The sequence below is a fragment of the Mesorhizobium newzealandense genome, from assembly GCF_042682145.1.
GTDB classification, from domain to species: Bacteria; Pseudomonadota; Alphaproteobacteria; order Rhizobiales; family Rhizobiaceae; genus Mesorhizobium; species Mesorhizobium newzealandense.
Map to the genome: position 1 here is coordinate 114,291 of NZ_JBHUGZ010000023.1, position 55,789 is coordinate 170,079.

Annotated in this window: 53 protein-coding genes (1 of these 53 running past the window's edge); 28 read left to right on the plus strand and 25 right to left on the minus strand. The window is 62.4% G+C overall.

What is annotated here, in order from left to right:
* Nucleotides 1-138 precede the first annotated feature (138 nt).
* Nucleotides 139-918, minus strand: coding sequence for an SDR family oxidoreductase (locus tag ACFSOZ_RS30250; protein ID WP_379104143.1), 780 nt, complete (start codon nt 916-918; stop codon nt 139-141).
* A gap of 119 nt (nt 919-1,037) precedes the next feature.
* Between ACFSOZ_RS30250 and ACFSOZ_RS30255 the strand changes: the two genes are divergently transcribed.
* Together ACFSOZ_RS30255 and ACFSOZ_RS30260 are read left to right on the plus strand one after the other, a co-directional pair.
* Complete coding sequence (locus ACFSOZ_RS30255; protein ID WP_379104145.1) at nt 1,038-1,853, plus strand: UDP-2,3-diacylglucosamine diphosphatase; 816 nt, start codon at nt 1,038-1,040, stop codon at nt 1,851-1,853.
* A gap of 124 nt (nt 1,854-1,977) precedes the next feature.
* Nucleotides 1,978-3,192: an MFS transporter gene (locus tag ACFSOZ_RS30260; protein ID WP_379104147.1), complete on the plus strand. Its 1,215-nt coding sequence runs from the start codon at nt 1,978-1,980 to the stop codon at nt 3,190-3,192.
* Here ACFSOZ_RS30260 and dgcA read toward each other — a convergent pair.
* Nucleotides 3,163-4,146 carry an N-acetyl-D-Glu racemase DgcA gene (dgcA, locus tag ACFSOZ_RS30265; protein ID WP_379104149.1) on the minus strand — a complete coding sequence of 328 codons (984 nt, stop codon included), beginning with the start codon at nt 4,144-4,146 and terminating at the stop codon, nt 3,163-3,165. The two genes, ACFSOZ_RS30260 and dgcA, sit on opposite strands and share 30 nt — an antisense overlap.
* A 78-nt stretch (nt 4,147-4,224) precedes the next feature.
* Here dgcA and ACFSOZ_RS30270 point away from each other — a divergent pair, with 78 nt between their 5' ends.
* Genes ACFSOZ_RS30270 through ACFSOZ_RS30285 form a run of 4 tightly spaced genes read left to right on the plus strand, consistent with a single transcriptional unit; the run spans nt 4,225 to nt 8,299 of the window.
* Nucleotides 4,225-5,412: an ABC transporter permease gene (locus ACFSOZ_RS30270; protein WP_379104151.1), complete on the plus strand. Its 1,188-nt coding sequence runs from the start codon at nt 4,225-4,227 to the stop codon at nt 5,410-5,412.
* A gap of 1 nt (nt 5,413) precedes the next feature.
* Nucleotides 5,414-6,235, plus strand: a complete 822-nt coding sequence (locus ACFSOZ_RS30275) for an ABC transporter ATP-binding protein (protein ID WP_379104153.1) — start codon at nt 5,414-5,416, stop codon at nt 6,233-6,235.
* Nucleotides 6,236-6,249: 14 nt separating this feature from the next.
* Nucleotides 6,250-7,623 (plus strand): MlaD family protein, encoded by a 1,374-nt coding sequence (locus ACFSOZ_RS30280; protein ID WP_379104155.1) that lies wholly within the window; start codon nt 6,250-6,252, stop codon nt 7,621-7,623.
* A 37-nt stretch (nt 7,624-7,660) separates the two neighbouring features.
* Nucleotides 7,661-8,299 (plus strand): ABC-type transport auxiliary lipoprotein family protein, encoded by a 639-nt coding sequence (locus ACFSOZ_RS30285; protein ID WP_417568612.1) that lies wholly within the window; start codon nt 7,661-7,663, stop codon nt 8,297-8,299.
* Between the two features lie 152 nt (nt 8,300-8,451).
* On the opposite strand, the gene ACFSOZ_RS30290 is transcribed toward ACFSOZ_RS30285, so the two are convergent.
* Nucleotides 8,452-14,883 (minus strand): kinesin, encoded by a 6,432-nt coding sequence (locus ACFSOZ_RS30290; protein WP_379104158.1) that lies wholly within the window; start codon nt 14,881-14,883, stop codon nt 8,452-8,454.
* Nucleotides 14,884-15,152: 269 nt separating this feature from the next.
* Between ACFSOZ_RS30290 and ACFSOZ_RS30295 the strand changes: the two genes are divergently transcribed.
* From ACFSOZ_RS30295 to ACFSOZ_RS30305, 3 genes are all read left to right on the plus strand, one after another.
* Entirely contained in the window at nt 15,153-15,521 is a 369-nt protein-coding gene (locus tag ACFSOZ_RS30295) for an Hpt domain-containing protein (protein ID WP_379104160.1), read from the plus strand.
* A gap of 100 nt (nt 15,522-15,621) precedes the next feature.
* Entirely contained in the window at nt 15,622-15,942 is a 321-nt protein-coding gene (locus ACFSOZ_RS30300) for a 2Fe-2S iron-sulfur cluster-binding protein (protein ID WP_095085095.1), read from the plus strand.
* A 188-nt stretch (nt 15,943-16,130) separates the two neighbouring features.
* The gene (locus ACFSOZ_RS30305) at nt 16,131-17,159 is read left to right on the plus strand and encodes an NAD(P)/FAD-dependent oxidoreductase (RefSeq protein ID WP_379104162.1); all 1,029 of its coding nucleotides are present in this window, start codon (nt 16,131-16,133) and stop codon (nt 17,157-17,159) included.
* A 31-nt stretch (nt 17,160-17,190) separates the two neighbouring features.
* Here the strand turns inward: ACFSOZ_RS30305 and ACFSOZ_RS30310 are convergent, their stop codons facing one another.
* On the minus strand, nt 17,191-18,669 hold the full coding sequence (locus tag ACFSOZ_RS30310) for an MDR family MFS transporter (RefSeq protein ID WP_379104164.1): 1,479 nt from the start codon (nt 18,667-18,669) through the stop codon (nt 17,191-17,193).
* Between the two features lie 214 nt (nt 18,670-18,883).
* Nucleotides 18,884-19,525, minus strand: a complete 642-nt coding sequence (locus ACFSOZ_RS30315; protein WP_379104166.1) for a DUF922 domain-containing Zn-dependent protease — start codon at nt 19,523-19,525, stop codon at nt 18,884-18,886.
* A gap of 116 nt (nt 19,526-19,641) precedes the next feature.
* On the opposite strand from ACFSOZ_RS30315, the gene folP reads away from it, so the two are divergent.
* From folP to folK, 3 genes are read left to right on the plus strand one after another with little or no spacing between them, the layout of a single operon-like run.
* A complete protein-coding gene (gene folP, locus ACFSOZ_RS30320; RefSeq protein WP_379104168.1) occupies nt 19,642-20,493 on the plus strand; it encodes a dihydropteroate synthase in 852 nt (283 codons plus the stop codon).
* A 3-nt stretch (nt 20,494-20,496) separates the two neighbouring features.
* Nucleotides 20,497-20,856 (plus strand): dihydroneopterin aldolase, encoded by a 360-nt coding sequence (gene folB / locus ACFSOZ_RS30325; RefSeq protein ID WP_056582260.1) that lies wholly within the window; start codon nt 20,497-20,499, stop codon nt 20,854-20,856.
* A complete protein-coding gene (gene folK, locus ACFSOZ_RS30330) occupies nt 20,840-21,352 on the plus strand; it encodes a 2-amino-4-hydroxy-6-hydroxymethyldihydropteridine diphosphokinase (RefSeq protein WP_379104170.1) in 513 nt (170 codons plus the stop codon). The genes folB and folK overlap by 17 nt, the downstream gene beginning before the upstream one ends.
* A 193-nt stretch (nt 21,353-21,545) precedes the next feature.
* Here folK and ACFSOZ_RS30335 read toward each other — a convergent pair whose 3' ends face one another.
* Nucleotides 21,546-22,091 carry a DUF924 family protein gene (locus ACFSOZ_RS30335; protein WP_379104172.1) on the minus strand — a complete coding sequence of 182 codons (546 nt, stop codon included), beginning with the start codon at nt 22,089-22,091 and terminating at the stop codon, nt 21,546-21,548.
* Nucleotides 22,092-22,105: 14 nt separating this feature from the next.
* Nucleotides 22,106-23,941 (minus strand): monovalent cation:proton antiporter-2 (CPA2) family protein, encoded by a 1,836-nt coding sequence (locus ACFSOZ_RS30340; RefSeq protein ID WP_379104558.1) that lies wholly within the window; start codon nt 23,939-23,941, stop codon nt 22,106-22,108.
* Between the two features lie 245 nt (nt 23,942-24,186).
* On the opposite strand from ACFSOZ_RS30340, the gene ACFSOZ_RS30345 reads away from it, so the two are divergent.
* On the plus strand, nt 24,187-24,453 hold the full coding sequence (locus ACFSOZ_RS30345) for a hypothetical protein (protein ID WP_379104174.1): 267 nt from the start codon (nt 24,187-24,189) through the stop codon (nt 24,451-24,453).
* A gap of 179 nt (nt 24,454-24,632) precedes the next feature.
* On the opposite strand, the gene ACFSOZ_RS30350 is transcribed toward ACFSOZ_RS30345, so the two are convergent.
* From ACFSOZ_RS30350 to ACFSOZ_RS30365, 4 genes are all read right to left on the minus strand, one after another.
* The gene (locus ACFSOZ_RS30350) at nt 24,633-25,187 is read right to left on the minus strand and encodes a hypothetical protein (RefSeq protein ID WP_379104176.1); all 555 of its coding nucleotides are present in this window, start codon (nt 25,185-25,187) and stop codon (nt 24,633-24,635) included.
* Between the two features lie 135 nt (nt 25,188-25,322).
* Nucleotides 25,323-26,432 carry a YcjF family protein gene (locus ACFSOZ_RS30355; protein WP_379104178.1) on the minus strand — a complete coding sequence of 370 codons (1,110 nt, stop codon included), beginning with the start codon at nt 26,430-26,432 and terminating at the stop codon, nt 25,323-25,325.
* Nucleotides 26,429-27,907, minus strand: coding sequence for a YcjX family GTP-binding protein (locus tag ACFSOZ_RS30360; protein ID WP_379104180.1), 1,479 nt, complete (start codon nt 27,905-27,907; stop codon nt 26,429-26,431). Before ACFSOZ_RS30360 ends, ACFSOZ_RS30355 begins: the two co-directional genes overlap by 4 nt.
* 63 nt (nt 27,908-27,970) lie before the next feature.
* On the minus strand, nt 27,971-28,474 hold the full coding sequence (locus tag ACFSOZ_RS30365; RefSeq protein WP_379104182.1) for a SixA phosphatase family protein: 504 nt from the start codon (nt 28,472-28,474) through the stop codon (nt 27,971-27,973).
* A gap of 343 nt (nt 28,475-28,817) precedes the next feature.
* On the opposite strand from ACFSOZ_RS30365, the gene dksA reads away from it, so the two are divergent.
* A complete protein-coding gene (dksA, locus tag ACFSOZ_RS30370; RefSeq protein ID WP_006202025.1) occupies nt 28,818-29,234 on the plus strand; it encodes an RNA polymerase-binding protein DksA in 417 nt (138 codons plus the stop codon).
* A 168-nt stretch (nt 29,235-29,402) separates the two neighbouring features.
* On the opposite strand, the gene ACFSOZ_RS30375 is transcribed toward dksA, so the two are convergent.
* Nucleotides 29,403-30,143 (minus strand): hypothetical protein, encoded by a 741-nt coding sequence (locus tag ACFSOZ_RS30375; RefSeq protein WP_379104186.1) that lies wholly within the window; start codon nt 30,141-30,143, stop codon nt 29,403-29,405.
* A gap of 223 nt (nt 30,144-30,366) precedes the next feature.
* Between ACFSOZ_RS30375 and cckA the strand changes: the two genes are divergently transcribed.
* Complete coding sequence (gene cckA, locus ACFSOZ_RS30380; RefSeq protein ID WP_379104188.1) at nt 30,367-32,940, plus strand: cell cycle histidine kinase CckA; 2,574 nt, start codon at nt 30,367-30,369, stop codon at nt 32,938-32,940.
* 85 nt (nt 32,941-33,025) lie between these two features.
* Nucleotides 33,026-33,739, plus strand: coding sequence for a purine-nucleoside phosphorylase (locus ACFSOZ_RS30385; protein WP_379104190.1), 714 nt, complete (start codon nt 33,026-33,028; stop codon nt 33,737-33,739).
* A gap of 122 nt (nt 33,740-33,861) precedes the next feature.
* On the opposite strand, the gene ACFSOZ_RS30390 is transcribed toward ACFSOZ_RS30385, so the two are convergent.
* On the minus strand, nt 33,862-34,167 hold the full coding sequence (locus ACFSOZ_RS30390) for a ribbon-helix-helix domain-containing protein (RefSeq protein WP_063167926.1): 306 nt from the start codon (nt 34,165-34,167) through the stop codon (nt 33,862-33,864).
* A gap of 227 nt (nt 34,168-34,394) precedes the next feature.
* Here ACFSOZ_RS30390 and ACFSOZ_RS30395 point away from each other — a divergent pair, with 227 nt between their 5' ends.
* From ACFSOZ_RS30395 to ACFSOZ_RS30405, 3 genes are all read left to right on the plus strand, one after another.
* A complete protein-coding gene (locus ACFSOZ_RS30395) occupies nt 34,395-34,790 on the plus strand; it encodes a VOC family protein (protein ID WP_379104191.1) in 396 nt (131 codons plus the stop codon).
* A gap of 168 nt (nt 34,791-34,958) precedes the next feature.
* The gene (locus ACFSOZ_RS30400) at nt 34,959-35,489 is read left to right on the plus strand and encodes a gluconate 2-dehydrogenase subunit 3 family protein (RefSeq protein ID WP_379104193.1); all 531 of its coding nucleotides are present in this window, start codon (nt 34,959-34,961) and stop codon (nt 35,487-35,489) included.
* A gap of 47 nt (nt 35,490-35,536) precedes the next feature.
* Entirely contained in the window at nt 35,537-37,108 is a 1,572-nt protein-coding gene (locus tag ACFSOZ_RS30405; protein ID WP_379104195.1) for a GMC family oxidoreductase, read from the plus strand.
* A 184-nt stretch (nt 37,109-37,292) separates the two neighbouring features.
* On the opposite strand, the gene ACFSOZ_RS30410 is transcribed toward ACFSOZ_RS30405, so the two are convergent.
* A complete protein-coding gene (locus ACFSOZ_RS30410) occupies nt 37,293-37,700 on the minus strand; it encodes a hypothetical protein (protein ID WP_379104197.1) in 408 nt (135 codons plus the stop codon).
* A 313-nt stretch (nt 37,701-38,013) separates the two neighbouring features.
* Between ACFSOZ_RS30410 and urtA the strand changes: the two genes are divergently transcribed.
* The 6 genes from urtA (at nt 38,014) to ACFSOZ_RS30440 (ending at nt 44,429) form a co-directional block, all read left to right on the plus strand.
* Nucleotides 38,014-39,324: an urea ABC transporter substrate-binding protein gene (urtA, locus tag ACFSOZ_RS30415; protein ID WP_184874024.1), complete on the plus strand. Its 1,311-nt coding sequence runs from the start codon at nt 38,014-38,016 to the stop codon at nt 39,322-39,324.
* A gap of 119 nt (nt 39,325-39,443) precedes the next feature.
* A complete protein-coding gene (gene urtB / locus ACFSOZ_RS30420) occupies nt 39,444-41,060 on the plus strand; it encodes an urea ABC transporter permease subunit UrtB (protein ID WP_379104199.1) in 1,617 nt (538 codons plus the stop codon).
* Entirely contained in the window at nt 41,057-42,289 is a 1,233-nt protein-coding gene (urtC, locus tag ACFSOZ_RS30425; RefSeq protein ID WP_379104201.1) for an urea ABC transporter permease subunit UrtC, read from the plus strand. The genes urtB and urtC overlap by 4 nt, the downstream gene beginning before the upstream one ends.
* A 6-nt stretch (nt 42,290-42,295) precedes the next feature.
* Nucleotides 42,296-43,042, plus strand: coding sequence for an urea ABC transporter ATP-binding protein UrtD (gene urtD / locus ACFSOZ_RS30430; RefSeq protein ID WP_379104203.1), 747 nt, complete (start codon nt 42,296-42,298; stop codon nt 43,040-43,042).
* A 69-nt stretch (nt 43,043-43,111) separates the two neighbouring features.
* Entirely contained in the window at nt 43,112-43,810 is a 699-nt protein-coding gene (gene urtE, locus ACFSOZ_RS30435) for an urea ABC transporter ATP-binding subunit UrtE (protein ID WP_379104205.1), read from the plus strand.
* A gap of 442 nt (nt 43,811-44,252) precedes the next feature.
* On the plus strand, nt 44,253-44,429 hold the full coding sequence (locus ACFSOZ_RS30440; RefSeq protein ID WP_379104207.1) for a hypothetical protein: 177 nt from the start codon (nt 44,253-44,255) through the stop codon (nt 44,427-44,429).
* A gap of 34 nt (nt 44,430-44,463) precedes the next feature.
* Here the strand turns inward: ACFSOZ_RS30440 and ACFSOZ_RS30445 are convergent, their stop codons facing one another.
* The 10 genes from ACFSOZ_RS30445 to ACFSOZ_RS30490 all read right to left on the minus strand — a co-directional run bounded on the left by ACFSOZ_RS30445 (nt 44,464) and on the right by ACFSOZ_RS30490 (nt 53,578).
* On the minus strand, nt 44,464-45,612 hold the full coding sequence (locus ACFSOZ_RS30445; RefSeq protein ID WP_379104209.1) for a GGDEF domain-containing protein: 1,149 nt from the start codon (nt 45,610-45,612) through the stop codon (nt 44,464-44,466).
* Nucleotides 45,613-45,792: 180 nt separating this feature from the next.
* Complete coding sequence (locus ACFSOZ_RS30450; RefSeq protein ID WP_379104210.1) at nt 45,793-46,599, minus strand: DUF72 domain-containing protein; 807 nt, start codon at nt 46,597-46,599, stop codon at nt 45,793-45,795.
* Nucleotides 46,600-46,624: 25 nt separating this feature from the next.
* Nucleotides 46,625-47,095, minus strand: a complete 471-nt coding sequence (locus ACFSOZ_RS30455) for a GNAT family N-acetyltransferase (protein ID WP_379104212.1) — start codon at nt 47,093-47,095, stop codon at nt 46,625-46,627.
* Nucleotides 47,092-47,436, minus strand: coding sequence for a hypothetical protein (locus tag ACFSOZ_RS30460; RefSeq protein ID WP_379104214.1), 345 nt, complete (start codon nt 47,434-47,436; stop codon nt 47,092-47,094). Before ACFSOZ_RS30460 ends, ACFSOZ_RS30455 begins: the two co-directional genes overlap by 4 nt.
* A 140-nt stretch (nt 47,437-47,576) precedes the next feature.
* Nucleotides 47,577-50,498 carry an excinuclease ABC subunit UvrA gene (gene uvrA / locus ACFSOZ_RS30465; protein WP_379104216.1) on the minus strand — a complete coding sequence of 974 codons (2,922 nt, stop codon included), beginning with the start codon at nt 50,496-50,498 and terminating at the stop codon, nt 47,577-47,579.
* 694 nt (nt 50,499-51,192) lie between these two features.
* On the minus strand, nt 51,193-51,495 hold the full coding sequence (locus ACFSOZ_RS30470; protein WP_379104218.1) for a hypothetical protein: 303 nt from the start codon (nt 51,493-51,495) through the stop codon (nt 51,193-51,195).
* A gap of 187 nt (nt 51,496-51,682) precedes the next feature.
* Entirely contained in the window at nt 51,683-52,288 is a 606-nt protein-coding gene (locus ACFSOZ_RS30475) for an ATP-dependent Clp protease proteolytic subunit (protein WP_379104220.1), read from the minus strand.
* Between the two features lie 26 nt (nt 52,289-52,314).
* Nucleotides 52,315-52,815 carry an SRPBCC family protein gene (locus ACFSOZ_RS30480; RefSeq protein WP_379104221.1) on the minus strand — a complete coding sequence of 167 codons (501 nt, stop codon included), beginning with the start codon at nt 52,813-52,815 and terminating at the stop codon, nt 52,315-52,317.
* A gap of 14 nt (nt 52,816-52,829) precedes the next feature.
* Entirely contained in the window at nt 52,830-53,144 is a 315-nt protein-coding gene (locus ACFSOZ_RS30485; protein WP_379104223.1) for an ArsR/SmtB family transcription factor, read from the minus strand.
* A gap of 44 nt (nt 53,145-53,188) precedes the next feature.
* Nucleotides 53,189-53,578 carry a cupin domain-containing protein gene (locus ACFSOZ_RS30490; RefSeq protein WP_379104225.1) on the minus strand — a complete coding sequence of 130 codons (390 nt, stop codon included), beginning with the start codon at nt 53,576-53,578 and terminating at the stop codon, nt 53,189-53,191.
* A gap of 211 nt (nt 53,579-53,789) precedes the next feature.
* Between ACFSOZ_RS30490 and ACFSOZ_RS30495 the strand changes: the two genes are divergently transcribed.
* The 3 genes from ACFSOZ_RS30495 to ACFSOZ_RS30505 are packed head-to-tail and all read left to right on the plus strand — an operon-like array spanning nt 53,790 to nt 55,219.
* Nucleotides 53,790-54,308, plus strand: a complete 519-nt coding sequence (locus tag ACFSOZ_RS30495) for a single-stranded DNA-binding protein (RefSeq protein WP_379104227.1) — start codon at nt 53,790-53,792, stop codon at nt 54,306-54,308.
* Nucleotides 54,309-54,331: 23 nt separating this feature from the next.
* Nucleotides 54,332-54,745 (plus strand): DUF2306 domain-containing protein, encoded by a 414-nt coding sequence (locus ACFSOZ_RS30500; RefSeq protein WP_379104229.1) that lies wholly within the window; start codon nt 54,332-54,334, stop codon nt 54,743-54,745.
* A 48-nt stretch (nt 54,746-54,793) separates the two neighbouring features.
* Entirely contained in the window at nt 54,794-55,219 is a 426-nt protein-coding gene (locus ACFSOZ_RS30505) for an OsmC family protein (RefSeq protein ID WP_379104231.1), read from the plus strand.
* Between the two features lie 26 nt (nt 55,220-55,245).
* Here ACFSOZ_RS30505 and ACFSOZ_RS30510 read toward each other — a convergent pair whose 3' ends face one another.
* Nucleotides 55,246-55,789: the 3' portion of a MarC family protein gene (locus ACFSOZ_RS30510; RefSeq protein WP_023670949.1), read on the minus strand. Its footprint extends 86 nt past the window's final position; the window shows 544 of its 630 coding nt (coding positions 87-630); its start codon lies beyond the right edge, outside the window — the gene reads right to left on this strand; the stop codon is at nt 55,246-55,248.

The window sequence follows — 55,789 nt, forward strand, 5'->3', positions numbered from 1 at the left end:
TAGCATGCGGCCAAGGTTTTTCGCGACGCTAAATGACGCGCCGGCGGCTTTACCCGACGGCGCGTCGAAAATGTCAATTTATCAAATGCTTATGCCGATTTCGTCGCATGCGAGTCCGGCTGCTAGCAGGCATACCGATCAAAAGGCGCTGACGTAGAGACCGCCATCGACTGGTATGTTCTGCCCGGTCAGATAGCCGGCATGGACCGAGCACAGGAAGGCGCAGATCTGGCCGAATTCCTCCGGCGTGCCGAGCCGCTTGGCCGGCACGTCGGCGCTGATGCGGGTCTTTCGCGCGGCTGCGGCGGCCGGGTCCTCCACGGTGCCGGCCTCATGCGGGCCGCGCAGCCGGTCGGTGTCGAGCTTGCCCGGCAGCATGTTGTTGATGGTGACGTTGCGGTCGATCACCGTTCGCGCCACGCCGGCGAGGAATGAGGTCAGGCCGGCGCGCGCGCCCGACGACAGGTCGAGACCGGCGATGGGGACGTAGACCGACAGCGAGGTGATGTTGACGATGCGGCCGAAGCCGCGCGCCGCCATGCCGTCGATGACAGCCTGTACCAGCTCGACAGGGGTCACCATGTTCTGGGTGACGCCTTCAAGGATCTTTGCCCGATCGAGTTCACGGAAATCACGCAGTGGCGGGCCGCCATTGTTGTTGACGAGGATGTCCGGTTCGGGACACGCGGCGAGCAATGCCTTCTGCACCTCCGGCTTCGAGACGTCGCCGACGACTTCCGTCACCGCGACACCATAGCGCTCGCGCAGCTCGGCGGCGGTCTTGGCCACCAGCTCGGCATTGCGGCCGTTGACGACGATATCGCAGCCGGCTTCTGCCAGCGCCATGGCGCAGCCGCGCCCAAGCCCCTTGCTCGAAGCGCAGACGATGGCCTTCTTTCCGCGAATGCCGAGATCCATGATGATTTTCTCCTTTGAGCCGGCGGCAAGCTAGTCCTTCGGCTGGACCAATCGCAACCGTCATACGGTTGTTGCATGAATCGGGGCATAGCCTGCGCGAAAGCAAGGGTGAAATCGCGATGTCCGGCCAAGAGCCCCGCACTTTCCGCAGCATGTTCATTTCCGACGTCCATCTCGGCTCGAAGGCTGCCAAGGCCGAGTTCCTGATCGATTTCCTGAGATATCACGACGCCGATATCATCTATCTCGTCGGCGATATCGTCGACGGCTGGCGGCTGCGGCGGAGCTGGCACTGGCCGCAAAGCCACAATGACGTCGTGCAGAAATTGCTGCGCAAGGCTCGCAAGGGCGCCACCATCACCTACATCGCCGGCAACCATGACGAATTCGCACGCCAGTTCCAGGGCGTGCATTTCGGCGGCATCGTCGTTGCCGACCGCGCCATCCACGAGACCGCCGACGGCAAGCGCCTGCTCGTCATCCATGGCGACCAGTTCGACACCGTCGTCCACAATGCACGCTGGCTCGCCTATCTTGGTGACCATGCTTACGACGCGGCCATGCTGGTCAACCGTGTTGTGACGCGGCTGCGCCAACTGCTCGGTCTGCCTTACTGGTCGTTCTCGTCGTGGGCCAAGGCCAACGTCAAGAAAGCGGTGAACTTCATCGGCTCGTTCCAGACCATGCTTGCGGAAGAGGCGCGCCGCTCGCATGTCGACGGCATCATCTGCGGCCATATCCATCACGCTGCCATCGAGAGTTTTGGCGATGTCCAGTACATCAACACCGGCGACTGGGTGGAAAGCTGCACGGCGGTGGTTGAGCATTTTGACGGCCGGATGGAAATCCTGACCTGGGCGCAAGTGCTGCCCGAGGCGCCGGACGAACCCTTTATCCCGTTGCTCCTCGAAGACCGGGTCGGGCAGGCGGCCTGACGCGGTACTTGCTACGGACTTCCGGATTAATCGATTAGGCCAGCCGGTTTCGTCCGGTTTTCGCCCATGTTAAGGGTCGTTACACGTTGCCGTCCGGTCGAGTGCAGCGCTATTGGATCGATTCATGTCGCTGCCGCCGCTTTCGCCCGAACAACTCGTCAAGCCGCGCCATTTCGAACTGCGCATGAGCCTGATCTTCGCGACGCTGTTCGTGTCGCTCGGGACACATCTGCCCTATTTCCCGCTGTGGCTGCAGGGCGAGGGTTTCCATGCCGAGCAGATCGCCGTCATTCTGGCGGCCCCGATGTTCCTGCGCGTGGTGACGACGCCGTTGCTGACAGCACTTGCCGACAGGGCCAGGGACCGCGCCGATGTCTATGTCGCGCTGGTGGCCGCGTCGCTGTTGCTGTCGGCCGGCTATTTCCTGACACCGACCTACGCCATGGTGCTGGCGGTATCGCTGGCACTGACCATTGTCTGGACGCCGCATTCGCCAATCGCCGATTCGCTGGCGCTGTCGGGTGTGCGCCGCTTTGGCTCGAACTATACGAGCATGCGCAAATGGGGCTCGATCTCCTATCTGTTCGCCAATGTCGCAGGTGGCTTCATCCTGTCGGCAACCGGCGCCCGGGCCGTTCCGGTGATCATTTTCGCAGCCCTTGCCGCCGCTCTTGCAGCCGGCTTGCTGGCGCCGCGTCTTGGCCGTCCGCGACGCGCCTCGCCGCTGTCGGCCACCGGCATCCAGCAGGCGGCGCCAAAACTTCTCAACCCGTATTTCCTGTATTTTTCCATCGGCGTCGGCGTCATTACCGCCAGCCACGCATTCCTCTACGGCTTCGTCTCCATCTACTGGAAATCGATCGGCCTCAGCGATTCGGTTGTCGGCCTGTTGTGGGCCTGGGGCGTGGTGTCGGAGGTCTGCATGTTCATGATGTTCACCCGCTTTTTCGGCTCGTTCTCCGTCGTCTCGATCATGGTGATGGCTGGGATCGGAGCCATCGTGCGCTGGATCGCCTTCCCGCTGGTCTGGCCGCTCGGCCTCGGTGTTGCCGGATTTTTCGGCGTCCAGACGCTGCACTCGGTCTCGGTGGCGCTGGTGCTGATCGGCCTGCAGAAGATGATCGGCGAAACGGTCTCCGAGGAGCAGACAGGTGCTGCGCAAGGCATCGCCTATTTCTCCAACGGCTTCTTCATGGCGGTGGTGACGCTGGCGTCCGGCCCGCTGTACCACCGTTTCGGCGTCGATGGCTTCTTTGCCATGATCCCGATCGCCTTGATCGGACTGGTGCTGATCGCGCTTGCCGCGCGCTCAGCCCCACAGCGCCGTATCAGGCGGTGACACCAGCGATCCCTGATAGACAAGGCCGGGCACACGGTCGCGGGCAAGCAGCAGCGGACCGTCGAGGTCGACGAAATCCGCGCCTTGGGCCAGTAAGACGGCCGGTGCCATCGCCAGCGACGTGCCGACCATGCAGCCGACCATCACGCCGAAACCGAGTTCGCGGGCGCGATCGCGCAGCAGCAATGCCGCCGTCAGCCCGCCCGACTTGTCGAGCTTGATGTTGACGGCGTCGTAGAGGCCGACAAGTCCTTCGAGATTCTCAGCCTCATGCACGCTTTCATCGGCGCAGATCGGCACGGGGTGCGTGATATGGCGCAGGATCTCGTCATGGCCGGCCGGCAGCGGCTGTTCGATCAGCGAAATGCCTTGCTCGGCGGCAAAAGCGAGGTTCGCGACGATGTTGTCGTCGGTCCAGCCTTCATTGGCGTCGAGGATGATGCGGCTGTCGGGTGCGGCTTGCCTGACGGCGCGAATCAGGGCGATGTCGTTGTTGCCGCCGATCTTGACCTTGAGCAGCGGCCGCGCCGCGTTGGCGCGGGCCTGCGCAGCCATCGCCTCCGGTTCGCCCAACGACAGCGTGTAGGCCGTCTCAAGCGCCCCTAACGATATAGCGCCAATTGCAGTGGCCACAGGTATTCCGCGGATCTTTGCTTCCAGATCCCAAAGGGCGCAGTCAATGGCGTTGCGGGCAGCTCCTGCCGGCATGGCGTCAAGCAAGGCGCTCCGGCTGATGCCGCCGGCGATCCGCTCCCGCATCGCCTCGATCGCCTCGCTCACGCCGTCCATGGTCTCGCCATAGCGCTTGTAGGGAACGCACTCGCCGCGACCCGTGTGGCCGTTCTCGCTGATCGCGCAAGTGATGACCTCGGCCTCGGTCTTGGAACCACGCGAAATGGTGAAGCTTCCGGCGATCGGAAAACGCTCGGCCTCAACCGAAATGACACGCGCCATATTTTTCTGCTCCGGCTATGCAACAACGGGCGAGTCGGCAAATCGACAGCTTGGTTCCGTCAGGCTAAACAGGACGCCATGTTGACCATCGGCAAGCGCGACGCAAGCGGTACGACCGCAGGGGAGGCTGACCACGAACCGCGCGTGGCGACCGGCGAGAAGGACGGCGTTCTCGGCTGCGCTTTCTCGGGAATCTGGACCACACGGACCGTCGCGCTGATCGACGCCGAGATGCGCAAGATCGAGAAACGAAGCGGTTTCAAGACGTTGGCGCTCGATCTCTCCAAGATCGAGAAGATGGACACCGCCGGCGCCTGGCTGATCGACCGGCTGGTCAGCGTCTTCGAGAAGAAGGGCGTCCAGATCAGCCTGCAAGGCCAGAGCGAGATCGCTTCCATCCTTCTGGACGCGGTGGGCGAGGCCGTCCGGCGCGAACCCGAATCCGGTCCAGCGCGGCCACCCAATATCGTCATTCGCGCGCTGGAGGCGGTCGGCCGGCGCGTCTACGAGATGCGCGACGATTTCCTCGCCTCGATGAACATTCTTGGCGCCACCATCCGCGGCGCGCAGATGAAGCTCGGCCGCGGCCATGCCGTCAACCCGGCGGCGATCTTCAACCAGATCGACCGCATGGGTGTCGGCGCCATTCCGGTGGTGGTGCTGATGTCGGCGATCGTCGGCGCCATCGTTGCCCAGCAAGGCGCCTACCAGCTCAGCTATTTCGGCGCCGATATCTTCGTCGTCGATCTGGTCGGCGTGCTGATCCTGCGCGAGCTCGGGGTGCTGATGACGGCGATCATGATCGCCGGCCGCTCCGGCAGCGCGATCACCGCCGAAATCGGCTCGATGAAGATGCGCGAGGAGGTCGACGCGCTGAAGGTCATCGGCCTCAACCCGATCGGCGTCCTGGTCTTTCCACGGCTGGTGGCGCTGGTCATCGCCCTGCCGTGCCTGACCATCATCGCCAATTTCGCAGCGCTCGGCGGCGGCATACTGGCTGCCTGGCTCTATTCCGACATCGCGCCAGCCGCCTTCATCGACCGGCTGCGCGTCGCCATCGATCTCAGCACGATTTTCGCCGGCCTGATCAAGGCGCCGTTCATGGCCATGATCATCGGCACGATTGCCTCGGTCGAAGGCATGAAGGTCGGCGGCAGCGCGGAATCGCTCGGCCAGCACGTGACCGCTTCGGTGGTTAAATCTATTTTCGTCGTCATCATCCTCGACGGGCTATTCGCCATCTTCTACGCAGCGATCGAGTTCTGAAATGAAGCTGCCGGGCAGGACAAAGGCGATTGCGGTGGCGGAGGATGCAGGCGAGGGCGATATCGTGCTTTCCGCGCACGACATCACCGTGTCCTTCGCCGACAAGCTCATCCTCGACAAGCTGTCGCTCGATATCCGGCGCGGCGAGATCCTCGGCTTTGTCGGTGCCTCGGGGGCCGGCAAATCCGTTCTGTTGCGAACCATTCTCAGCCTGACGCGCAAGCAGTCTGGCACGATCAAGCTGTTCGGCGTCGATGTCGAGAAGGCGAGCGATGTGGAGCGCCTGCGCATCGACATGCGGCTTGGCGTGCTGTTCCAGCACGGCGCCCTGTTTTCGGCGCTGACGGTGCTGGAAAACGTCCAGGTGCCGATGCGCGAATATCTCGATCTGCCGCGAAAGCTGATGGACGAGCTGGCGATGCTTAAGGTCGAACTGGTCGGGCTGCCGCCGGATGCGGCGCAGAAATTCCCGTCCGAACTTTCCGGGGGCATGATCAAGCGGGCGGCGCTGGCACGGGCGCTGGCGCTCGACCCCGATATCGTCTTCCTCGACGAGCCGACATCCGGTCTCGATCCGATCAGCGCGGCGGAGTTCGACGAACTGGTCGTCAAGCTGCGCGATACGATGGATTTGACAGTCTATATGGTGACGCACGATCTCGACACGCTTTTCACCGCTTGCGACCGCGTGGCCGTGCTCGGCAACAAGAAAGTGCTGGTCGAAGGCACCATCGACGACATGCTGAAGAGTGAGGAGCCGTGGGTAAAATCCTATTTCCGCGGAAAACGCGCCCGGCAACTTGATCTTGCGGCGCGCGCATAGCCATAAGTGGGACAATGGAAACCAGAGCCAACTACGTCATTGTCGGCATTTTCACGCTGGCCGCGATCCTGGCGGCGTTCGCCTTCGTCTACTGGACGGCGGCGATCGGCGACAAGGGCGAGACGACGTTGCTGCGCGTGCGCATTCCGGGCTCGGCTTCCGGGCTTGGCCGCGGCAGTTTCGTGCTGTTCAATGGCGTCAAGGTCGGTGATGTCAGGCGCGTCTATATCGACGTCGACAATCCGACCGTCGCCATCGCCGACACCGAGATCGATCGCATGACGCCGATCACCAAGTCGACGCAGGCCGATATCGGCCTCGCCGGCCTCACCGGACAGGCCAATATCGAACTCAAGGGCGCCGACCCCAAGGAAGTAAAACTCCTCGACCAGGCCGAAAAGGAAGGCAAGGTTGCCGAGATCGTCGCCAACCCCTCTGCTGTGACGAACTTGCTGCAGACGGCGCAGAACATCTTCACCCGCGCCGACAAGGTACTCACGGAGCTTGAAGGCTTCACCAAGGACGTTCGCGGGCCGCTGACGCAGACCGTGCAGAATGCGCAGACCTTCTCCGATGCGCTGGCCAAGAATGCCGGCGGCATCGACAAGTTCCTGTCCAGCGTCAGCGCGCTCTCCGACGAGCTGAAAGGCGTTTCCGGCAAGCTCGACGGCACGCTGAAAGCAGCGGAAGGCCTGCTCAATGCCGTCGACAAGGACAAGATCAAGAGCATCGTCGCCAACGTCGATACGGCAACCGCGAATCTCAAGGAAACGTCCACGCAGCTCGACGGCGTGATCAAGAATGTCGACACCGCGGTCGGATCCGTCAACGATTTCGCCAAGCAGACGCAAGGCACCCTGGCCAAGGTCGATGGTGTGCTTGACGGTATCGATCCGGCGCAGGTGCGTGCCGCGCTGGCCAACATCCAGAAAGCCAGCGAAAACGCCGACAAGGCCGCCGCCGACATCGCAGAAGTGACCGACAAGATCGCCAACCGGGCCGACGACATCGACCAGACGATCAAGGATGCCAGGCAGCTCACGCAGCGGCTCAACGATGCCTCGGTGCGCGTCGACGGCATCCTGGCCAAGGTCGACACCTTGCTCGGCTCGGGTCAAGCCGATGGTGTGATGGCCGACGCCAGGAATACACTGAAGTCGTTCAAGCAGGTTGCAGACACGCTGAACGCGCGCCTCGGCGTCATCACCGACAATCTGGCGCGCTTCTCGGGCCAGGGGCTTTCGAATGTCGAGGCGCTGGTGCAGGACAGCCGCCGTTCGATCAGCCGCATTGAGGAGGCCGTAACGGATCTCAGCCGCAATCCGCAGCGCATCCTTTCGGGTGGCGACGGCGAGGTTCGGCAGTTCGATGGCAGGGCACGGCGTTGACTTCGGTCTCCTCGCGCCCCAGAAACAGTCGTTGCAGGTGCGGGTTGTATTTACGATCCGGGGACAACAGGGATCGCGCGTGAAGTCGATCGTCGTTAAATCGGGTGTGGCATTGCTTGCCTTGGCCCTCGCCAGCTGTGCGGCCCTGCCGGGTGGCGGGCCTGCTCCGCTCGACACCTTCGAGCTGTCGGCGCCTTCGGTTGACGCGCAGGGCCACAGCCGCCGCCAGATCCTGATCGCCCAGCCGTCGGCACTCAAGGCGTTGGACAGCCAGAACATCGTCATCAAGCCATCGGATCGCTCGATCCAGTATCTCAAGGGCGCGCAATGGGCCGACCGATTGCCGCTGATCGTGCAGGCGCGGCTGGCCGAGACGTTCCAGCGTTCGGGCAGCTTTGCCGGCGTCGGCAAGCCGGGTGAGGGCCTGGCGATCGATTATCAGGTGATCGTCGAGATCCGTTCGTTCGAAGTGCGCGTCGATGGCGGCGAACATGCCGAGGTCGACCTGTTCGTGCGCATCCTCAATGACCGCAATGGCGAGGTGCGTGCCTCCAAGAGCTTCACCGCATCCGCGCCGGTCTCGGGCAGCGGCAATCCCGCCTATGTCAGCGCGCTCGACAGTGCTTTCGGCGATGCCGCCAAGCAGATCGTTCGCTGGACGGATTCAGTGATCTGATCTCCGTAAAGGCTTGATCGCGCAACGTTTCTGATAACGCCGATACCGGCTTACAAGCGATACGGCGCAGCAGACGCGCCAACGGCACAAAATCGGTAGAAAAGAAAAAGGCGGGAAACTTCCCGCCTTTTTTGTCTTTGCCTATCGGGTGATCAATGCAGGCGGCCGCTGGCGTGGGCCAGCATGGTGTAGACCTTGCCGGTATCAGACGTCAGATAGGTCTGCGCCATGATGTTGTCGCGGTCGTTGCGAGAGACATCCTTGAGCAGCTTCTCGAAATCGTCGCAGTAACGGTCGACGGCGGTGCGGAACTCGGCCTCCGCCTGATACTTGCGACGGATCTCATCGAACGTCTGCTGGCCCTTCAGCGTGTAGAGCCGCCGGGTAAAGACGTCACGCTCGCCGCTCCGGTAACGGTTCCACAGCTCGATCGAAGCGTCGTGGTCGATGGCCCGCGCGATATCGACCGAGAGCGAGTTCAGCGATTCCACGACATGCAGCGGCGAGCGCTGGGCAGGAGCCGCGCGAGGTGCTTCGGCGGGCGTTGCCGGCTTGGCGTCCTCTTCGCGCGATGCCCCGGTCAGGAGATCGCGGACCCAGCCGCCCTGAGGTGTGCGGGCGCTGGCATCAGCACGCTGGCGCGGTGCCGTCTCGGCCGGACGCTCCAGGTCGAGCGTGCCACGCAGTGCTGCGCCGCCCAACGGCGCCTGAGGTGTGCGGAGCTCCGGCTGCGGTGCCGGTGCGCGCCGCGGTGGCTCGGCAGGGCGTGCGGCCGGCGCTTGTGGCGCCGGGCGCAGATTGCGTTGCTCGGCAGCATCGCCGCCACCGCGACCGGACTTCGCAACGATGTCCGAAAGCTCTTTGAGGGCGTTGATCTGCTCGGAAACGGCGCGGCGGATGGCCGAGGTCGATTCCTTTGCCTCTTCCGGCATCTCGATGACGCCCTTCTTTAGCTCGGCGCGGGTAAGGTCGAGCTCGCTCTTGATCGAGCCCGCGGTGCGCCGTATCTCCTCGGTCGCATCGGCGAAGCGCTTGGTTGCCGAATCGACGACATCGGTGATGGCGTTGCGGATCTTGTCTGCCGACTCCATCGTCTTGCCCTCGGCGTTCTGCAGCGTCTGGCCGACGAGGCTTTCGAACGAGCGCATGACCCTTTCGAGATCTTCCGACTTCTTTACCAGGCCGACGGCGAGATCCTCGAGCGACGACTGCCTTTCGAGCGTGTGCTCGAGGTTGCTCTGGGCCGAGCTCAGCAGGTCCGAGGCGCTGGCCAGCAGGCGGCTGTGTTCGTCGAACTTGGTGGCGATCGAAGCAACCTCGCGCAAGGTGGACGACGAAAGTTCCGTCAGCCTTGTCGTGTTCGAATCGACCAGCCGTGCCGAGCTGGCGAAGGTCTGTGCGGCTTTCTCCGTGGTGGCGGCGAAGCTTTGCGTGCTGCCGCTCAGGCGTTCGTCGACCTGGCCGAGATTGACCGCGGCCTGCTCGATCAACTGACCGAGCTGCGAGCTGGAGTTGGTCATGCGGCCAATGAGGTCGGCGACACTGTCGGACAGCGACGAGCGGGCGCCTTCGACCGCCGACAAGGTCTCGGCGGTGCGGCTGGCGAGTGCGTTGACCAGTGCTGCATTCTCGCTGCGCAGCTTCTCGGTGGCGCGTTCGGTGACCTCTTCCATGCTCTTTTGCAGTTCCGAGCCGCCCTGGGCGAAGCGTTCGACCAGCGGCCGTGCGGTTTCGTCGAGGATCTTGGACATTTCGGCCGAACGCGCCGCGAGCATGGTGTTGAGTTCGCGGGTGTTGGCGCCGATCGTCTTGGCGGCATCGTTGGTGCTCTGGCCGATATGCTGGCCAACTGCGGTGAAGGTCTCCGCGATCACATTGGCACGCGAGACGAGCTGCGCCTCGGCATTCGACACCTGTTCGCTGATCTTCTGGCCCATCGCCGCGGCAGTGTAGGCGAGGCGATTCTCGACGCCTGAGACCTGCTCTTCGACACGGGCGGCCGCGGCCGCCGCGCTCGATGCGAGCCGCTCGTCGGCGCCGACAAGAGCCTGCTCGATTTCGCGGGCATGCACGGCCATTTCCTGACCGGTCCGCCTTGCACGTTCGGCGACCCTCTGCTCGGTATCGGCAAAGGCGCCGACGATGGTCTCGGCGTGCTCGCCGATCGTCGATGTGCTGCTGGCAATGCGCGTCACCAGACGCTGATCGGCGTCGTCGAAGATGCGGCCGATTTCGGAGGCACGGCTCGACAGTGCTTCCGAACCTTCGGCGATGCGCGAGACCAGCTGCTGGTCGGCGGCATCGAAGATGCGGCCGAGGTCCGATGCACGTGCGGCAAGCGCTTCGGCGGATTCGCCGATACGCATGCCGAGCCGCTGGTCGGCGCCTTCGAAGTTGCGCAGGATGTCGCCGGCGCGGGCGGCCAGCGACTGGGCCGTTTCGACAGCGCGGGCGACCAGCTTCTGGTCGGCCGCATCGAACGCGCCGGCAATTTCGCTTGCACGAGCGGTCAACTGATCGGCGGTTTCCTGGGCGCGGGCGGCGAGCTTCTGGTCCACTACGTCGAAACTGCCGGCGATCTCGCTGGCACGAGCAGCCAGTTGATCAGCGGTTTCATGGGCGCGGGCCAGCAACGAGTTGGAGGCGTCATCCGCGCGGGCAAGCAAGGCACTCGACGTATCTTCCGCACGGGCGTGGAGGCGACGATCGGCCTCCTCGAAGGTGCGGGCGATGTCTTCGGCCCTCGCCAGCAGGGCGGCGGAGGTCTGCTCGGCGCGCTCGGCGATCTTGCGGTCGGCGTCACTGAACGCGGCACCAGCCTGCTCATGCAGCGTGCTGGTGACCTCCAGGACCTTTTCGCGCAGTGCGCCGGCAACGAACACCGCACTCTTCTCGAGCACGGCGCGGACGTTTTCGACGCCTGTCGAGAGCGCACGCTCCATGGTGCCGGCACGCTCCTCGATGACCCCGGTCTGGCGGCTGAACGCCTGCTCGATCTTCTCGACATCGGCGGCGATAGCCGCAGAGATATCGGTGCTTCTTGCGGCGATCTGGTCGATATGACCCGACAGCGAGCGGTCGACGTCCTGGCGGGTCTCGGCGAGCTTGCCGAGATCGTCTTCCAGCGCGCGGGCCAGCATATTGCGGCCCTCCGATAGCTTGCCGACATGTCCGGCGATGACCTCGTCTATATCGCTGCGGCTTGCGGAGAGCTTCTGCAGGTCGGCTTCCAAAGCGCGCTTGAGGATATCGCGCCCTTCCGCGAGCTTCTCGACCTGACCGGCGACCAGTCCGTCGATGCTGGAACGGCTTTCCGCCAACTTGGCGATATCGTCTTCGAGCGCCTTCGACAGGGCCGAACGCTCCCCGACAAGTCTTTCCGCGTGGCTGTTGACCATGCCGCTGACGTTTTCGAGATCAGCCTCGAGTGCCCGGGCGAACTGTGCCCGGTCATCGACCAGTTTCTGCGATTGGTCGGCAACGGTGCTCTTGATCGTATTGAGGTCGGCTTCCAGCGCGCGGCGCAGGATGTCGCGGCCTTGCGACAACTTCTCGACCTGACCGGCAACCAGCCCGTCGATGCTGGAACGGCTTTCGGCCAGCTTGGCAAGATCGTCTTCGAGCGCCTTCGAAAGGGTCGAGCGCTCCCCGACAAGCCGATCCGCGTGGTTGTTGACCAGACCGTTGACGTTTTCGAGGTCGGCCTCAAGCGCCTTCGACAGCGTCGAGCGGTCCTGTACAAGCCGCTCGGAATGGCTGTTGACCAGCCCGTTGACGCTTTCGAGATCAGCTTCGAGTGCACGGGCGAATTGTGCCCGATCCTCGACCAGTTTCTGCGACTGGTCGGCAATGGTGTTCTTGACCGCGTTGAGGTCGGCTTCCAGCGCACGGCGCAGGATATCGCGGCCTTGCGACAACTTCTCGACTTGGCCAGCGACCAGCCCGTCGATGCTGGAACGGCTCTCGGCCAGCTTGGCGAGGTCGTCTTCGAGCGCCTTCGACAGGGTCGAACGATCCTGAACCAGCTTGTTCATGTGGTCGGCGATGACGCTGTTCACATTCTGCAGGTCGGTTTCCAAGACACGCGAAAGCTGCCCGCGATCCTCGGCCAGCCTTTCCGACTGGCTGGCGATGACGCCCTTGATCGTGTTCAGATCGGATTCCAGCGCGCGCTTGAGAATGTCGCGGCCCTCGGCGAGCTTCTCGACCTGGCCGGCAACCAGCCCGTCGATGCTGGAGCGGCTGTCGGCCAATTTGGCAAGGTCAGCTTCGAGGGTCTGCGACAGCAGGCTGCGATCCTCGGCCAGCCGTCCCGAATGGCTGTCGATCAGGCCGCGTACGCTGGACAGATCGTTGTCGAGCGAATGGGAAAGCTGCGTGCGGTCGTCCGCCAGCTTGGCGGAATGGGCTTCGATGAGGCTATTTATGCCGGCGATATCGTTTTCCAGCGCCTTGGCGAGTACCGCGCGGCCCTCGGCGATCTTCTCGACCTGGCCGGCGACGAGACCGTCGATGCTGGCGCGGCTGTCAGACAATTTGCCGAGATCGGCTTCCAAAGCGCGCGACAGGATGTTGCGGCCCTCGGCGAGCTTGCCGACGTGACCAGCAACCATTTCATCAATGATTGTACGAGTTTGTACCAATTTCCCGGAGTCTTCGTTCAAGGCACTGGAGAGCCTGTTGCGGCCTTCTTCCAGCCTTTCAAGATGGCTGCCGAGCGACGCATCGATGGCTGCCCGTGATTCATTGACCTTGCGCAGATCCTCTTCGAGAGCGCGCGAGATCAGGCTGCGGCCTTCGGCCAGTTTCTGCACCTGGTCGGTCACCGCCGCATCGATGCCGGCGCGGCCTTCGTCGAACTTCGCCAGGTCTGCCTGCATGGCCTCGGCCATGCGCTCGCGGCTTTCGGTAAGCTTGCGGCTGTGGTTTTCGATGGCTTCCTCGATGCCAACGCGGGCGTCAGCCAGCCGCTGAAGGTCGCCATCGAACGAACGCGAGACGACATGACGCGCGGCTTCCATGCGGCCGGCGAAGTCGCTGGCGCGGGCTTCGAGCATGGAGGAGGTTGAAGTGACGATGTCGGCCATGTCGGCGCCGATCTGGGTCTTGCCCTGATCGATCATCGCCGACAGCGTGTCCTTGCTCTCGGCAAAGGTGTGGGCGATTTCGCGCGCGCGCTCGACCAGCGTCTCGTTGATCTGGCGGGCGCGGGCCTCGAGCGCTGCGTTAAGCTTCTGCGTTCCGGTGTCCAGCGCTTCGGCGCGGGTCTGGAATTCGCTGATCAGCGCCTGGCCGCGTTCGGCTAGCGTCCGCTCGATGCCGTTCAGGCTGGCTTCGAATTCGGAATTGAGAGTGCGCGCGGCACCGCCAAGCAGCGACACCATGCCGGTGGTGCGATCGTCGAGCAGATCGGTCAACGACCGTGTCAGGCCGTCGGTGGTGTCCGTCAGTTTGGCGATACGGGTGTCGAGAAGGCTGGCGAAGGCCTCGCCCGAGGTCGATAGCTTGTCGGTGATCGTATCGAGCCGGCCTTCCACCGAATCGAAGATCGACATCGAGCTTTCGTTGATGCGGTCGATGAGTGTATCGCCGGAATTGGTGATCGTCATCGACAGCTTGGTCGACGCATTGAGGATGCTGTCGCGGATGATGTCCGAGGCAGCGCCGATCTCATCCTTCAACGTCTCATGCGCGCCGGTGATCGAGGCGCGGACGCGCTCGGCGTGGCTGACGACGGCTTCGCGCTCGCTGCCGAGCCCGTCGACCAGCGAACGGATGCGGGATTCGTTCTCCGAATAGGAGCGCTCGATCTGGTTGACCTCGCTGTGGACCAGCGTTTCCAGTTCAACGGCGCGGGCCAGCGTGCGCTCGATGCCTTCGCCCATGGCGGCCACCTCGCGACGAACGGCCTGGCCGATCATCATGACGCGATCCTGGGCAAGGTTTTCCGGCTCGGTCAGGCGGAAGGCCACTTCGGTCATCGACTGGGCGGCAATTCGCATTTCCTGGGCACGGCGGATCATTGCCGCGAAGGCCCAGAACAGGATGACGGGCACGATCGCCGCAACGACCAGGCCGATCAGTTCGGGACGGGCTAGAAACTGGTCGAGCGTGCGGATTCTCCAGATGCTCGGTCCGAAAAGGAGGTTGGCCAGACCGCCTGCGCCGGCGAACCAGGCGAGCGAGACAAAGGCAACGACCCAGTAAATGGTGTTCGAGGCACGCCTGTTGAGGCCGTGCAGGAGCGTCTTGTAGTCCTTCTGGCGATCGTCGTTGGCCGGCGCGAAACCAGCCGGCTGTGCGCCATTACGTGTTTCCACGGGGCGCAACTCGGCTGGCTTGGCCTTGGGCGCGGGTGTCTCGGCCTGGCTCTGATTGACTGCGGGCGCCGGCTTCTCGTTGCGTCCCTCGCGCGCCAGTTCGTCGGCGGCCTGGGATATCTGCGCTTCCAGGTCTTCCATCGAAGCCGCGATGTCGAGGTCGCCGTCGCCGGTATCGCCGCTAAGGTCGAAATCAAGCGCCTTTTCCAGTTCCCTGGCCACGTCGTTGTCGAGAGTTCTCGTCGTCGTTGGTTTCTTCGCCATGCCTTCTACCCTGTACTAGCTGCCGCGGGCTTATAATTCTGTTTGTCGTACCCCGCGCAGGAGGCTGAAAATGGACCCCTCGTATCGTAATGACACAGGGGGGTAAAGAAAACATGCATTCCGCGAGATACGTAAAACTTTAAATATAAGGTTAACGGAACCGTGATTTGGGCGCCGCTTTCGCAACATTTTTCCCGGCCACTCATTAACCCGTTGTCCATTGGAATCGCCTAGGTTTTTGAGCGATCGAAGAAACGGAGTTCGAGTTCATGCGTGGCGAAAGCGGCATTGCCTTCTCAATGCCCGGGGGCGACGTATCCGGACCCAGGCGGTCACGGCCGGTCGATTTGGCACATCTTGCCCGCCAGACCATGGGCGATCGCAGCCTCGAGCAAGAGGTGCTGGCGCTTTTTGTACAACAGGCGCTGTCGGTGCGCGACAAAATAGTCGATGCCGACATCAAGGACCGGCTTATGCTGGCACATGGGCTGAAGGGTTCGGCACGGGGTGTCGGCGCCTTTGCCATTGCCGATTGCGCCACCGAAATCGAGCACCAGCCGGAAGACAACCAGAGGCTCAGGCGGCTTGGCACGCTGATCGACGAAGTGCGCGATTTCATCGCCGCCATCAATCGCTGAACCCGGTTTGTGGAAAAACGTCACCGAGCGGCGCTTTCGCGCGGCAGTTGACTTGTCTGCCGGAGTGATTATCTCGGGCGAGACTCCCTTCAGGTGACAAATGACCAAGCTGACTTTCATCGCCCATGACGGCACACAATTCGACATGGACGCCGAAAACGGTTCGACGGTCATGGAGAACGCGATCCGCAACGCCGTACCTGGGATCGAGGCGGAATGCGGCGGCGCCTGCGCCTGCGCGACCTGCCATGTCTATGTCGACGAGGCATGGACGGCGCAGGTCGGCGAGCCGGAAGCGATGGAAGAAGACATGCTGGACTTCGCCTATGACGTCCAGCCGAACTCGAGGCTCTCCTGCCAGATCAAGGTGCGCGACGCACTCGACGGCCTGGTCGTGCGGGTGCCGGCCCGCCAGGGCTGAGACACCGATTTTTTTGCCGGCTGCTGCTTGGCAGCGGCGGATTGCTCATGCAGTGTCACGCGGTTTCCGCTACAGCGCTGCGCGTCCTCTTGGACGCGCAAAGGACGCCGTAGCACTTTTATTTGGCGCATGATCCTTTCCGAAAATCGATTCCGATTTTCGGGGTCATGTGCAGCGAGGCGCATCGCATGGCCGACATCACCAAGACAGACGTCCTCATTGTCGGGGCAGGGCCGGTCGGTCTGTTTGCCGTGTTCGAACTCGGTCTGTTCGACATGAAGTGCCACCTGATCGACATCCTCGACCGGCCGGGCGGCCAATGCGCCGAACTTTATCCGGAAAAGCCGATCTACGACATTCCCGGCTGGCCTTCGATTTCGGCGCAGGGTCTGGTCGACAAGCTGCTCGAGCAGATCGCTCCGTTCAAGCCTGACTTCACCTATAACCGCATGGTTTCCAGCCTGGAAAAGCTGGAGGACGGCAGCTTTCGCGTCACCACCGACGAAAATGAGGTGTTCGAAGCCAAGGTTGTGGTGATTGCGGCCGGCGGCGGCTCCTTTCAACCCAAGCGGCCGCCGATCCCGGGCATCGAACCCTATGAAGGCAAGAGCGTCTTCTATTCAGTGCGCAGGATGGACGATTTTCGCGGCCACGACCTTGTCATCGTCGGCGGCGGCGACTCCGCGCTCGACTGGACGTTGAACCTGCAGCCGGTGGCGAAGAGCGTGACGCTGGTGCACAGGCGGCCCGAATTCCGCGCCGCGCCGGACAGCGTCAACAAGATGTATGCCATGCAGGAGATGAAGCAGCTGGAGTTCCAGGTCGGGCAAGTGACCGGACTGACCGGCGCCGACGGCCAGCTCACATCGGCTGTCATCAAGGGGCCGGACGGCGATGTCGAGGTGCCCTGTACGCGCATGCTGCCTTTCTTCGGCCTGACCATGAAGCTCGGGCCGATCGCGGAGTGGGGGCTCAATCTTCACGAGAACCTCATTCCGGTGGATACCGAGAAGTTCCAGACGTCGGTGCCAGGTATCTTCGCGGTCGGGGACATCAACTGGTATCCCGGCAAGCTGAAGCTGATCCTGTCGGGCTTCCACGAGGTGGCGTTGATGGCGCAAGCCGCCAAGCGCATCATCAGTCCCGGCGAGCGCATCGTGTTCCAGTACACGACCTCGTCGACCAGCCTGCAGAAGAAACTCGGCGTCGTCGACTGAGCCGCCGGACGGCTCAGTGTCGCCTCAACCGCTATTCCGCCATCACCGGCGCATGTTCGGCGTGGCCGCGAAGTGGTATTTCCGGCATCAGGCCGAGTGCGACCAGCGCCATGATCAGCGTCGCCGCGGCGACAAGGAAGATCATGACGAATGGCGCAGCCGAAATAACCTGTCCGACGGCCAGCGTGCCCTCACCGGCAAGCGGCAGGCCGTAGCCGAGGGCGACAGCGCCGAGCATGGCGACGCCCAGTGCGCCGCCCAGTGAGCGCAGGAAGGTGAGCACGCCGGTTGCGACACCAAGGTGCGTGCGGTCGACGGCGTTCTGGACCGATACGGTGGCAACCGGGAAGGTCGTCCCGCTGCCCAGACCGATGCAGATCGTCAGGATCTCGACGACCAGCAGCGAGGCGTGCCCGGCGACAAGAGCGAGCAGGCCGAGGCATATTGTGGAGAAGAGCACGCCCACCATCGCGATCCGCTTGTAGTGGGTGAAATGCTGTAGCAAGCGCCCGCTCAGCGTCGCGCCGGCCACGGTGCCAAGCAGCAGGCCCAGCATCGCCAGACCCGACTCGCTGACGGAGAGACCGACGATCGACTGCAGATAGACAGGCAGGTAGACCGCCAGACCTATGTTGGCGGCCTGCAAGAGGAACACTGACAAGGTGCCGGCGAGAACGACTGGATTGCTGAGCACCTCAAGCGAGATGAGCGGTTCAACCGCGCGCAGCAGACGCAGTGCGAAAGCAGCCCAGAAAACCGCCGACACGGCCAGCAGCCCGAGAATTTCACGCGAAAGCCACGGATATTCGCTGCCGCCCCAGTTGAGCGCCAGCAGCAGCAATGCCGTGGCCGCGACAAGCAGCAGCGCGCCCAGGCCGTCGATGCGATGCTGCTTTGCGGCGATCGGCAGCTTCTTGAGCGGCTTGTTGATGATCGCCATGGCCAGCAGGCCGAGCGGAATGTTGATCCAGAAAATCAGCGACCAGTGGAGATGTTCGGCAAAAGTACCGCCGAGCAACGGCCCGGCGATGCTGGCGACAGCCCAGGTGCCGGAGATCCAGGCGGTATAGCGCGCTCGCTCGCGTGGCGGAACAAGGTCGCCGATGACGGTCTGCGTCAAGGTGAACAGGCCGCCGCCACCGGCGCCCTGGATCGCCCGTCCGACAACCAGCACAAACATATTGGGGGCCAACGCGCTGACCAGCGATCCCAGGAGAAAGATCAGGATCGCCGCATAAACGGTTGGCCGGCGGCCGTAGACGTCGGAAATCTTGCCATAGAGCGGCGCCATGGCGGTCGCGGTCAAGAGGTATCCGGTGACGATCCATGGCAGATATTGCGCATGGCCGAGCGCATGCCCGATGGTCGGCATTGCAGGTGCTACGATGGTCTGGTCGAGTGCAGCCAACAGCATCGACAAGAGCACGCCGGCGATGATGGCGTTCTTTTCGGCTTCGGTCAGCGGCGTGCCGGGTTCCACCATCGTTTGCTTGTCGACAGCCTGGTCCATGATCGTTCATCCGTAAAGTTGCGATTGACCGGCCTTGCTCGGCCGTTCTGGTCTTTTGACCATTTCGATCGCTTGGCGTTTTGAAGCCCGCGCCTGGCGAGCCTGATATATGTCGTCCCGTATAGGCCGATTTCGACAGGCGCTCGAAAGTTTTTCGAGGTTGGCATTACGCTTCGGCGAATTTGGCTTTCGCCGGCGCCGCTTGGCTTTCGTGTCAGGTGGGCGGCAGCTGACCGCTCTCGATTCGTTCGATGCGATAGCGCAGCAGCCTCAGGATGCGGCTTTCGAAATTGACGCTTTCAACACGATCGAACTGCAGCTGGGCTTGGTCGTGCCTGGCAAGAACGGCCGCGGTGATTTCGGCGGCCTTGGCCTTGGCGGCATCGCAATTCTTTTGCGGGTAGGTGGCTTTCAGGGCTTCTTCGAGTTCGCGGCCATGGTTCTTGGCAATCTCGACATGGCGCTCCTCATGGCGCTTGATGTCGGCGGACAGCGTATCCCAGAACAACCTGACATCGGCGTCGGCCTTGCGTGGGCGGCGCCACTCGGGAAGGATCACCTTCACCTTGACGGTCACCACGGCGTCGGCGATCCGGCAGGAGTTCGGTGTCTGGGCATAGCTGATGCGGGTTGTGAAGGCCATCTGCGTGGCGCCCGGGTGCCGCGTGCCCGTGCTTTTCACCTCCGGCCCGCGTTTGGAGAGCTGTGCCTCGATGTCGTCGAGCGTGCTGCCGCCAATGGCGAAATAGCTGTACGTCTTGACGAGATTGGCCGCACCGGCCGGAACCGCGGTGACCGCAAGCAGCAGCGCACAGAGCAGGGCTGGTTTCACGCCAAGCATGGATCGTTTCATCATGTTGCCTCTTCGACCACCTTGCTTTACGGCCGTTGCCAGCGCAACGGAATTGATCCGCTGCGGATCACACATGGTTGATGAGCCTCTTGGTTGATGAGCCCCATGGTTGCTGAACAATGACGGCCAGGCGATGGCAGTTGGCGCATGGACGCCATCTCGACCTTGGCGGCAAAGCCGTGGTCGTCGGCATCCTCAATGTCACGCCCGACAGCTTTTCCGACGGCGGTCTGTTCGACGCCTCCGAAAAGGCGCTGGCCCAGGCACGGCGCATGATCGGGGAAGGGGCACTGGTCGTCGATGTCGGCGGAGAATCGACCCGTCCCGGTGCCGCCGCGATATCGGCGAGCGAAGAACAGGCCCGCATCCTGCCCGTGATCGAAGCGCTCGCGAGCGCCGGCGAGGTGCTGATTTCGGTCGATACCTATCGTACGGACACCGCCCGGCTCGCGGTGGCCGCCGGCGCGCATATCGTCAACGATGTCTGGGGTTTGCAGCGCGAGCCTGACATAGCCCGCGTCGCCGCCGACACCGGCGCCGGGCTTGTCATCATGCATACCGGGCGAGATCGCGCGAAGCTGCCGGACGTGATTGCCGATCAACTGGCGTTCCTGCGGAAGTCGCTGGAGATTGCCCACCGGAATGGCGTTTCCGACGACCGTATCGTGCTTGATCCCGGCTTCGGCTTCGCCAAGGAGACGGCGGAGGAAAATCTCGACCTGATGGCTCGCTTTTCCGAGCTCAAGGCACTCGGCTTGCCGCTTATGGCCGGTACTTCGCGCAAGCGCTTCATCGGCACAGTCACCGGCCGCGATGCGGCCGACAGAGGTGTTGGAACAGCGGCGACCAGCGTCATCCTGAGGCTCAAGGGCGCCGATCTGTTTCGCGTCCATGATGTCGCATTCAACGTGGACGCATTGGCGCTCGCAGATGCTATGCTGGCGCGTCAAACCGACTGGGCGAAAGACTGAGCGATGTATGTCATCCGCATGAAGAATTGCGCTTTCTTCGCCCGGCACGGCGTGCTGGACGAGGAGGAAAGGCTCGGCCAGCGCTTCTATGTGGATGCCGCTCTTACCGTCGACCCAGGCCGGGCGCTTGTCGAGGATTCGATCGAGGACACGGTCAACTACGGCATCGCTTTCACGGTGATCGAAAAGATCATCACGGGGCAGCGCCGCTTTCTGATCGAGTCCCTGGCACTCGAGGTGGCCCGAGCGCTGACGGCCCGCTTTCCGCAGATCAAAAAAGCCGAGATCACGGTGCGCAAGCCAAACGCCCCGGTGCCCGGTGTGCTCGATTACGTCGAGGTGACCGTTGTCTGGCCCGAATAGCACGGTCTATCTCAGCCTTGGCGGCAATCTTGGCGACCCGGCAAAGTCGATGGGTGCGGCGCTGCGCATGCTGGATGCCGACGTGGATACGCGTGTCACCGGCGTTTCCTCGCTCTATCGCACGCCGCCCTGGGGCAAGCTCGATCAGCCGGACTTTCTGAATGCGGCTGCCGAAATTTCCACCGGACTTCAGCCACGCGCCTTGCTCGACCTCTGCCTCGATGCCGAGCGCAGGCTGAAGCGGGTGCGCGAGGAGCGCTGGGGACCGCGGCTGATCGACATCGACATCCTGGTGTTCGGCGAACGCGTCATCCATGAGACCGGACTGGAAGTGCCGCATCCACGCATGCTGGAGCGGGCCTTCGTGCTGGCGCCACTGGCCGAGATCGCGCCCAGTCTGGTTGTCGGTGGTCGCAGCATTACCGACCGGCTGGTCGCCGTCGACACTTCTGGCATCGAGCGATTGCCATCCGGCCGGGACTGGTGGCTGGTCTAGATGCGTTGATATTCAGGTGATGCCGGCCTGCAAACGGTGAGTTTCCTGCGCTTCCGGTGCTCACGTACGAAAAGTACGCTCGACCCCGATTCTCGGAACCCACCTTGTTTGGTCGCTTCGCGCCCGTCTTCGACTCCGGCTCGGCCTGACCTGAATCTCAACACCCCTTGGAGCGAGGCGGCAACGGGAGCTTTTAACCGGAGAAGCCGCCACCATCCAGGAACGTCTGCTCTTGCGGTGTGGTCTCGCGGCCAAGCATCCTGTTTCGGTGCGGAAAACGGCCGAAATTCTCGATGATGTCGCGGTGCTCGACAGCATATTTCAGATAGGGCTCCGCCCTGGCCTGCGTCAGCTCGACCGATAAATGCTGGTCGGCGAGCAGTTCGGAATGCTCATACGGCAGATAAAGGAAGACGCGGAGGTCCTCGTCGAGCGCCAGATCATGGCCAGCCGCGATCGCCTTTGCGGCGAAATATCTGGCGAGCGGATCGGTCGCGTACATATGGCCGGTGCCGCGAAAGCAATTCCGCGGAAACTGGTCGAGCAGGATCATCAGCGCCAGCGAGCCTTCGGCGTGTGCCGACCAGTCGTCGCATTCACGCCGCGCGGCGGCGTAGTGCAGGTCGAGAAAGCGGTTGCGGAAGTCGGCATCGAATGCGTCGTTCTTCTCGAACCATGCATCCTCGCCAGCATCGCGCCAGAATTTGGTGACCGACAGGGCTCTGCTGTCCAATTCCATGCATGATTCCTTGTTCAATCCGCGGGTTCGGATTTGTGCAGAACACCAGCCGTCTCTTCATTGAGTGCCTGGCCGGTACGGCGCGGCTGGGTGAGGGGTGTGGGAATGGGTGTGCCGATATTGCCCCTCAAGAAGCGTTGTCCGGCGCGAACGCCTTCGGCGAGCTGGGTTTCGAAACGGGCGGTATCGCGGCGCCGCACATCCTCGATCACCTCGGTCACGTCTTCGGCATCTATGCCGAGCGATTCCAGCGCCGAACCTCCGAAAACCAGCGCCGATTCGAAGGTTTCGCGCAGCTGGAAGTCGACACCGGCACGAATGAGCTGCAGCGCTGTTCCGCGGTCGAAAGCCCGGGCCAGCACGGTGAGCAGTGGGAATTCGGCCTTGATCAGCCGGGCAATGCGAACGGCCACATCAGGCTTGTCGACACAGATAAGCACGGCGCGCGCCCGGCCAGCACCCGCTGCGCGCAGGATGTCCAGCCGCGTGCCGTCGCCATAGTAGACCTTGAAGCCGAAATCGGCGGCCGCCTGGATCATCTCGACATCATTGTCGATGATCGACACATCGATGCCGCGCAGCAGCAGCGGCTGGCTGGCGATCTGACCGAAGCGGCCGAAGCCGATGATCAGCACGCTGCCGGTCAGGCCATCGGCAACGTCGACGCCGTCAAGCGACTGCTCGTCGCGCGGCGTAAGATACCGCAGCGCGATGATCGCCAGCGGCGTCAGCACCATCGAGATGATGACGATCGCCGTCAGCGTCGCGTTGGCCTGGTTGTCGATGATGCCGACCGCAGCGGCCGCCGAATAGAGAACGAAGGCGAATTCGCCGCCTTGCGCCATGAAGACCGCACGTTGCAGCGCTTCGCGATGGCCGGTTTTCAGGACGCGGGCGACGATGTAGATGCCGAACGCCTTCATCACCATGTAGGCGACGACATAGATGGCAATCAGCCGCCAGTTCGCGACCACCACATGCAGGTCGAGCGACATGCCGACGGCAAGGAAGAACAGGCCGAGCAGGATACCGCGGAAGGGTTCGATGTCGGCTTCGAGCTGATGACGGAAGGTCGATTCCGACAGCAGCACGCCGGCCAGGAAGGCGCCCATCGCCATCGACAGGCCGCTGAGCTGCATGGCGAGCGCCGATCCGAGAACGACCAGAAGGGCCGCGGCTGTCATCACCTCGCGGGCACGGGCATCCGCCAGGATGCGGAAGAACGGATTGAGCAGGTAGCGTCCGGCCAGCACCAGTCCGACGATCGCGGCAAGGCCGATGCCGACTTCGGTGAACCGCTCTGTCAGGCTGGTATCTGCCCCGCCGGGCGCCAGAAACGCGATCAGGGCCAGCAGCGGCACGATGGCCAGGTCCTCGAGCAGCAGGACCGACACGATGCGCTGGCCTTTCGGCTCCGCGATTTCACCGCGTTCCTCGAGAAGTTGCATGACGATCGCCGTCGAGGTCAGCACGAAGCCGGCGCCCGCGACGAAGGATTGCGAGATTGGAAACCCTCCCGCCACGCCAACAGCGGTCAGCAAGACCGCGCACACGCCGACCTGCAGCGCGCCGAGGCCAAAAATCTCGCGGCGCAGGCCCCACAGCCGCGATGGCTGCATTTCCAGCCCGATGATGAACAGGAACATCACCACGCCGAGCTCGGCGACGTGAAGAATGGCTTCCGATTCGGAAAAGACGCCGAGGCCGAACGGACCGATCACCACACCGGCAGCCAGATAGCCGAGAATCGAGCCGAGGCCCACACGCTTGAAGATGGGAACGGCGACAACGCCGGCTGCAAGCAGTGCCACCACCTGAACCAGATCGCTGCTCGATGCCTCTACCGCCATGCCGCCATTCCGCTCGTTTGAGGACCGATTCCGATTTCGGAGGTCTGTGACAAGCGGCGAAGATACGGGCTTCGGCGGGGATCGAACAGCCCGAATCAGGATCACCGGCGATGTTGCAGGCGCGTTACACAAGTTGACGCCGGGATCGCGTTGCATCTTGCCACAATCGAAGGCTAAGGACGCTCGGCTTCGGCCATGGAGGGTGAGTGACGATCAAGTCGAGCCCTTTTGAGGAGATGACTGACATGAAGAAGTTTTTGTTTGTTGCCGTCGGCCTGGCGGTGCTTGCCGGTTCGGCTTGCTCGAAGGCGCCTGAGTGTACGGCCGAGATCGCGACCAAGAAGGCGCAGGACATGGCTGCCGCGCTGCAGGAAGCCATCACCAAGGACCCGTCCAAGGCAGCTGATCTGACGGCCAAGGTGCAGGCCGTGACAACCAAGTATCAGGGCGCCACGACGGTGGCCGACGCCTGCAAGGCCTATGACGAGGTGACGGCCGCGATCAAGGGCTAAGCACCTGATTTCGACCGATTTGAAAGAGGCGGCGACCGGTGGGTCGCCGCCTTTTTGTCTCCAGAGCGGTTCATCGTTTCATGGAAACGCCGAACTGCTCTATCATTTTGTCTGACGCAATTCCGGACGGAAAACCGTTTCACACTTTTCCTGGAATTGCTCCAGGGATCGATGATTGTTCAGTTCGGCGCGATGGAGCCGACTTCGACGGCGTCGACGCGCTTCAGGCTCATGCCGATCACCGGCACCAACTGGTCGTCGACGCGCACCGCAATGGTCACCGTCATTGAATTGTCGTCGGGGATGCGGGCCTGCATGACGCCGCGCAACTGGTTGCGGTTGATGGTGAAGACCACCTTGCGGGCATCGACGACATTGCCGCCAATGATGTCGAGGCCGGAGCCGGTCGCGCCGCCCATGAAGCTGCCCTTGTAACCTTCGCGGCCCTGGCGCTCGATCTTGGCCGACATTGGCTGGGTGAACATGCCGACCCGGCAGCCACCGTCGAGCGACATGCCGACCTTGCCGTCTGGTGTCGAGCCGGTGAAGCTGCAGTTGAATTTGGTGCCCTTGTACTTGCCGGCGACGATTTCGCCGGGACCGATCCATTTGCCTTCGGCCGACTGGAAGAACTGCTTGTCCGGTTCCGCCGCGGAAGCCGCTCCGGCAATACCGACGACTGCCGTGATGACGGTTGCCAGGGGCAAGACGCTGGACAGAATTACGCTTTTCATCGACGACACCCGGCAACAAAGAGGCTGTTTGGAACCCGTCTGACCATGAACAAGATTGGTTAATGCTTCGTCACTACGGGGCCACCACAAAGCAGTCCGCCAACAATTCCGAAGGTCCAAACATTGCTGCCCGGCTTACTTGCCGGATGGGGTCGTTTCAACATCTTTCCTGGTTGCAAACGAGGTCAGCGCCGAGAGGAAATCGCCCAGTCCCGGACGCTTCGTGGCGCTGAAGGGCAGGGGGCGTGCCGTCTCCATCGCCGCGATGCCGATGCGCGCCGTCATCATGCCATTGACGACGCCCTCGCCGAGCTTCGCCGAGAGGCGTGCCGCCAGGCCATGGCCGACGATCTGCTGGACGAAACTGTCGCCGACGGCGATCGAGCCGGTGACCGCCAGATGCGCCAGCACGCTGCGCGCCAGGCGGAAGAAACCGAGCGTTCCCGGCCGTCCGCCATAGAGTTCCGACAGGCGCCGAATGAGGCGTCCGGCCTCGAACACGACATAGGCGACATCGACGAGCGCGCGCGGGCTGACCGCCGTCACCAGCGAGACGCGCTTGGCGGCCTCGAGAATCATCACCTTTGCCCTGGCATCGAGGGGGCCGAGAATTTCGGCTTCGGCCAGGCGCACCAGATTGCCGCCGTCGATGATTTCGCCGCGCAGTTCGGCCAGTGCACGCCGACCGGCCGCGGTCTCGGGTTTGGCTGCGACAAAGGCCGACAACTCGTCGACCACCGATCGGGCCGCCTTGGGATCGTCGCGTGCAATGGCATCGAGCGCCCGTTTCTGCAATTTTTCGACTTCGGCGAGGCGGGCGATTGCCAGGAACTCACGGATCAGGATGACCAGAAGTGCCAGCACGGCGATGGCCGCCATGCCGGCGGCCAGCCAGCCCAGCCATTCGGCGCGCGCAAAGAGGTCACGGATGAGCTGATCGGTCCACAGGCCGACAGCCAGCGAAACCAGCACACCAAAGGCACCGAAGAAGATGCTGCCGAGCAGCGACCGCCTTCTGGGCGCGATTGCCGGCGGCGGCTCGGCCGCGACGATGTCAGGCTCGTCGAAGACATCGACTTCCGCCGGAATGACCATCGCGACATCGTTCTTCATCGCCCGGGGCTTCCGCTGGGCGTCCGCCTGCGCACGGATGCCGGCCTGGGCAGGGCGCACCTCTGGTGCCTCTTGTCTTGATGCGACTTCCGGCTCGATGCGAAATGCGGCCGGCTTGCGGGGCGCGGTCATGCCAGATGATCTCCAATCAGGAACTGCAAGGCACGGTCGAGCCGGATATGCGGCAGCGACAGCGTGACACCTTCGGCCGTGCGTTCGAGCTTTGGTGGACGAAATCGGACGAAGCGGATTGCCGGATCCACGGAGTCCTGCTTGTGATCGGGTCCGGAAATATCGAACACCGCGTCAATATTCTCCGGTAAGTCGCCAGGAAATATGGCTGTTTCCGTCTTTCCATCAAACGTTTCGCCATTGATCTTCTCGCCGGCGATCGGCGTGCCGATGATGACGGGGAGTGTCTCACGACCCTGCTTGACGGTGCCTTCGCGCGTCGCGCGCATCGCCGCCATGGCAACCACATCGACATCGGCGCCGGTGAAATTCGCCCGTGCCACGGCGCGGTCGGCAAGCCGCCGCACGATCGCCTGCAGGCGATCATGGCTTTCGTGGTGCAGATGGTCGGCCTTGGTTGCGGCAACCAGTATGCGGTCGATGCGCCGCGAAAACAGGTCGGTGAGGAAGCTGCCGCGGCCGGGACGGAAACAGCTGAGGATCTCGGTCACCGCCCGCTCCAGGTCGGCCATGGCGCCGGGGCCGGCGTTCAGCGCTTGCATGGCGTCGATCAGCACGATCTGGCGATCGAGGCGCGTGATGTGTTCGCGGAAGAACGGTTTGACGACATGCGTCTTGTAGGCCTCGTAGCGCCTGTCCATCATGGCGTGCAGCGACCCTGGACGCGGACGCCTGTCGCCGAGCCCAGCCAGGGGCGCGAAAGTCAGTGCGGGCGAGCCTTCGAGATCGCCAGGCATCAGGAAGCGGCCGGGCGGCAAGGTCGAAAGCGCCCGCTCATCGAGCTTGCACGCCTTCAGATAGGCGGCGAAGCTTTCGGCCAGGCGGCGCGCCGACATCTCGTCTGCATCGGCGTTTGGGTCGATCTGCGCCGACAGCGTCCGCCAGGCCTGCGACAGGTCCTCGCGCACCGGCAGAACGGCCATTTCGAAGGCTTCGCGGGAAAAATCGGCGAAGGATTTGCCGAGCAGCGGCAGGTCGAGCAGCCATTCACCGGGATAGTCGACGATATCGACCGACAGTTTGCCGGAGGAAAACATGCGGCTCCAGCCGGAGGCCGATTCATATTCGATGGTCAGCCGCAATTCCGAAATGGCGCGCGTCGAATCAGGCCAGGCGCGGTCGTTGACCAGGGCGGCGATATGGTCCTCGTACTGGAAACGCGGCACGGCGTCGTCCGGCTGCTGCTCAAGGAAGGCGCGGGCGATGCGTCCGGATTTCTGCGCCTCGAACAGTGGCAGTCGCCCGCCATGGATCAGATTGTGGACCAAGGCCGATATGAACACCGTCTTGCCGGCGCGGGACAGGCCCGTGACACCCAATCGCAGCGAGGGAGAGAAAAGCCCGGTGGCGCGGCCCGACAGCGTGTCGAGGGCAATCCTCGCCTCGTCGGTGAAGGTGGTCAGCGATGATGCCAAAATATGATCTCTCGGGCCTCGGTTCGTCCGATATAGGATCTGGACCCCGGCTTTGAAATGGCTTCAGAGATCGGCCGGCGTCAGGAACGCTTCGAGATAACCGGCGCCCTGGGCAGCTTTTGTCAGATCGCCGTCGAAGCGGACGACGGCCAGGCCGGTAGTCGGGAACCCATGATTGAGCGTTGCCCGCGCCGTCTCGTCGCCATTGCCCGAAACCGCCATGGCGAGATCTTCCGTCATCGGGTTGTGGCCGATAACCAGTAACGAACCGGATCCGCCATTGTCCCGGATCAGCCTGAGGTAGCCGGCGGCGTCCTCGCTGTAGAGCGAATCGAAGAACAGGACCCGGCCTGTGTCGGTCTGGCCGGCCAGGCCTTCCAGCGTCTCTTTCGCGCGTTTGGCGTTGGAGCAGAGGGTCAGGTCCGGAACATAGAAGCGGGACCGCATGGCGACGCCCATCATCTCAGCATCGGCGCGGCCGGATGCGTCGAGCGGGCGATCGAAATCGCGCATGCCGGGCAATGCCCAGCCGGCCTTGGCATGTCGCAACAGATAAAGCGTGCTCACCCAACCTCCGCTGACGCCGAATGCCGAAGCTTCCAGGATTAGCCACGAGAACGGCGCTGCGCACAATGGCCCGTGTTCATCGAATACAGCGAATCACCCATGGTACGGTGCCGCAGAAGGCGTTTGTGCATCGGCCCGAAGATCACGGTCGATCCTCGGGAAGCATGTTGCCCGGGATTTAAAGTGTCGCAGCGTAGTTTGGTATCAAAACGACTGTGCGCCGTTACAAAGGCGCCCGCCGCCGAACATTAACAATTGCGTGAGACAGCCGCCGATTGCGCTTGTGCAGGCGCCGGACCGCGAATATATAGGCGCAAAATTTGGGGCTGTTTGGGTGAGTCGAATGAACGACATCGTTACCGCCGATTACGTACCCTCCGAGGACGAGCCGTTCATGAACGAGCGGCAGAAATCCTACTTCCGCCTGAAGCTCGTCACCTGGAAGAATGACATATTGCGCGAAGCGCGCGAAACACTCGAGATCCTGCAGCAGGAAAACGCCAACCACCCCGATCTTGCCGATCGCGCCTCTTCGGAAACCGACCGTGCCATCGAACTCAGGGCTCGCGACCGTCAGCGAAAGCTCATTTCCAAGATCGATTCCGCCCTGCAGCGCATTGATGAAGGCACTTACGGCTATTGCGAGGAGACCGGCGAGCCGATCGCTCTGAAGCGGCTCGATGCGCGTCCGATCGCGACATTGTCGATCGAAGCGCAGGAGCGGCATGAGCGCCGCGAAAAGGTCTATCGCGACGACTGACGCATCGCCCATGGGCTGCGCTCAAGGCCGTTTGCGGCGATGTTGATGTTGAAATGGCCGGTTTTCCGGCCATTTTTTGTTCGCCATGCATCCGTCTGAACAAACCAAAGCACGCCCAAGACCCCTGACCGGTCGAATTTCCCGGCTGGCGGGCAGATCAGGATCCGATCATCTCTTCTGGCTGGAGAGTTCGCCCAGAAGCTTTGTCATTTCATCGTCGAGCGACGGCGGTGCCTTCGCCACTGGTTTGCCCGCCGGGGCGCTCGAACGGGGCTGGTCAAGCGACACTTCGAGTTCCTTCATCAGCGTATCGTCGATGGTGTCCTGCCTTGGCGGCGGCGGCGCTTGCCTGACGGCATTGGCATTTGCGGATCCATAGGCGGGCAGCGGCGTGACATTGGTCGGCTGGTAGCTTTGCGGCTTCGGTGCTGGCGTGGGCGCCGGCGCTGTTTGGCGCGGGCGGGCGGGCGGCGCCGTGTTCACCGGCTGCGGAGCCGGTGCCTGTCTCGCCGGCTGCGCAGCGGGTTGAGGTGCACGCGGTTTCGCCACCGGGGCCGCGGTGACTGGGGCCGGCTGCAAGCCGCCGTCTCCGGTCAGCGCCGGTCGGCGCAGCGCCGAAAGCCGGATGTCGCGTTCGACAACAACGTCGGTCGGGCCGCCGATCAGAAGCAGATGTTCGATATCATCGCGGCGTATCAGCACCAGCCGTCGATGGCTGTCGACGGCGGTGGCATCCATGACGGCCAGCCGCGTCTTGCGGTTCCTGCCGCCGGCAACGAAGGTTCCGAACGTCAGATTGCGCACGAGCTTGATGATGACGAGAACGATGACCAGCAGGACGAGCGCTGCAAACGTCCACAACAGTGCTGCGGCATAACCGGGGCCCGCCACGCTATCCAGCCATTGCATTGGTTTTACCTGATTGCCCTTGGAAGTGACGCGACACTAGACCGTTGCGACGGGCCACCGCAAGTTGCGTTTCGCGCTTGATGAACAGCTTCAAAATTCCGAAGGCCGGAAGACATCATTTTTATCCGACATTTGCCGCCCAGGCCTTTTCCGGACTAGGAGAATGTGATTCAACCCGGTAGGGGCGGGTGTCGGAACACCGGAATTCACGAGCAGGGGGCACATGGCCAAGGAAGCGCGCGGCGATTTCTATCCGGTACCGATCGTCGACCAGAATACGCGACCGGGCGCGGTCACCCGGCTCATCATCTTCATCGTCGTTCTGACCGGCGCCGCCATCGTCTTCGGCCTTTTCCGCGAGCGCCTCGGCGACCCTTTCCTGCTCGGCATGCTCGGCGTGCTGGCGATGATCGGTGTCGGCTTCCTGTTCGCCACGGCGATCGGCTTCGTGCAGATCACGCCACGCTCGACCGGTGACGAACTGTCGAAGGCATTCGTTGATTCGATGTCGCAGGGCCTTCTCGTCACGGACACCAAGGGCCGCGTCGTCTACGCCAACCGGGCCTATGCCGATATGACCGGAGCGACGTCGGCGGCCGACCTGAAGACGGTCGAGGGGTTGCTCTCGGATGTCCCCGAAGCCTCGGTGACGATCTATCGGCTGGCGTCGGGCTTGCGCGATGGCCAGCCGGGCGACGGCGAGTTTCGGCTGGCGCAGTCCATTCGGCCGGGCGCCGAGCCAGGCGCCCGCTGGTACCGGGCGCGTGCCCGCGCCTTCAGCGTTCCGGGCCAGCGCCTGCCGATGCTGGCCTGGCAGCTTGCCGATATCTCGCAGGAGCGGGCCGAGCAGGAGCGGTTCTTCCTCGACCTGCAGAAGGCGATCGATCACCTCGACCACGCGCCAGCCGGCTTCTTTTCGGCTGACCAGGACGGCCGCGTCACCTACATCAACGCCACGCTTGCCGAATGGCTGGGCATCGACCTCACCAGCTTCACGCCCGGCTCCGTCACTTTGCCGGAGATCGTGGCCGGCGACGGCATGGCACTGGTCCGTTCGGTCAAGGCCGACCCCGGAACGACACGCAACGCGGTCATCGATCTCGACCTGACGACGATGACGGGCGAAGCGCTGCCAGTGCGCTTCATGCACCGCGTTTCGGCCAGCCGCGAAGGCCTCAATGGCCCGACGCGCACGATCGTGCTCAACCGCACGCAGGGCGAGGACGCTTCGGCCGACCTGCGTGCGTCGGAAGTGCGCTTCACCCGCTTCTTCAACTCGACACCGATGGCGATAGCCGGCGTCGACCACAGCGGGCGCATCCTGCGCACCAACGCGCCTTTCCTGTCGCTGTTTTCGTCCGTCGTCGACCGGGACGCCGTCGATCGTCGCGTGCGGCTCGACACGGTCATCCATGAGCGCGACCGGCCGGCCTTCGCCGCGGCTTTCGAAAAGGCGCAGCAGCGGCAGGCCGACATCGAGCCGATCGATACCTTGCTGCCCGGCAACGATGACCGGCACATCCGTTTCTACGTCAACGCGGTCGCCGACGGCACTGGCGGCGAGGGCGCCGAGGAGTCGGCCATCGTCTACGCCGTCGAGACGACGGAGCAGAAAGCGCTCGAAGGACAGATGGCGCAAAGCCAGAAGATGCAGGCGGTCGGCCAGCTTGCCGGCGGCATCGCGCACGATTTCAACAATGTGCTGACCGCCATCATCATGGCGTCCGACCTGCTGTTGACCAACCATCGCCCGTCGGACCCGTCCTTCCCCGACATCATGAACATCAAGCAGAACGCCAACCGGGCGGCCTCGCTGGTGAGGCAATTGCTGGCCTTCTCGCGCAAGCAGACGCTGCGGCCGGAAGTGCTCAACCTGACCGACGTGCTGGCCGATCTCAGGATGCTGCTGGCCCGCCTTGTCGGCAACGACATCAAGCTGAAGGTCGACCATGGCCGCGACCTGTGGCCCGTCAAGGTCGATATCGGGCAGTTCGAACAGGTGGTGGTCAACCTTGCGGTCAATGCGCGCGACGCCATGCCGGCGGGCGGCGACCTCACCGTGCGCACCCGCAACGTGGCCGCCGAGGAGTGCAAGGCCTTTTCCTATCGCGAACTCACCCCGGCCGACTATGTCGTGGTCGAGGTCGAGGATACCGGCAGCGGCATCGCGCCCGACGTGCTGAAGAAGATCTTCGAGCCCTTCTTCACCACCAAGGAGGTCGGCAAGGGCACCGGGCTTGGCCTGTCGATGGTCTACGGCATCATCAAGCAGACCGGCGGCTTCATCTTCTGCGATTCCGAGGTCGGCAAGGGCTCGACTTTCCGCATTTTCCTGCCGCGTCATATCGCGGAAGCGAAAAAAGCGGGCGAGCCCGGCGATGTGCCGACGGCACCGGCGAAGGTCGCCGATGCGGCCAAGGATCTGTCGGGCTCGGCCACGGTCCTGCTCGTCGAGGACGAGGACGCTGTGCGCATGGGCGGCATGCGGGCGCTGGTGTCGCGCGGCTACACCGTGCACGAGGCATCCTCGGGCGTCGAGGCGCTGGAAGTGTTCGAGGCGTTGGGCGGCAAGGTCGACATCGTCGTTTCGGACGTGGTGATGCCGGAAATGGATGGGCCGACGCTGCTTGGTGAATTGCGCAAGCGCCAGCCTGACATCAAATTCGTCTTCGTGTCAGGCTATGCCGAGGATGCATTCGCCAGAAATCTGCCCGCAGATGCGCATTTCGGCTTCCTGCCAAAGCCGTTTTCGCTCAAGCAACTGGCAACGATCGTCAAGGATGTGCTGGAGTCTTAGAACCGCCTGACGTTCTTCCTTGCACAATGCCGCGACAACGCCATGATTGCGGGTGAAACGGCAGACGGGCTTGGGGGAGCAGCGGTTGACGCCACACAACGAAGCAGACAAGGGTGCCTACGCCGACACGGTGTTGTTGCCGGGCGACCCGCAGCGCGCCGAATGGATGGCGCAGACTTTTCTGGAAGCGCCGCGCTGCATCAATCGCCGGCGCGGTGCCATTGGCTATACCGGACTGTTTCGCGGCAAACCCGTCAGCATTCAGGCGACGGGCATCGGTGTCTCGTCGTTTCTGATCTATGTGCATGAATTGCTTGACTATTATGGCGTCCGGACGTTGATCCGCACCGGCACCTGCGGCAGCCTGACCGCTAAGGCCAAGCTGCGCGGCCTTGTCATCTCGCAATCGGCGCAGCCGGAAAGCGCTCAAAGCGGTCAGGTCTTCGGCCTCTACAAACCCGTCGCCGGTCCGGATCCGGCACTTCTCGCTTGCGCGCTGGCCAAGGCAGCCGAACTTGGCGTCGATCACTGTGCCGGCCTGACGGTCTGCAGCGATATCTTCTATCACCCGGAAGGACGCGGCCGCTTTGCCGATGCGCAGGCAGAAGGAGCCCTGGCCGTGGATATGGAAACCAGCGCGCTTTATCGCATCGCCGGGCATTTCGGCGCCCGGGCGCTGTCGATGTGCACAGTGGTCGACAACATCGAGACCGGTGAACTGACCGACTACTCCGAACGTCAGGAACTGTTCGCCGATATGACCCGGCTGGCGCTCGTGGTCTCCGTGGAAGGACGCTAGAGTGGTTCGCCGTTTCACGGAAGCGCCGAACCGATCTATCTCTTGTCTGACGCAATTCCCTGAGGGAAAGCGCTACGCGCTTTTTCTCGGGAAAGCCGTTTCACACTTTTCCTGGAATTGCTCTAGGCGGCTTGCCGCTTCGGCACCATCTGCTCATCCATGCCTGGCCGATGGCCGCGCAAATAGAGCGCGCAGGTAGTGCGCAGCATCGATGCAAAGTTCGGAATGGCGCCGTTGATCTCGATGGCTTCGTCATAAAGCTTCGAGATGAATTTGGGCGTCGTCAGGTTCTGGTTTTCGGCGATTTCATCAAGGAGCGCCCAGAACGTCGCTTCCAGCTGGATGCTGGTCGAATGGCCGTCGATGCGAATCGACCGGTTGATCTGGCGATAGCCTTCGGGATCCTGGCCCGCAAATACCCTGCACATCCGACAAACCTCCCATGCTTATTGGTCTTGGGCGGGCAGGCGTGCAGTCTGATACTGCTTGACCTGTCCCCATTCGCATTGTCGGGCAAAATTGCCGGAACGGCAATCGGACTTTCGTCCCTGTCGCCGATGCAAGTCATTTCACAGTTTTGGACGTGGTAACCGGCTGCCACCACCTTTTTCCCTGCTCTGCCCATAATCGGTTCCACACTAGGGCGGAGACTGATTTGGCCAAGGCGATCCATTCCATGATCCGGGTTCTCGACGAGGCCCGATCCGTCGACTTCTACAGAAATGCCTTCGGGCTCGATGTCGCCGACAGGCTGGACTTCGAGACGTTCACACTCATTTACCTCAGCAACGCCGAAACGGGGTTCGAGCTCGAACTGACCGTGAACAAGGGCCGGACCGAGCCTTACGGGCTCGGCGATGGATACGGCCACCTCGCGGTCTCGATCGCCGACCTCGACAGCGAACATGACCGACTCGGCGCGCTCGGCCTCAATCCGAAGAAGATCGTCGAGTTCAACAGCGACGGATCGCTGATCGCCCGCTTCTTCTTCATCGAGGATCCTGACGGCTACAAGATCGAGGTTCTGCAACGCGCAGGTCGCTTCCAATAGGAGACAGTGCAGCCGCACCGGCGGGTGCGGTGCCAGCAACGGCGCTCTTAAGCATGCCGCCCAAAAGTGCCCAGCGGTTTTGGGATAACGACATGCAAAAACAAGATCTTGAGGCTCGTCAATTGTGGCGCGCTTTAAGAGGCGCGAATAGCAAGCAGGGAGGAATACATGGTCACGATCTATGACGGGAAGCCTGGACTTTCACGTCGAGAGCTTCTCCGACGCGGTGGCATCGGCGCGTTGCTCGTCATCTCCGGCAGTGCGGTCATCAGCCCCGAACATGCCTGGGGGCTCGAGACATCGGCGCTCAAGCCCGAAACCATGGCGACGCTGATCCAGTTGGCGCGCGACATCTATCCGCATGATCAGGTTCCCGACAAATATTACGCCATCGCCGTGAAAGGCCATGACGAACAGGCCGGCAAGGACGCCGCCTACAAGACGATGATCGAAGACGGCATCGCCGACCTCGACAAGAAGTCAGGGGATGGTGGCTACCGGGGCCTCGGCTGGGAGGACCAGCGCGTCGCGGTGCTGAAGCAGATCGAGGCGACGCCGTTCTTCCAGGCCATCCGTGGTGGCCTCGTCGTCAGCCTCTACAACCAGAAAGAGGTCTGGCCGATCTTCGGCTACGAGGGCGAGTCCTTTTCCAAGGGCGGCTACATCGCGCGCGGTTTCAACGACATCGAGTGGCTCTGAGCCCCGTCGTTCTTGAACCCGCAAACAGAAAATCATGGGAGGAAACCATGGCTGCAGCATTTGATTTGAAAAACGACGGCGTGGTCGTCATCATCGGCTCGGGCGCCGGCGGCGGCACGCTCGGCAACGAACTTGCCCAGAAGGGGGTCGACGTCGTCATCCTGGAAGCCGGCGCGCGTCACGAATATGAGGATTTTGTCAACGACGAGTGGGATTCGTTCACCCAACTCGCCTGGAAGGACAAGCGCACCACATCCGGCGACTGGCGTGTGGCCAAGGATTTTCCGAATCTTCCGGCCTGGATCGTCAAGTCGGTCGGCGGCTCGACAACCCACTGGGCCGGAGCGTCGCTGCGTTTCCAGGAACACGAGTTCAAGACGCTTTCGACCTACGGCAAACTGGAAGGCGCTAATCTACTTGACTGGCCGATCACGCTGGCCGAGATGGAGCCCTACTATGCCAAGGCCGAAGCCAAGATGGGCGTCACCGGCACCAATGACTGGCCGAGATTGCCGGGCAACAACAATTTCAAGGTGTTGAAGGCCGGCGCCGACAAGCTCGGCTACAAGGAATGCCATACCGGCAACATGGCGATCAACTCGGTCGAGCGCGACGACCGCATGTCCTGCCAGCAAACCGGCTTCTGCTTCCAGGGCTGCAAATGGGGCGCCAAATGGTCGACGCTCTACACCGAGATCCCGAAGGGCGAGGCGACAGGCCATCTCGAGGTCAGGCCGAACGCCATGGCGATCAAGATCAACCATGACGCCTCGGGCAAGGTGACCGGCGTCGTCTACGCCGACAAGGACGGCAAGCTGCAGGAACAGAAGGCCCGCATCGTCGCCGTCGCCGGCAACTCGATCGAAAGCCCGCGGCTGCTGCTCAATTCGGCATCTGGCAAATTCCCCGACGGCCTTGCCAACTCGTCGGGGCAGGTGGGCAAGAACTACATGCGGCACACCACGGGCTCCGTCTATGCGATCTTCGACAAGCCGGTGCACATGTATCGCGGCACCACCATGGCCGGGATCATCCGCGACGAGGCGCGCCATGATCCGTCACGCGGTTTCGTCGGTGGCTACGAGTTCGAGACGCTGTCGCTGGGCCTGCCGTTCATGGCGGCCTTCCTCGATCCAGGGGCCTGGGGCCGTTCTTTCACGACGGCGCTCGACCACTACGACCATATGGCCGGTCTGTGGATCGTCGGCGAGGACATGCCGCGAGCGGAGAACCGCATCACGCTGCATACCGACATGAAGGACGAGCACGGCATGCCGATCGCCGACGTGCATTTCGACGATCATCCGAACGACACCGCGATGCGCAACCATGCCTACAAGCAGGCCTCGGCGCTTTACGCGGCGGTCGGCGCCACGCGCACCTTCCCGACGCCGCCCTATCCGTCGACCCACAATCTCGGCACCAACCGGATGAGCGAGAAGGCGGCCGACGGCGCCGTCAACAAGCACGGCCAGACGCACGACATCAAGAACCTGTTCGTGTCGGACGGCAGCCAGTTCACGACGGGTGCCGCGGAAAACCCGACCCTGACGATCGTGTCGCTGGCGATCCGCCAGGCCGACTACATCGCTGCGCAAATGTCGGCCAAGACGATCTGAGCCGCCAAGACACCGTCCCGGGCATCGGGGCGGTGCCCAGCTTCAGTCCTCCCGGACCGTCAGGCGGAACGCGTTACGCGTTCCGCCTTTTTGTGGGACCAGAATGATCAGGTGCCGACCGGCTGCCCGCTCTTGCGGCAACAACAGGCAGGCCGCCGAGTGGCGGCCGTTGCCCGGGATTGGCCTACTGGCTGGCTCCCTTTGTGCAGGTCGAGGCGGTGAAGGCGCCGTCGGGTTGCTTCATGATGATGTCGAAGGAGGGCGCGGTTTCGCCGTCCAGCGTTGCCTGGGTCAGCGACAGCGAGTTGCCGCCGGCGGTATAGCCGCCGAGCGGCCCCAGCCAGGAGATCACGCCGTTTGCATCCATCTGATAATTGTAGCCCTGCTGGGCCGTCCCGAAGGTGATCGGGCCGCTGTAGACATTTGCCTTGATGGTGATGTCGCCGAGGTTGAGAAACATGCCAAGCAGGTACACTTCGCAGTGGTAGACGCCGTCGGGCATCTTGCCGTCGCTGAAATCGGCTCGTGCTGTGCCGGTCGCTGCCGCCAGAAGCAATATGCCGATGGAAATGCGTGAAATGCCGGATGCCATGACGCCACTCTTTTGAGCCGCGACCTTGCCCTATTTTTGCGCTGAGCCGCAACATTTGTCGTCCGCGATCCGCCGGCTAAGGTCAAAAACTAGGCATTTTGCGAATTTGGGCGAAAATTAGGCAAAACCCTTGTGCGTTGCGCAAATTTCTCTCAATCAATTTTTAACCGATCCTCTTTGTTTCCATAAGGCTAATATATCAAACGGCTGATAATATTGAGCTATCGTCTCTTGGTCGGCAACTCCCCGGCGATTGGCATGGGGGTTGCATCGTAGTGTTGCGGTGCAATCAACCAGCCTGGGAGTGTTAGGCATGAGGGGTAATTTCTCGACAATAACAAAAATGTTTTCGGCCAGCGTCGTTGCCGCCGGCCTGTTGATGTCCGCACCCGCCAGGGCGGCTGACGACACGATCAAGGTCGGCATTCTCCATTCGCTGTCGGGGACCATGGCGATTTCGGAGACGACGCTGAAGGACGCCATGCTGATGCTCATCGACGAGCAGAATGCCAAGGGCGGCCTGCTCGGCAAGAAGCTCGAAGCCGTGGTCGTCGATCCGGCTTCCAACTGGCCGCTGTTCGCCGAGAAGGCGCGCGAGCTGATCTCCAAGGACAAGGTCGCCGCGGTATTCGGTTGCTGGACCTCGGTGTCGCGCAAGTCGGTGCTGCCGGTATTCTCCGAGCTCGACAATATCCTGTTCTACCCGGTCCAGTACGAGGGCGAGGAAAGCGAGCGCAACGTGTTCTACACGGGTGCCGCGCCAAACCAGCAGGCCATTCCGGCCGTCGACTATCTGATGAGCGAGGACGGCGGTTCGGTGAAGCGCTGGGTGCTCGAAGGCACCGACTACGTCTATCCGCGCACCACCAACAAGATCCTCGAGGCCTATCTGAAGGCCAAGGGCGTCGCGGCGGAAGACATCATGGTCAACTACACGCCGTTCGGCTTCTCCGACTGGCAGACCGAAGTTTCCGCAATCAAGAAATTCGGTTCGGCCGGCAAGAAGACCGCCGTCGTGTCGACGGTCAACGGCGATGCCAACGTGCCGTTCTACAAGGAACTCGGCAACCAGGGCATCAAGGCCGAGGACATTCCGGTCATGGCCTTCTCGGTCGGCGAGGAAGAGCTTGCGGGTCTCGACACCGCGCCGCTGGTCGGCCATCTCGCCGCCTGGAACTATTTCGAAAGCGTCGATACGCCCGAGAACAAGAAGTTCATCGCCGACTGGCACAAGTTCATCAAGAACGACAAGCGCACCACCAACGACCCGATGGAAGCCCATTACATCGGCTTCAATATGTGGGTGAAGGCGGTCGAGAAAGCCGGCACCACCGATCCGGACAAGGTCATCGACGCCATGATCGGCGTTTCGGTGCCCAACCTGACGGGCGGCTATTCGACGATGATGCCGAACCATCACATCACTAAGCCGGTGCTGATCGGCGAAATCCAGGCCGATGGTCAGTTCGAGACGGTTTCGCGCACGCCGGGCTTGGTGATGGGCGACGAATGGTCCGACTACCTGCCTGACTCCAAGGACCTGATCTCCGATTGGCGCGCGCCTCTGTCGTGCGGCAACTTCAATGTTGCCACCGGCAAATGCGGCGGCAAGGGCACAAACTGATCCTCCCGGGTCTGACCAGGTCTGGACCGTTAAGTCCATGACCTAAGACCGCCAGCGTCCGGACGGTTTCCTCCGCCGTCCGGACGCCCAATTCAACCTTCAAGGGTCGCCTGAAGCCGATGAACCTGTTCCGCGCTGTTGGCCTTACGCTGTTGTTCCTGCTGGCGACTTTGTCGTCGTCGGGTGCTGGCGAAGCCGAACTGCGCACCATCATCGCCAAATTCGCGACAGCCAAGGGCTTTTCGGAGACGGGGGCTGTCGTTCACGAGCTGGCGGCTACAGGTGATCCGGCTGTCGAACGGCCACTTGCGGCACTCGCCGACGGCAACCTCTATATCCGCAAGACCGATTCCCTGGTCTTCGTCGGCAAGGAAGTGGGCGAAAGCGTCCAACTGTTCGATCCGCTGAGTGGCGAAGCATCGGGCGAAGCGGCCAAGGACGACATCACCAAGATCAAGGTCAACAACACGCTGCGCCGCGCCATCCGCGATGCGCTGGGAACACTGACGCTTGGCGCCAAGGATGCGGCCGTGCGCATCGCCGCCGCCGACACCATGTTCAAGACACCCGATGCCGCAAACATCGGGCCGCTCGACACCGCGATCGCCAGTGAGACGGTGGCCAGCGTCAAGGCTCTGCTCGGACAGGCCCGCGCCGCTTCTGTTTTGGTCTCGGATCGGCCTGATGCCGACAAGCTTGCCGCAATCGCTCTGATCGGCGCACGGGGCGACCGCGATGCGGTTTCTCTGCTGACCTCGGTCGAAGCGAACGCCTTGGGTGCGGTCAAGGACGCGGCGAAGGCTGCAATTGCCAACATCAATTCGACGCTGGCATTCTGGGATGCCGGCCAGAACATCTGGTACGGCATTTCGCTGGGATCGGTGTTGCTGCTGGCGGCGATCGGGCTTGCCATCACCTTCGGCGTCATGGGCGTCATCAACATGGCGCATGGCGAGATGGTCATGCTCGGCGCCTACACGACCTTCGTCGTCCAGCAGGTGATCCGCACATCCTTTCCCGGCCTGTTCGACTGGTCGCTGGTGATTGCGCTGCCGCTCGCCTTTCTCGTTGCAGCACTCGTCGGTCTTGCCATCGAGCGCGGCGTCATCCGCTTCCTTTATGGGCGGCCGCTGGAGACATTGCTGGCGACATGGGGTGTCTCGCTGATCCTGCAGCAGGCCGTGCGCAGCATCTTCGGGCCAACCAACCAGGAAGTGGGCAATCCCTCCTGGATGTCGGGCTCGTTCAATATCGGTCAGCTCGCAATCACCTGGAACCGTCTGTGGATCCTGGTTTTCGCACTCACCGTCTTCGCCGTGCTGCTCTATGTGATGAAGCGCACGTCCTGGGGGCTGCAGATGCGCGCCGTCACCGCCAACCGGCGCATGGCCGCCTCGATGGGCATCAGGACGCCGTGGGTCGACGCGCTGACCTTTGCGCTGGGTTCCGGCATTGCCGGTATCGCCGGTGTCGCGCTCAGCCAGATCGACAATGTCTCGCCCAATCTCGGCCGCGGCTACATCATCGACAGTTTCATGGTCGTCGTCTTCGGCGGTGTCGGCAATCTGTGGGGCACGCTGGTCGGCGCCTTCTCGCTCGGCATCGTCAACAAGTTCCTCGAACCCTACGCCGGCGCCGTGCTCGGCAAGATCGTCGTGCTGGTGCTGATCATCCTGTTCATCCAGAAGCGCCCGCGCGGCCTGTTCGCGCTCAAGGGCAGGGCGGTGGAAGCATGATCACCGGACGATTCTTCGCCGCGGGCGCGGACCGCCGCATCGCCATCACGATTCTCATCCTGCTGGCGGTGGCCATCATCGTGCCGCTGCTCAACCTGGCTGTGTCGCCGACCAGTGCATTCTACGTGCCGTCCTACATCGTGGCGCTGACCGGCAAGTATCTCTGCTATGCGCTGCTTGCGCTCGCTCTCGACCTTGTCTGGGGCTATTGCGGCATCCTTTCGCTCGGCCACGGCGCCTTCTTCGCGCTCGGCGGCTATGCGATGGGCATGTATCTGATGCGCCAGATCGGCTCGCGCGGCGTCTATGGCAACCCCATCCTGCCGGACTTCATGGTGTTCCTGAACTACAAGGAATTGCCCTGGTTCTGGTATGGTTTCGACCATTTCTGGTTCGCCGGCCTGATGGTGCTCGCGGTGCCCGGCCTGCTCGCCTTCGTCTTCGGCTGGTTCGCCTTCCGCAGCCGTGTCACAGGCGTCTATCTCTCCATCATCACCCAGGCGATGACCTATGCGCTGCTGCTCGCCTTCTTCCGCAACGACATGGGATTTGGCGGCAACAACGGCCTGACCGATTTCAAGGATATTCTCGGCTTCAACGTGCAGGCTGATGCAACCCGTTCGGCGCTGTTCGCCGCCAGCGCGGTGACGCTCGCGCTCGCCGTGTTCGTCACCTGGGCGATCGTCGGTTCCAAATACGGCAAGCTCTTGATGGCGGTGCGCGACGCCGAGAGCCGCACCCGCTTCCTCGGCTGGCGGGCGGAAAATGTAAAACTGTTCGCCTTCACCGTCTCGGCGGTCATGGCCGGCATTGCCGGCGCACTTTACGTGCCGCAGGTCGGCATCATCAATCCGGGCGAATTCGAACCGTCCAATTCGATCGAGGTGGTGATCTGGGCGGCCGTCGGCGGGCGCGGCACCATCGTTGGCCCGATCATCGGCGCGCTGCTGGTAAATGCGGGAAAGTCCTGGTTCACCGGCGTGTTGCCGGAATTCTGGCTGTTTGCGCTAGGCGGCCTGTTCGTCGCCGTCACGCTTTTGCTGCCCAAGGGCATCGTCGGCATGTGGGATTCCTGGCGCGGCAACGCCAGGGCGTTGCGTGCGGCCTCGATTGCCGAGGAAGCCGGCACCGATCCTGATCTGCCGCTGCCGCAGAAGATCGTTCGCAGCGCGGCGACACCGCCGGGCGACTGGTCCCCGTCCAGCCCCGAACCACAGCCGGCGGAGTGAGCGGCCATGAGCAAGTCGCACACGATCCTCTATCTCGACGGCGTCTCGGTTTCCTTCGACGGTTTTCGCGCCATCAACAACCTGTCGCTGGTGCTCGACAAGGGCGAGATGCGGGCCATCATCGGTCCCAATGGCGCCGGCAAGACGACGATGATGGACATCGTCACTGGCAAGACGCGGCCCGACGAGGGCGAGGTCTTCTTCGACGGCCAGGTCGATCTGACCAAGCATGATGAAGCCGAGATCGCCATGATGGGCATCGGCCGCAAATTCCAGAAGCCGACCGTCTTCGAAAGCCACACGATCGAGGAAAATCTGATGCTGGCTCTGAAGGGGCCGCGCTCGATCTTCCCGGCGCTGTTCCATCGTCGCTCGGCCGCCGAAGCGCGGCAGATCGACGACATTCTCGGCATCATCCGGCTTGGCGACAAACGCGACCAACTGGCGGCGAATTTGAGCCATGGACAGAAGCAGTGGCTGGAGATCGGCATGCTGCTCGCCCAGGACCCGAAGCTGCTGCTGGTCGATGAGCCAGTTGCCGGCATGACCGATGCCGAGACCGAGGAAACCGCGCGGCTGCTCAAGGAGATTGCGCGCGACCATTCGGTCATCGTCGTCGAGCACGACATGCATTTCGTGCGCGAGCTCGGCGTCAAGGTCACCTGCCTGCATGAGGGCTCGGTGCTCTCCGAAGGCACGCTCGACTTCGTGTCGGCCGACGAACGGGTCGTCGAAGTCTATCTGGGGAGATGAGCATGGTCTGGCGCGTTCAATTCCATCGCTTCGATCTGTCCTTCCTCAGGTTCTGGAGAAGGCGCTGACATGCTCGAAGTTTCGAACGCCACGCTCCACTACGGCGCCGCCCAGGCGCTGCGCGGTGTGTCGCTGAAGGCCGGCGCCGGCAAGATCACCTGCGTGCTCGGCCGCAACGGCGTCGGCAAGACCAGTTTGATGAGATCGATCGTCGGCCATCACCGGCTGACGAGCGGAAGCGTTGCCTTCGAGGGGAAGGCGCTCGACCGGAGCGCGGCGTATGACCGCGCCCGGTCGGGCATCGCATTCGTACCGCAGGGCAGGGAGATCTTTCCGCTGCTCACGGTGCGGGAGAACCTCGAATCGGGATTTGCGCCACTGAAGCGCGTCGACCGCAACGTGCCCGCCCATGTTTTCGAGCTGTTTCCGGTGCTCAAGCAGATGCTCGGCCGTCGTGGCGGTGACCTGTCCGGCGGCCAGCAGCAGCAGCAGCTCGCCATCGGCAGGGCGCTGGTGATGCGGCCGAAGCTCTTGGTGCTCGACGAACCCACCGAAGGCATCCAGCCGTCGATCATCAAGGATATCGGCCGCGCCATCCGTTATCTGCGCGACCAGGCAGGCATCGCCGTGCTTTTGGTCGAACAATATCTCGATTTCTGCCGCGAGCTTGCCGACGAGGTCAACATCATGGACCGCGGCCTGATCGTCCATACCGGCCCGGCGGAAGATCTCGACCGGGCCGATGTCCGCAAATTCCTGACCGTGTAGACTCTTTGTCTTGACGCAATTCCAGACGGAAAACTGTTTCACACTTTTCCTGGAATTGCTCTAAGCGCGTCGCATCCAAACGGATTCAAACGACGCGCTTTAGATTTTTGTTTTTGTGCATGTCGTTGTCGCAAAACCGGTGCGCACTTTTGGGCGACATGCACTAGAATCAGTACTTGACTTCAGCTGACGGTCCGAAGTCTTTCGCAAGTACAATATTTCTTCGATCCAGTCATCCGTGTCTCTGGCGCGCCGGCGGCTGCGTGCTAGTCTTTTTCTTGGCTTTCTGTGAGTCGGCCGTTTCCGTATCAGTCTGATTTTATCGCAGATCGAGGGACGCGGCGAAGGCCGGGCAAGTTCCACGCAAGCAAGCATTCCTAGCTTCCCTCCTGCGATCTGATTGTCGTTCAACACGTTTGGGCACACAGGCTAAGGGACAGCCATGGAACGTTACGTCGAGGACTACCAGAAACGGCGGCTTACCGAGCGCGTCGATATCATCACCGCCATCAACATATTGAGATCCCAGGGATACGGCCGAGACGAACTGATCGAGGAAATCACCAAGGTCTTCTATGTCGACCTCGATGCTTTCAACGAAATCGTCATGGCGGCATAGAAGCCGCGTTCGCCCGTTCCAACAATCGTAGTGGTCAGCTCGCCCGCCGGAATGCCGAGGCGGTGACGCGGTTGCGGCCGCCGCGCTTGGCGGCGTAGAGCGCCTTGTCGGCGGCGCTGAGCACCTTGTCGAAGCTGAGGCCCTCCTTGGTGCCGAAAGCAAATCCGGCACTGACCGTGCATGTCAGGGAACCCGTCTCGGTTTCGACGCGGCACGCGGCGAAGGCAGCCCGTATGGCCTCGGCGGTGGCCTCAACCGTTTCCGGCAAGGTCCGCTTCAGCACCAGCGCGAATTCCTCGCCGCCCATGCGTGCGGCGACGTCGGCCGGGCGAAGATTGCCGGCCAGTTCCCTGGCGAATACCCTCAGCACTTCATCGCCCGCGGCGTGACCGAATTCGTCGTTGATGGCCTTGAAGCCGTCGAGGTCGAAGACGACCACAGCGGTGAAAGCGCCGACCGGTGCATTGCCATGCATGTCGAACAGGGCGCGGCGGTTGAGCAGGCCGGTCAAGGGATCGGTAAGGGCGTTGTGGCGGTGATGCCTGGCCAGACGCCCCTGATTGAGCGCCAGTGACAACGCACCGATGCCGGTCATGCTGGCGATCACGATGATGAGGCTCAACTCCTCGGCCCAATTGCTTGGCGCATGCCCAAGGATCAGCTTTCCGTCCCAGGCGAGAACCATGGCGCAGAGCGCGAAGGACGTGGCCGTGGCCGAATAGAGTGCGGTGATGCCGATCGTGAGCGCTGGGGCTTCGTTGCGGCCTTTCCAGTATTCGAGCGCCGTTGCAAACAGAAGCAAGGCGGCAAACATGTTCTCGAACATGAAGCCGAGACCATCATAGCCAAGCGCCATGGGAGGCAGTGCAACGGCCAGCGAAATGCTGCCAAACATCGTTCTCGGGATCGGCGAACCGCCGGTCCTGAACTGGTAGGCAGCGCCCAGCATGGCCGAAAAACCAAGCAGGAGCAGGGCAAGCGTCGCGATGCCAAGCAGACGCCCGGGCATGTCGATATAGGCGTCATAAGCAAAAATGTCGCCGACCACCAACAGCAGGCTGATCGCCCAAGTCAGCAGGAATTTCTCAGAGCGAGCGGTCAGCCACATCCCAAACAGTGTCAGGCTCAGGCAAGTGGCGGAAAAACCGACAGCCAGCAGAAGTGAAGTGTAGTCGAGCGACATGCCCCTCGTTCCTTGCCGGCGGCGATCCCAGCTCTGCGGCTTGGCTAGGCTGAATTCATGCAGCAAGGAGGTATCGATAAGGTTACGACGGTGCCGAAATTGCCACGATTGGACACTTTGCTACGCTCAAAACGCGTATGAAACGCGCCTAGCGTGTGAAACGTCTTGTGCTGGAGCTTCTTAGTCGGCCACTCGCTTCATCAGCGCCATCGCTCCGAATGGTGCGCGCACCTTGCCCTCGGTGATGAAGTAGACGAACACGTCGCGTGGTTGGACTGGTGCGTCCGTCTTGGGGTCCGCGCGCCGCAGGTCGACCGGTTGCTTGCCCTCCGACCAGGTCCTGGCGCGCGCGGCCCATTCGTCGAGGCCTTTGGGCGTGTAGCAGTCGGCATTGTCGTCGCTGCCGGTCTGCAGCCGCGCATAGATGAAATCGCCGGTGACGTCGGCGATGTCAGGATACTTTGCATGGTCGGCATAGACGATTGCCACCTTGTATTTGCGCGCGAGCGCCGCGAATTCCGGCACGATGAAACTTTCGTTGCGCACCTCGACCGCGTGGCGCAGGGCAACGCCGTCCTGCTTTTCCGGCAGCAATTTCAGAAAGGCTTCGAAATCGTCCGGATCGAACTTTTTCGTCGGTGCGAACTGCCACAGGATCGGCCCGAGCTTTTCGCCAAGCGCGGCCACGCCGGAGCCAAGGAAACGTGTCACCGATTCGCCGGCCTCGCCGAGCACGCGCCGGTTGGTGACGAAGCGGTTGCCCTTCAGCGCATAGACGAAACCATCCGGTGCCTCGCTGGCCCATTTGACGAAGGTCGGCTCCTTGAAGCTCGAATAATAGGTGCCGTTGACCTCGATGCTCGGCACCTGCCGGCTGGCGTATTGCAGTTGCTTGGCCTTGGAGAGCTTTTCGGGATAAAAGGACGTGTCCCAGGGTTCGAACGTCCAGCCGCCCATGCCGGAGCGGATTGTTCCCGATTTGCTCATAGTCATCCTCCCAAGTTCAGAAAAATCAGGCCGTCGTGATCTCAGCCACTGGCTTGGCCATGTCGACGACCGTCCATCCCGGCCGATAGGGATTGGGCCGGCGGCCCGTTTCCCGAAAACCATAGGCCGTGTAGAGCGCAATGTTCCGCTCCATCCGGGCGTTGGTGTAGAGCCTGACCTCGGGCAGGCCCCACAGCCGCGTCTGTTCATCGGCGTGTTTGAGCAGGGCGACGCCAAAGCCCTTGCCCTGAAATTCTGGCGCGACAGCGACGGAGAAGATCATCGCGTGGTCGTCATGCCATTCGATGTCGATCAGCCCGGCTAACTTACTGTCGCTCTCCACCAGCCAGACCTCGCCGCGTTCGACCCTCGGCGCGTAATCCTCCGTGACCGGGATCGGCGGCGCGCCGAACAGTGCGGTATAAGGCGCATAGGCGGCCTCCGTCAGCGAAGCGATTGCGGCGAGATCTTCGGGGCTGGCGACTCTGAGATTCATGGCAGTTTTCCTGACCCCATGGCGGCCCGGAGTCGAAGCCACCCGATGATCCGTCGCCAAACAAATACATGTCTTCGAACGACTATCGTGCCGGCGACAACCATCGGTGAGAGGGGCCGTCGCGCGACATGCAGATCACCAGAGGTTCCATACTTGTTGAGCCAGTTTCGGAAAGCTGCAGCAGCGTTCGCCTGATCAAGAACGATGATCATCAACCAGATTTTGCTCGTGCCAACCTTTCTGCCATCCCAACGCACTATGGCATCGCGCCAATCTTTTCGCAGGTAGCCGAAAACGAGTTCCGGATCGTCCGAATAGAATCGAAAAACATCATTGGCCATGGCATTCGGCCTTCGTAGCGAGGCCGTTTCCAATGCGTGCAAACACAACCAGTCCTGCGCGCATGAGCACCTCCGTCAGACGATTGATGGTTTCGGCCACGCCAAAAGGCTCTGGACCGTGACGAGACCAGCTTTAGCCATCACTCCGCCGCTTCGCGCTTGCCTCCGGGGCGCCGCTCCAGCAGTTCCTTGAGGAACTGGCCGGTGTAGCTGCGCTTCTCGCGCACGATGGCTTCCGGCGTGCCGGAGGCGACCAGTTCGCCGCCGCCGTCGCCGCCTTCGGGGCCGAGATCGAGCACCCAGTCGGCGGTCTTGATCACCTCGAGATTGTGCTCGATGACCACCACCGTGTTGCCCTGGTCGACCAGTTCATGCAGCACTTCCAGCAGCTTGGCGACGTCGTGGAAGTGCAGGCCGGTGGTCGGCTCGTCGAGGATGTAGAGCGTCTTGCCGGTCGCCTTGCGCGACAGTTCCTTGGCCAGCTTGATGCGCTGCGCCTCGCCGCCCGACAGCGTCGTCGCCTGCTGGCCGATATGGATGTAGCCGAGGCCGACCTGCTTCAGCGTGTCGAGCTTGTCGCGCACGCCGGGCACGGCGGCGAAGAAATCGACGCCTTCCTCGACCGTCATGTCGAGTACATCGGCGATCGACTTGCCCTTGAACAGCACGTCGAGCGTCTCGCGGTTGTAGCGCTTGCCGTGGCAGACGTCGCAGGTGACGTAGACGTCGGGCAAGAAGTGCATCTCGATCTTGATGACGCCGTCGCCCTGGCAGGCCTCGCAGCGGCCGCCCTTGACGTTGAAGGAGAAACGTCCCGGCTGGTAGCCGCGCGCCTTGGCCTCCGGCAGGCCGGCGAACCAGTCGCGGATCGGCGTGAAGGCGCCGGTGTAGGTGGCGGGGTTGGAACGCGGTGTGCGCCCGATCGGCGACTGGTCGATGTCGATGACCTTGTCGAGGAATTCGAGACCCTCGATGCGGTCGTGGTCGGCCGGATGCTCGCGCGAACCCATGATGCGGCGCGAGGCAGCCTTGAACAGCGTCTCGATCAGGAAGGTCGACTTGCCGCCGCCCGACACGCCGGTGACGGCGGTGAAGGTGCCGAGCGGAATTTCGGCGGTGACGTTCTTCAGATTGTTGCCACGCGCGCCGACGATCTTCAACCGCCGGTTCTTCTTCGCCTCGCGCCGCACGCCGGGCGTTGCCACTTCGAGCGCGCCCGACAGATATTTGCCGGTGATCGAATTGGGATTGGCCATCACCTGCTGCGGCGTGCCCTGGGCGATGATCTCGCCGCCATGGATGCCGGCCGCCGGACCCATGTCGACGACATAGTCGGCATGCAGGATGGCGTCCTCGTCATGCTCGACGACGATCACCGTGTTGCCGATGTCACGCAGGTGCTTCAGCGTGTCGAGCAGGCGTGCATTGTCGCGCTGGTGCAGGCCGATCGACGGCTCGTCGAGCACGTAGAGCACGCCGGTGAGGCCGGAGCCGATCTGCGAGGCCAGCCGAATGCGCTGGCTCTCGCCGCCCGACAGCGTGCCGGAATTGCGCGACAGCGTCAGGTAATCGAGCCCGACATCGTTGAGAAAGCGCAGCCGCTCGCGGATCTCCTTGAGCACGCGCACGGCGATCTCGTTCTGCTTGTCGTTGAGCGACGCCGGCAGGTCGGTGAACCACTGGTCGGCCTTGCGGATGGAAAGCTCGGTGACTTCGCCGATGTGCCTGCCCGCGATTTTCACGGCCAGCGACTCGGGCTTCAGCCGATAGCCCTTGCAGACCGGGCAAGGCGTGGCCGACATGAAGCGCTCAATCTCCTCGCGCATCCAGGCGGATTCAGTCTCCTTCCAGCGGCGCTCGAGATTGGGGATGACGCCTTCAAAGGTCTTAATGGTCTTGTAGGAGCGCAGCCCGTCATCATACTGGAACGTAATCTCGCGCTCGCCGGTGCCGCGCAGGATGGCGTCCTTTGCCTCTTCGGTCAGGTCCTTGAATTTGTCGCCGAGCTTGAAGCCATAGGCCTTGCCCAACGCTTCCAGCGTCTGCGCGTAATAGGGCGAGGTCGATTTCGCCCACGGGCTGACGGCGCCGTCGCGTAGCGAGATGTTTTCGTCCGGCACGATCAAATTGCCGTCGATGGCGCGCTGGCTGCCGAGACCGTCGCAGGTCGGGCAGGCGCCAAACGGGTTGTTGAACGAGAACAGCCTCGGCTCGATCTCGGGAATGGTGAAGCCCGAGACCGGGCACGCGAATTTTTCCGAGAACAGGATGCGCTCATGCGTCTCGTTCTTCGACTTGTTGACCGAATCCTCACCGGTCTGGCTGGCGTCGAGCGGCTTGTCGGCGAACTCGGCCACCGCCAGTCCATCGGCGAGCTTCAGCGCCGTCTCGATGGAGTCGGCAAGCCGGGTGGCGAGATCGCCGCGCACGACGATGCGGTCGACGACGACGTCGAGGTCATGCTTGTACTTCTTGTCCAGCGCCGGCACCTCGGCGATTTCATAGAAGACACCGTCGACCTTGACGCGCTGAAAGCCCTTCTTCTGCAGCTCCAGCAATTCCTTGCGGTATTCGCCTTTGCGGCCGCGCACCATCGGCGCCAGGATGAACAGGCGAGTGCCTTCTTCGACCGCCAGCACACGGTCGACCATTTGGCTGACCGTCTGGCTTTCGATCGGCAGGCCGGTGGCCGGCGAATAGGGGATGCCGACGCGCGCGAACAGAAGCCGCATGTAGTCGTAGATCTCGGTGACGGTGCCGACCGTCGAACGCGGATTCTTCGAGGTCGTCTTCTGCTCGATGGAAATGGCAGGCGACAGTCCGTCGATCTGGTCGACGTCCGGCTTCTGCATCATTTCGAGGAATTGCCGCGCATAAGCCGACAGGCTTTCGACGTAGCGACGCTGGCCTTCGGCATAGATGGTGTCGAAGGCAAGCGACGATTTGCCGGAACCAGACAGGCCGGTCATGACGATCAGGCTGTCACGCGGCAGGTCGAGATCGACATTCTTCAGATTGTGTTCGCGCGCCCCGCGAATGGAAAGATATTTATGGTCGGCCATCGCCGGTCGCCGCCTCAGAATCTGGAATTTCCTGGAATGGCGGGTTTTCCCGGCCATCCCCTATGTAGGTATTATTGCCGCCACGTCGAGAGACGCCACAATTCCCGACAAAAGCGTTTAACCGTCTTTCGCGTGAACGGGCAAGCGGAAAGAACAAAGGCCGAACACGCTCCTGACAAAGCTGTGCAAAAACTGACGTGGACGTAACCTCCCTGCGATCACATTTTTCGGTAACCGGCTATTGATGGTTGACGCCACCGACTCAGGGGCGCAGTCTCCGGGAGTCAAACGAAGCCGGCCGTCTTTCGATGGCCTCGCCGCCAGAGGCGGCCTGCGAGACGCCGCAGGCATCCGCGATTTGTGCTTCGGGACGACAACGTCGCAACGGACAAGGGAGTGGAGCCATGACGCCACCGGATCGTCCCCTCGGGTTCCAGTTGTCACTGGAGCCGAGGCAGGCATAAGTGCCAGGGTTTAGCGTTTTCGCCACCCGACAAACCGTGACCTGCCATACCCCACAAAAATCAGAGACTGCTAGTCGGATCGACGGCTGAACGCCGCGAGGCATCCGAAATCAAACGCCGGCAGTACACTCCCGGCAAAATTGGATTTGAGATCCAAAAAAGCCCCGTCCGTTTGCGCAAAGCACGGCGGGGCTGTTTTTATGTGCGGCGCGGTACACAGCCACGCAGTATCAATTACGTGGCGGCTTGATTGCGCCGGCGCCGACATCAACGGTGATGCTGCCGGAAATCCTGACATCCGTGTTGCCGATCTTGAACTGGCCGTTGCCGTTGCTGGGGAATGCGTCGTCGGGTTCGGGCTCGGGAGCCGGCTTCGCGATACGATAGTCGCCGGTCACGCCGGGCAGGGCGCCTTTCTGCGCCGTCGGCGATCTGTCGTCGGCAAAGGCCGTGCCGCTCATCAGGCCGGCAACAGCGACCGCGATAACGGCGATGACCCGGTGCAATGTTCTGGATGGATGCGTGTCGGTCATCGCCAAGTTATAGTGACGTGCCGCCAATGGGACCAGACCGGCATCGTCAAATCTTCGACAGCAGGCAGGAATCCGATCTCGCCTAAAGCGCATCGCGACTAATTTCAGGCGATGCGCATTAGGTGTCTGTTTCTATGCATGACGTTCTCCCAAAACCGAGGCCACTTTTGGGCGACATGCATTGGCCTCACGCGGCCTGTTTGCGCGTATCGAAAACGTGGTCGACAATGCCCCAGGCCTGGGCCTCGCGGGCCGTCATGAAGTGGTCGCGGTCCAATGTGCGTTCGACCTCTTCATAGGTGCGTCCGCAATGCTGCGCATAGAGTTCGGCCATCTGCCGCTTTGTCCGGCCGATGCGCTCGGCATGGCGCTGGATGTCGGAGGCCTGGCCCTGGAAGCCGCCCAGCGGCTGGTGCAGCAGAATGGTGGCGTTCGGCAGGGAGATGCGACGTCCCGGCGTGCCGGCCATCAGCAGGAACGAGGCCATCGAGGCGGCAAACCCCATGCAAACGGTCGACACTGGGCAGCTGATGTATTGCATGGTGTCGTAGATGGCGAAGCCGCTGGTCACCACGCCGCCGGGCGAGTTGATGTAGAGCGAGATCTCCTTGTCGGGATTGTCCGATTCCAGCGACAGCAGCTGGGCGCAGACCAGCGCCGAGATGTCGTCGTTGATCTCACCGTTGATGAAGACGATGCGCTCGCGCAGCAGCCGCGAGAAAATGTCGAAGGCGCGTTCGCCACGGCTCGATTGCTCGATCACCATCGGCACCAGATTGGCAAGGCCACTCATTGTCTGTCTCCGTAGCTGTTGTTCGCTCAGGCCGCACGCAGCAAAAGGCGAGGCGTGTTCGCGGCGATTGGCTTTCGCGGCCTGTTTGCGCCGAGCGAAAGTCGGCAGCCGGCGCCAGCCATGGCGACGGCGGGCATCGCCGTTCGGGCAAAGCCGCCATGGACGATGCGCAGATGCGTGCCGCCCGAGACGGTGCGGGCGAGCGTGAAGGTGACGGTGCTGTCGAGCGGGTCTTGCCGCGCGGCATCGCCTGGTTGCGGCCGCTCTCGCCAGGAATAGCGCAACAGCCGTTCGGGTTCGGCGTCGAGGATTTCACATTCGATCGCTGCCTCCAGCCCGGCAAAGGCAAAACGGCTGCCTGTCTCAGGCTTGATGTCGTTCGGCATCATCCAGGCGGCGAGCAGCTCCGGCACGGTCAGCGCCCGCCACACCTTTTCCGGCGGTTCCGGCAGGTCACACTCAAACTCGATCGCATCCTCGATCGCATCAGGTGCTGCCTCGGAGTCCGCGTGGCTTTGCTCTGTCATTGATCCCAGGTTCTTCATTGATCCATGTCCTTCAAAACCGCCTTCAGCCTTTCGATGCGCTCCGGCCAGAACGACCGGTAGCGTTCGATCCAGGAAAGCAAGGGGGCAAGCCCCTGCGGATCGGCGCTGTAATAGGCGTTGCGGCCGGCCCGCCGCTCGACCACCAGGCCGGCGCCGCGCAGCACGGCCAGATGCTGCGAAACGGCCGGCTGCGACACCGTCATGCCGCTGCGCAGTTCCGAGACGCTCATCTCGCCAGCGGCGAGCTGCTCAAAGACGGCGCGGCGCGTTGGGTCGGCAAGGGCGCGGAAAATCTCTGCTTCGATCATGGCGAAAGCATAAGTCTATACTTATTGATTTGGCAAGTGCTGTTTTACGAGACTGTCGGAAGCCAGCGCCTCACTACCCCGGCAGGCCCATCAAACGTCGCCTCGAAGATTGGCGACGCAAGCACGGCGTGGATGTGAAGCGTTCCTATTCCGACGTTCTTGAACCCGTGTTTCCTGTTTGCGGGAACAACAAGCGACTGGCCTGATGTCAGGACGCTGTGCTCATCGTCGATCCACATCTCGGCCCTGCCGGCGATAACGGTCAGCACTTCTTCGACGGGATGCCAATGCGTTGGGGCGCCGAGCGTGGGTTCGACCCATTGCTCGAATATGCAAAGTTGCGATGCACCATTGCTGGCCGACACGTGCATACGCGTCTCCACACCTGCTCGCCATTGCTCGCGCTGCTGGTCCTCATGTGCGACGGACTTCATTTGATCGCCCGGACCCATTCCCGATTTCATGGAAATTTCGGACCGGAACACTACATCTTACTGACAAACATTGACAGAACGTCGTCTGCATCATAGAACGAAAAGGGAACAAAAACCTTGTGGGAAAAGCCAGCCATAGCAGGCGGCGATTGTCCGCAGCCTGTAAGGTGCTGCGACCAAAATTTGTTTCGGATGAGCGCGGAGAAATATCATGGCGGGTAGCGTCAACAAGGTCATTCTGGTCGGCAACCTCGGTGCGGACCCGGAAATCCGTCGCCTGAACTCCGGCGAGCCGGTCGTCAATATCCGCATTGCGACGTCGGAAAGCTGGCGCGACAAGAATTCCGGCGAGCGCAAGGAAAAGACCGAGTGGCACAACGTCGTCATCTTCAACGACCAGCTCGCCAAAGTGGCCGAGCAGTATCTGAAGAAGGGGATGAAGGTCTATGTCGAAGGCCAGTTGCAGACGCGCAAATGGCAAGACCAGACCGGTAACGACAAGTACACGACGGAAGTCGTGCTGCAGAAATTCCGCGGCGAGCTGCAGATGCTCGATGCGCGCGGACAGGGCGAGGGCGGTCAGGTCGGCGGCTATGCCGGTGGCGGCAGCAGCCGCGGTTCCGATTTCGGCCAGTCCAGCCCGAGCGAAGGCTTCAATCGTGGCGGCGGCGGTGCCAAGAGCGGCGGCGGCGGTTCGTCGCGCGAGCTGGACGACGAAATTCCGTTCTGAGGAGTCAACACCCGGAGGCGGCAATGTCGCTGCAACCTCTGCTTGCCGCGCCCTCACCGATCCCTTGGCATGCCTTTGCGGCCTTCGCCGCACTGGCGATAGGGGCCACGCAGCTGGCACTGCCGAAGGGAACGCTGCGCCATCGCATCGCGGGTTATGTCTGGGCTGCGCTGATGCTGGTGATCGCCGTCTCGAGTTTCTGGATTCATGACATCCGCCTCATCGGCCCTTTCAGTCCGATCCATCTCCTGTCGATCCTGGTGCTGGTCACTGTGCCGCTGGCAGTGTGGCATGCCCACGATCACCGCGTCGCCAAGCATCGCAAGTCGATGATTGCGCTGTATGTCTTTGCGTTGGTCGGCGCCGGCATCTTCACCCTGTTGCCGGGCAGGGTCATGCATGACGTCGTCTTCGGCGTCGCCCGGGCCGGACCGTGACCCTGTTTGATCCTTGAGGCGGATGGCCCAAGTGGAAGGAAATATCAGGTGAAAGCACGCGTAAAGTGGGTCGAGGAGCGCACCTTCGTCGGCGAATCCGGCAGCGGCCACAAGGTGGTTCTGGGAACCGCGCTTGGGCCGGAAGGCAAGACACCAGGGCCGAGCCCGATGGAACTGGTGTTGATCGGCACTGGCGGCTGTTCGGCCTATGATGTCGTCCATATCCTCGAAAAGGGCCGCGAGGCGGTCGAGGATTGCGTCGTCGAACTCGACGCCGATCGGGCCGAAACCGAGCCCAGGGTGTTCACCCGCATCCACATGCATTTCGTCGTCAAGGGCCGGTCGCTCTCCAGCGACAAGGTCAAACGGGCAATCGACCTTTCGATCGAAAAATATTGTTCCGCCTCCGCGATGCTGGCCAAGACCGCTGCGATTACCCACGATTTCGAGGTCATCGACACGACGGCGAAGTAGGGCCGGCTTCGGCGGCTTGTCGCGCGCTACCCCGCCATCAGTGCCTTGATGCCGTCGGCGACAAACTGCACGGCAAGCGCTGCCAGGATGACGCCGAGCAGCCGGGTCAGGATCGAGCGGCCGGTCTGGCCGAGGATGCGGTCTATGCGCTCCGACAGCACGAACACCAGATAGGTGATGGCGAGGCAGACGAAGATGATGCCGACCAGCGCCGCTTGCGCGGCAAAGCCCTGAAACGAACCGGAGAGCAGCACCGTCGCCGAAATGGCGCCGGGGCCGGCGATCAGCGGGATCGCCAGCGGGAAAGCGGCGATGTTGTGGATCATGTCTTTGGTGATGGCGACGTCGCCGATCTTCTCCTTGCGGTCCTGCCGGCGCTCGAACACCATTTCGAAGGCGATGAAGAACAGCAGGAAGCCACCGGCGACACGGAAAGCCGGCAGCGTGATGCCGAACACCGACAGGATCGAGGCGCCGGCAACGGCAAACAGCGCCATGACCAGGAAGCCGATGATCGAGGCGCGGACGGAAACCTGCTGGCGCTCCTCGCGGTTCATGCCGCGCGTCACG

Bases quoted from the DNA above. Each gene is read 5' to 3' on its own strand.
- ACFSOZ_RS30250 (WP_379104143.1), bottom strand. From the start codon at position 918: ATGGATCTCGGCATTCGCGGAAAGAAGGCCATCGTCTGCGCTTCGAGC.
- ACFSOZ_RS30255 (WP_379104145.1), top strand. From the start codon at position 1,038: ATGTCCGGCCAAGAGCCCCGCACTTTCCGCAGCATGTTCATTTCCGAC.
- ACFSOZ_RS30260 (WP_379104147.1), top strand. From the start codon at position 1,978: ATGTCGCTGCCGCCGCTTTCGCCCGAACAACTCGTCAAGCCGCGCCAT.
- dgcA (WP_379104149.1), bottom strand. From the start codon at position 4,146: ATGGCGCGTGTCATTTCGGTTGAGGCCGAGCGTTTTCCGATCGCCGGA.
- ACFSOZ_RS30270 (WP_379104151.1), top strand. From the start codon at position 4,225: ATGTTGACCATCGGCAAGCGCGACGCAAGCGGTACGACCGCAGGGGAG.
- ACFSOZ_RS30275 (WP_379104153.1), top strand. From the start codon at position 5,414: ATGAAGCTGCCGGGCAGGACAAAGGCGATTGCGGTGGCGGAGGATGCA.
- ACFSOZ_RS30280 (WP_379104155.1), top strand. From the start codon at position 6,250: ATGGAAACCAGAGCCAACTACGTCATTGTCGGCATTTTCACGCTGGCC.
- ACFSOZ_RS30290 (WP_379104158.1), bottom strand. From the start codon at position 14,883: ATGGCGAAGAAACCAACGACGACGAGAACTCTCGACAACGACGTGGCC.
- ACFSOZ_RS30295 (WP_379104160.1), top strand. From the start codon at position 15,153: ATGCGTGGCGAAAGCGGCATTGCCTTCTCAATGCCCGGGGGCGACGTA.
- ACFSOZ_RS30300 (WP_095085095.1), top strand. From the start codon at position 15,622: ATGACCAAGCTGACTTTCATCGCCCATGACGGCACACAATTCGACATG.
- ACFSOZ_RS30305 (WP_379104162.1), top strand. From the start codon at position 16,131: ATGGCCGACATCACCAAGACAGACGTCCTCATTGTCGGGGCAGGGCCG.
- ACFSOZ_RS30310 (WP_379104164.1), bottom strand. From the start codon at position 18,669: ATGGACCAGGCTGTCGACAAGCAAACGATGGTGGAACCCGGCACGCCG.
- ACFSOZ_RS30315 (WP_379104166.1), bottom strand. From the start codon at position 19,525: ATGATGAAACGATCCATGCTTGGCGTGAAACCAGCCCTGCTCTGTGCG.
- folP (WP_379104168.1), top strand. From the start codon at position 19,642: ATGACGGCCAGGCGATGGCAGTTGGCGCATGGACGCCATCTCGACCTT.
- folB (WP_056582260.1), top strand. From the start codon at position 20,497: ATGTATGTCATCCGCATGAAGAATTGCGCTTTCTTCGCCCGGCACGGC.
- ACFSOZ_RS30335 (WP_379104172.1), bottom strand. From the start codon at position 22,091: ATGGAATTGGACAGCAGAGCCCTGTCGGTCACCAAATTCTGGCGCGAT.
- ACFSOZ_RS30340 (WP_379104558.1), bottom strand. From the start codon at position 23,941: ATGGCGGTAGAGGCATCGAGCAGCGATCTGGTTCAGGTGGTGGCACTG.
- ACFSOZ_RS30345 (WP_379104174.1), top strand. From the start codon at position 24,187: ATGAAGAAGTTTTTGTTTGTTGCCGTCGGCCTGGCGGTGCTTGCCGGT.
- ACFSOZ_RS30350 (WP_379104176.1), bottom strand. From the start codon at position 25,187: ATGAAAAGCGTAATTCTGTCCAGCGTCTTGCCCCTGGCAACCGTCATC.
- ACFSOZ_RS30355 (WP_379104178.1), bottom strand. From the start codon at position 26,432: ATGACCGCGCCCCGCAAGCCGGCCGCATTTCGCATCGAGCCGGAAGTC.
- dksA (WP_006202025.1), top strand. From the start codon at position 28,818: ATGAACGACATCGTTACCGCCGATTACGTACCCTCCGAGGACGAGCCG.
- ACFSOZ_RS30375 (WP_379104186.1), bottom strand. From the start codon at position 30,143: ATGCAATGGCTGGATAGCGTGGCGGGCCCCGGTTATGCCGCAGCACTG.
- cckA (WP_379104188.1), top strand. From the start codon at position 30,367: ATGGCCAAGGAAGCGCGCGGCGATTTCTATCCGGTACCGATCGTCGAC.
- ACFSOZ_RS30390 (WP_063167926.1), bottom strand. From the start codon at position 34,167: ATGTGCAGGGTATTTGCGGGCCAGGATCCCGAAGGCTATCGCCAGATC.
- ACFSOZ_RS30400 (WP_379104193.1), top strand. From the start codon at position 34,959: ATGGTCACGATCTATGACGGGAAGCCTGGACTTTCACGTCGAGAGCTT.
- ACFSOZ_RS30405 (WP_379104195.1), top strand. From the start codon at position 35,537: ATGGCTGCAGCATTTGATTTGAAAAACGACGGCGTGGTCGTCATCATC.
- ACFSOZ_RS30410 (WP_379104197.1), bottom strand. From the start codon at position 37,700: ATGGCATCCGGCATTTCACGCATTTCCATCGGCATATTGCTTCTGGCG.
- urtA (WP_184874024.1), top strand. From the start codon at position 38,014: ATGAGGGGTAATTTCTCGACAATAACAAAAATGTTTTCGGCCAGCGTC.
- urtB (WP_379104199.1), top strand. From the start codon at position 39,444: ATGAACCTGTTCCGCGCTGTTGGCCTTACGCTGTTGTTCCTGCTGGCG.
- urtC (WP_379104201.1), top strand. From the start codon at position 41,057: ATGATCACCGGACGATTCTTCGCCGCGGGCGCGGACCGCCGCATCGCC.
- urtD (WP_379104203.1), top strand. From the start codon at position 42,296: ATGAGCAAGTCGCACACGATCCTCTATCTCGACGGCGTCTCGGTTTCC.
- urtE (WP_379104205.1), top strand. From the start codon at position 43,112: ATGCTCGAAGTTTCGAACGCCACGCTCCACTACGGCGCCGCCCAGGCG.
- ACFSOZ_RS30440 (WP_379104207.1), top strand. From the start codon at position 44,253: ATGGAACGTTACGTCGAGGACTACCAGAAACGGCGGCTTACCGAGCGC.
- ACFSOZ_RS30445 (WP_379104209.1), bottom strand. From the start codon at position 45,612: ATGTCGCTCGACTACACTTCACTTCTGCTGGCTGTCGGTTTTTCCGCC.
- ACFSOZ_RS30450 (WP_379104210.1), bottom strand. From the start codon at position 46,599: ATGAGCAAATCGGGAACAATCCGCTCCGGCATGGGCGGCTGGACGTTC.
- ACFSOZ_RS30455 (WP_379104212.1), bottom strand. From the start codon at position 47,095: ATGAATCTCAGAGTCGCCAGCCCCGAAGATCTCGCCGCAATCGCTTCG.
- ACFSOZ_RS30460 (WP_379104214.1), bottom strand. From the start codon at position 47,436: ATGGCCAATGATGTTTTTCGATTCTATTCGGACGATCCGGAACTCGTT.
- uvrA (WP_379104216.1), bottom strand. From the start codon at position 50,498: ATGGCCGACCATAAATATCTTTCCATTCGCGGGGCGCGCGAACACAAT.
- ACFSOZ_RS30470 (WP_379104218.1), bottom strand. From the start codon at position 51,495: ATGACCGACACGCATCCATCCAGAACATTGCACCGGGTCATCGCCGTT.
- ACFSOZ_RS30475 (WP_379104220.1), bottom strand. From the start codon at position 52,288: ATGAGTGGCCTTGCCAATCTGGTGCCGATGGTGATCGAGCAATCGAGC.
- ACFSOZ_RS30480 (WP_379104221.1), bottom strand. From the start codon at position 52,815: ATGACAGAGCAAAGCCACGCGGACTCCGAGGCAGCACCTGATGCGATC.
- ACFSOZ_RS30485 (WP_379104223.1), bottom strand. From the start codon at position 53,144: ATGATCGAAGCAGAGATTTTCCGCGCCCTTGCCGACCCAACGCGCCGC.
- ACFSOZ_RS30490 (WP_379104225.1), bottom strand. From the start codon at position 53,578: ATGAAGTCCGTCGCACATGAGGACCAGCAGCGCGAGCAATGGCGAGCA.
- ACFSOZ_RS30495 (WP_379104227.1), top strand. From the start codon at position 53,790: ATGGCGGGTAGCGTCAACAAGGTCATTCTGGTCGGCAACCTCGGTGCG.
- ACFSOZ_RS30500 (WP_379104229.1), top strand. From the start codon at position 54,332: ATGTCGCTGCAACCTCTGCTTGCCGCGCCCTCACCGATCCCTTGGCAT.